General features: G+C 63.5%; 55 protein-coding genes and 1 tRNA gene (2 of these 56 running past the window's edge). 20 read left to right on the plus strand and 36 right to left on the minus strand.

The genetic code is table 11. The annotated features are described in order from the left end of the window. Positions 1–421: the 3' portion of a spermidine synthase gene (locus NKH52_RS05035; protein WP_352727808.1), read on the plus strand. Its footprint begins 260 nt before the window's first position; 421 of the gene's 681 nt are visible here — the last part of the coding sequence; its start codon lies off the left edge, out of view; it ends in the stop codon at positions 419–421. Here the strand turns inward: NKH52_RS05035 and NKH52_RS05040 are convergent. The 6 genes from NKH52_RS05040 to NKH52_RS05065 all read right to left on the minus strand — a co-directional run bounded on the left by NKH52_RS05040 (position 410) and on the right by NKH52_RS05065 (position 6240). Next, positions 410–898 carry an SRPBCC family protein gene (locus NKH52_RS05040; protein WP_352727806.1) on the minus strand — a complete coding sequence of 163 codons (489 nt, stop codon included), beginning with the start codon at positions 896–898 and terminating at the stop codon, positions 410–412. The genes NKH52_RS05035 and NKH52_RS05040 overlap by 12 nt on opposite strands. Then, positions 895–1263, minus strand: a complete 369-nt coding sequence (locus tag NKH52_RS05045) for an ArsR/SmtB family transcription factor (RefSeq protein ID WP_136620417.1) — start codon at positions 1261–1263, stop codon at positions 895–897. The genes NKH52_RS05040 and NKH52_RS05045 overlap by 4 nt, the downstream gene beginning before the upstream one ends. A 299-nt stretch (positions 1264–1562) precedes the next feature. Continuing rightward, positions 1563–2591, minus strand: coding sequence for an esterase-like activity of phytase family protein (locus tag NKH52_RS05050; protein ID WP_352727804.1), 1029 nt, complete (start codon positions 2589–2591; stop codon positions 1563–1565). Then, positions 2588–4489, minus strand: a complete 1902-nt coding sequence (gene cobT / locus NKH52_RS05055) for a cobaltochelatase subunit CobT (protein WP_352441752.1) — start codon at positions 4487–4489, stop codon at positions 2588–2590. The genes NKH52_RS05050 and cobT overlap by 4 nt, the downstream gene beginning before the upstream one ends. An 11-nt stretch (positions 4490–4500) precedes the next feature. After that, positions 4501–5487: a cobaltochelatase subunit CobS gene (cobS, locus tag NKH52_RS05060; protein WP_023811073.1), complete on the minus strand. Its 987-nt coding sequence runs from the start codon at positions 5485–5487 to the stop codon at positions 4501–4503. A gap of 123 nt (positions 5488–5610) precedes the next feature. Then, entirely contained in the window at positions 5611–6240 is a 630-nt protein-coding gene (locus NKH52_RS05065) for a J domain-containing protein (protein ID WP_032909134.1), read from the minus strand. 181 nt (positions 6241–6421) lie between these two features. On the opposite strand from NKH52_RS05065, the gene NKH52_RS05070 reads away from it, so the two are divergent. Next, positions 6422–6724, plus strand: coding sequence for a BolA family protein (locus tag NKH52_RS05070; protein WP_013529365.1), 303 nt, complete (start codon positions 6422–6424; stop codon positions 6722–6724). A gap of 30 nt (positions 6725–6754) precedes the next feature. Here the strand turns inward: NKH52_RS05070 and NKH52_RS05075 are convergent, their stop codons facing one another. Next, complete coding sequence (locus NKH52_RS05075; protein ID WP_352727802.1) at positions 6755–8308, minus strand: acetolactate synthase large subunit; 1554 nt, start codon at positions 8306–8308, stop codon at positions 6755–6757. A 100-nt stretch (positions 8309–8408) separates the two neighbouring features. Beyond that, complete coding sequence (locus NKH52_RS05080; protein ID WP_352727800.1) at positions 8409–9215, minus strand: alpha/beta hydrolase; 807 nt, start codon at positions 9213–9215, stop codon at positions 8409–8411. Positions 9216–9454: 239 nt separating this feature from the next. Between NKH52_RS05080 and NKH52_RS05085 the strand changes: the two genes are divergently transcribed. The 3 genes from NKH52_RS05085 to NKH52_RS05095 are packed head-to-tail and all read left to right on the plus strand — an operon-like array spanning position 9455 to position 14283. Beyond that, positions 9455–11404 carry a PrkA family serine protein kinase gene (locus tag NKH52_RS05085; protein ID WP_352727798.1) on the plus strand — a complete coding sequence of 650 codons (1950 nt, stop codon included), beginning with the start codon at positions 9455–9457 and terminating at the stop codon, positions 11402–11404. Between the two features lie 17 nt (positions 11405–11421). Then, positions 11422–12732 carry a YeaH/YhbH family protein gene (locus NKH52_RS05090; RefSeq protein ID WP_127295998.1) on the plus strand — a complete coding sequence of 437 codons (1311 nt, stop codon included), beginning with the start codon at positions 11422–11424 and terminating at the stop codon, positions 12730–12732. Between the two features lie 9 nt (positions 12733–12741). After that, a complete protein-coding gene (locus tag NKH52_RS05095; RefSeq protein ID WP_352727795.1) occupies positions 12742–14283 on the plus strand; it encodes a SpoVR family protein in 1542 nt (513 codons plus the stop codon). A gap of 24 nt (positions 14284–14307) precedes the next feature. Here NKH52_RS05095 and NKH52_RS05100 read toward each other — a convergent pair whose 3' ends face one another. The 3 genes from NKH52_RS05100 to NKH52_RS05110 are packed head-to-tail and all read right to left on the minus strand — an operon-like array spanning position 14308 to position 16951. Further along, positions 14308–15204: an HlyC/CorC family transporter gene (locus NKH52_RS05100; protein WP_128304682.1), complete on the minus strand. Its 897-nt coding sequence runs from the start codon at positions 15202–15204 to the stop codon at positions 14308–14310. Continuing rightward, on the minus strand, positions 15201–16343 hold the full coding sequence (gene aroB / locus NKH52_RS05105) for a 3-dehydroquinate synthase (protein WP_352727793.1): 1143 nt from the start codon (positions 16341–16343) through the stop codon (positions 15201–15203). Before aroB ends, NKH52_RS05100 begins: the two co-directional genes overlap by 4 nt. Beyond that, positions 16340–16951, minus strand: a complete 612-nt coding sequence (locus tag NKH52_RS05110; RefSeq protein WP_352727791.1) for a shikimate kinase — start codon at positions 16949–16951, stop codon at positions 16340–16342. The genes aroB and NKH52_RS05110 overlap by 4 nt, the downstream gene beginning before the upstream one ends. A gap of 210 nt (positions 16952–17161) precedes the next feature. Between NKH52_RS05110 and NKH52_RS05115 the strand changes: the two genes are divergently transcribed. The 5 genes from NKH52_RS05115 to NKH52_RS05135 all read left to right on the plus strand — a co-directional run bounded on the left by NKH52_RS05115 (position 17162) and on the right by NKH52_RS05135 (position 21059). Then, positions 17162–17314: a hypothetical protein gene (locus NKH52_RS05115; protein WP_013529356.1), complete on the plus strand. Its 153-nt coding sequence runs from the start codon at positions 17162–17164 to the stop codon at positions 17312–17314. Positions 17315–17331: 17 nt separating this feature from the next. Next, positions 17332–18249, plus strand: a complete 918-nt coding sequence (locus NKH52_RS05120) for a site-specific tyrosine recombinase XerD (RefSeq protein ID WP_352727789.1) — start codon at positions 17332–17334, stop codon at positions 18247–18249. Positions 18250–18348: 99 nt separating this feature from the next. Continuing rightward, positions 18349–19299: an acetyl-CoA carboxylase carboxyltransferase subunit alpha gene (locus NKH52_RS05125; RefSeq protein WP_023811063.1), complete on the plus strand. Its 951-nt coding sequence runs from the start codon at positions 18349–18351 to the stop codon at positions 19297–19299. A 216-nt stretch (positions 19300–19515) separates the two neighbouring features. Then, complete coding sequence (locus tag NKH52_RS05130) at positions 19516–20814, plus strand: L,D-transpeptidase family protein (protein ID WP_352727787.1); 1299 nt, start codon at positions 19516–19518, stop codon at positions 20812–20814. 8 nt (positions 20815–20822) lie between these two features. Next, positions 20823–21059 carry a sulfurtransferase TusA family protein gene (locus tag NKH52_RS05135; protein WP_164761850.1) on the plus strand — a complete coding sequence of 79 codons (237 nt, stop codon included), beginning with the start codon at positions 20823–20825 and terminating at the stop codon, positions 21057–21059. A gap of 9 nt (positions 21060–21068) precedes the next feature. On the opposite strand, the gene NKH52_RS05140 is transcribed toward NKH52_RS05135, so the two are convergent. Both NKH52_RS05140 and NKH52_RS05145 read right to left on the minus strand, forming a co-directional pair. Further along, positions 21069–22187, minus strand: coding sequence for a CobW family GTP-binding protein (locus NKH52_RS05140; protein ID WP_352727785.1), 1119 nt, complete (start codon positions 22185–22187; stop codon positions 21069–21071). A 3-nt stretch (positions 22188–22190) separates the two neighbouring features. Beyond that, the gene (locus NKH52_RS05145) at positions 22191–23354 is read right to left on the minus strand and encodes a D-alanyl-D-alanine carboxypeptidase family protein (protein ID WP_352727783.1); all 1164 of its coding nucleotides are present in this window, start codon (positions 23352–23354) and stop codon (positions 22191–22193) included. Between the two features lie 211 nt (positions 23355–23565). Here NKH52_RS05145 and NKH52_RS05150 point away from each other — a divergent pair, with 211 nt between their 5' ends. The 3 genes from NKH52_RS05150 to NKH52_RS05160 all read left to right on the plus strand — a co-directional run bounded on the left by NKH52_RS05150 (position 23566) and on the right by NKH52_RS05160 (position 25562). Further along, on the plus strand, positions 23566–24729 hold the full coding sequence (locus tag NKH52_RS05150) for a M20 aminoacylase family protein (RefSeq protein WP_352727781.1): 1164 nt from the start codon (positions 23566–23568) through the stop codon (positions 24727–24729). A gap of 83 nt (positions 24730–24812) precedes the next feature. Next, positions 24813–24889, plus strand: a tRNA-Arg gene (locus tag NKH52_RS05155). Positions 24890–25001: 112 nt separating this feature from the next. Then, positions 25002–25562, plus strand: coding sequence for a cytochrome b (locus NKH52_RS05160; RefSeq protein ID WP_352727779.1), 561 nt, complete (start codon positions 25002–25004; stop codon positions 25560–25562). Positions 25563–25774: 212 nt separating this feature from the next. Here the strand turns inward: NKH52_RS05160 and NKH52_RS05165 are convergent, their stop codons facing one another. The 7 genes from NKH52_RS05165 to NKH52_RS05195 all read right to left on the minus strand — a co-directional run bounded on the left by NKH52_RS05165 (position 25775) and on the right by NKH52_RS05195 (position 33180). Next, positions 25775–26128, minus strand: a complete 354-nt coding sequence (locus tag NKH52_RS05165; protein WP_127266678.1) for a cupin domain-containing protein — start codon at positions 26126–26128, stop codon at positions 25775–25777. Positions 26129–26516: 388 nt separating this feature from the next. Continuing rightward, positions 26517–27410: a sugar phosphate isomerase/epimerase family protein gene (locus NKH52_RS05170; protein ID WP_127295949.1), complete on the minus strand. Its 894-nt coding sequence runs from the start codon at positions 27408–27410 to the stop codon at positions 26517–26519. Between the two features lie 65 nt (positions 27411–27475). Next, the gene (locus tag NKH52_RS05175) at positions 27476–28414 is read right to left on the minus strand and encodes an ABC transporter substrate-binding protein (protein ID WP_352442065.1); all 939 of its coding nucleotides are present in this window, start codon (positions 28412–28414) and stop codon (positions 27476–27478) included. 77 nt (positions 28415–28491) lie between these two features. Then, positions 28492–29490 (minus strand): ABC transporter permease subunit, encoded by a 999-nt coding sequence (locus NKH52_RS05180; protein ID WP_127266680.1) that lies wholly within the window; start codon positions 29488–29490, stop codon positions 28492–28494. Next, positions 29487–31031, minus strand: coding sequence for a sugar ABC transporter ATP-binding protein (locus NKH52_RS05185; RefSeq protein WP_352733946.1), 1545 nt, complete (start codon positions 31029–31031; stop codon positions 29487–29489). The genes NKH52_RS05180 and NKH52_RS05185 overlap by 4 nt, the downstream gene beginning before the upstream one ends. Beyond that, positions 31028–32407: an FGGY-family carbohydrate kinase gene (locus tag NKH52_RS05190; protein ID WP_352733944.1), complete on the minus strand. Its 1380-nt coding sequence runs from the start codon at positions 32405–32407 to the stop codon at positions 31028–31030. The genes NKH52_RS05185 and NKH52_RS05190 overlap by 4 nt, the downstream gene beginning before the upstream one ends. Further along, entirely contained in the window at positions 32404–33180 is a 777-nt protein-coding gene (locus NKH52_RS05195; RefSeq protein WP_352733942.1) for a DeoR/GlpR family DNA-binding transcription regulator, read from the minus strand. The genes NKH52_RS05190 and NKH52_RS05195 overlap by 4 nt, the downstream gene beginning before the upstream one ends. Before the next feature lie 193 nt (positions 33181–33373). On the opposite strand from NKH52_RS05195, the gene NKH52_RS05200 reads away from it, so the two are divergent. From NKH52_RS05200 to NKH52_RS05210, 3 genes are read left to right on the plus strand one after another with little or no spacing between them, the layout of a single operon-like run. Further along, a complete protein-coding gene (locus NKH52_RS05200; RefSeq protein ID WP_352733940.1) occupies positions 33374–34417 on the plus strand; it encodes a class II aldolase/adducin family protein in 1044 nt (347 codons plus the stop codon). 7 nt (positions 34418–34424) lie between these two features. Beyond that, complete coding sequence (locus NKH52_RS05205; protein WP_352733957.1) at positions 34425–35699, plus strand: FGGY-family carbohydrate kinase; 1275 nt, start codon at positions 34425–34427, stop codon at positions 35697–35699. Continuing rightward, on the plus strand, positions 35696–36547 hold the full coding sequence (locus NKH52_RS05210; protein WP_352733938.1) for a TIGR01459 family HAD-type hydrolase: 852 nt from the start codon (positions 35696–35698) through the stop codon (positions 36545–36547). The genes NKH52_RS05205 and NKH52_RS05210 overlap by 4 nt, the downstream gene beginning before the upstream one ends. Here NKH52_RS05210 and NKH52_RS05215 read toward each other — a convergent pair. After that, entirely contained in the window at positions 36534–37544 is a 1011-nt protein-coding gene (locus tag NKH52_RS05215; protein ID WP_127269653.1) for a sugar-binding transcriptional regulator, read from the minus strand. The genes NKH52_RS05210 and NKH52_RS05215 overlap by 14 nt on opposite strands. 159 nt (positions 37545–37703) lie before the next feature. Between NKH52_RS05215 and NKH52_RS05220 the strand changes: the two genes are divergently transcribed. Continuing rightward, positions 37704–38501, plus strand: a complete 798-nt coding sequence (locus NKH52_RS05220; protein WP_352733936.1) for a hypothetical protein — start codon at positions 37704–37706, stop codon at positions 38499–38501. A gap of 14 nt (positions 38502–38515) precedes the next feature. On the opposite strand, the gene ptsP is transcribed toward NKH52_RS05220, so the two are convergent. From ptsP to NKH52_RS05245, 5 genes are all read right to left on the minus strand, one after another. Then, complete coding sequence (ptsP, locus tag NKH52_RS05225) at positions 38516–40495, minus strand: phosphoenolpyruvate--protein phosphotransferase (protein WP_352733935.1); 1980 nt, start codon at positions 40493–40495, stop codon at positions 38516–38518. A 56-nt stretch (positions 40496–40551) separates the two neighbouring features. Next, positions 40552–40932: a PTS glucitol/sorbitol transporter subunit IIA gene (locus NKH52_RS05230; RefSeq protein ID WP_352733933.1), complete on the minus strand. Its 381-nt coding sequence runs from the start codon at positions 40930–40932 to the stop codon at positions 40552–40554. Between the two features lie 109 nt (positions 40933–41041). Continuing rightward, entirely contained in the window at positions 41042–42043 is a 1002-nt protein-coding gene (gene srlE, locus NKH52_RS05235; protein WP_352733931.1) for a PTS glucitol/sorbitol transporter subunit IIB, read from the minus strand. A gap of 16 nt (positions 42044–42059) precedes the next feature. Then, positions 42060–42821, minus strand: coding sequence for a PTS glucitol/sorbitol transporter subunit IIC (gene srlA / locus NKH52_RS05240; protein ID WP_013529328.1), 762 nt, complete (start codon positions 42819–42821; stop codon positions 42060–42062). Between the two features lie 88 nt (positions 42822–42909). Next, a complete protein-coding gene (locus NKH52_RS05245; protein ID WP_023811041.1) occupies positions 42910–43347 on the minus strand; it encodes a transcriptional regulator GutM in 438 nt (145 codons plus the stop codon). Between the two features lie 195 nt (positions 43348–43542). Between NKH52_RS05245 and NKH52_RS05250 the strand changes: the two genes are divergently transcribed. Both NKH52_RS05250 and NKH52_RS05255 read left to right on the plus strand, forming a co-directional pair. Next, on the plus strand, positions 43543–44184 hold the full coding sequence (locus NKH52_RS05250; protein ID WP_127295940.1) for a hypothetical protein: 642 nt from the start codon (positions 43543–43545) through the stop codon (positions 44182–44184). Between the two features lie 93 nt (positions 44185–44277). Then, positions 44278–44952, plus strand: a complete 675-nt coding sequence (locus tag NKH52_RS05255) for an HAD family hydrolase (protein WP_352733929.1) — start codon at positions 44278–44280, stop codon at positions 44950–44952. Here the strand turns inward: NKH52_RS05255 and NKH52_RS05260 are convergent. The 6 genes from NKH52_RS05260 to NKH52_RS05285 form a co-directional block, all read right to left on the minus strand. Further along, entirely contained in the window at positions 44949–46124 is a 1176-nt protein-coding gene (locus NKH52_RS05260; protein ID WP_352733927.1) for a DUF930 domain-containing protein, read from the minus strand. The two genes, NKH52_RS05255 and NKH52_RS05260, sit on opposite strands and share 4 nt — an antisense overlap. 163 nt (positions 46125–46287) lie before the next feature. Then, a complete protein-coding gene (locus NKH52_RS05265) occupies positions 46288–47046 on the minus strand; it encodes a 5'/3'-nucleotidase SurE (RefSeq protein ID WP_352733925.1) in 759 nt (252 codons plus the stop codon). Further along, complete coding sequence (locus NKH52_RS05270; RefSeq protein WP_352733955.1) at positions 47043–48209, minus strand: MBL fold metallo-hydrolase; 1167 nt, start codon at positions 48207–48209, stop codon at positions 47043–47045. Before NKH52_RS05270 ends, NKH52_RS05265 begins: the two co-directional genes overlap by 4 nt. Next, entirely contained in the window at positions 48209–49288 is a 1080-nt protein-coding gene (locus tag NKH52_RS05275) for an ABC transporter ATP-binding protein (RefSeq protein WP_352733923.1), read from the minus strand. Before NKH52_RS05275 ends, NKH52_RS05270 begins: the two co-directional genes overlap by 1 nt. Continuing rightward, a complete protein-coding gene (locus NKH52_RS05280) occupies positions 49276–50979 on the minus strand; it encodes an ABC transporter permease (protein WP_352733921.1) in 1704 nt (567 codons plus the stop codon). The genes NKH52_RS05275 and NKH52_RS05280 overlap by 13 nt, the downstream gene beginning before the upstream one ends. Positions 50980–51067: 88 nt before the next feature. Next, on the minus strand, positions 51068–52054 hold the full coding sequence (locus NKH52_RS05285) for an ABC transporter substrate-binding protein (protein WP_128305052.1): 987 nt from the start codon (positions 52052–52054) through the stop codon (positions 51068–51070). 257 nt (positions 52055–52311) lie between these two features. Between NKH52_RS05285 and NKH52_RS05290 the strand changes: the two genes are divergently transcribed. Beyond that, positions 52312–53283 carry a sugar-binding transcriptional regulator gene (locus NKH52_RS05290; protein WP_352733919.1) on the plus strand — a complete coding sequence of 324 codons (972 nt, stop codon included), beginning with the start codon at positions 52312–52314 and terminating at the stop codon, positions 53281–53283. 45 nt (positions 53284–53328) lie between these two features. Here NKH52_RS05290 and NKH52_RS05295 read toward each other — a convergent pair whose 3' ends face one another. From NKH52_RS05295 to NKH52_RS05310, 4 genes are all read right to left on the minus strand, one after another. Further along, entirely contained in the window at positions 53329–53697 is a 369-nt protein-coding gene (locus NKH52_RS05295) for a hypothetical protein (RefSeq protein WP_013529317.1), read from the minus strand. Positions 53698–53811: 114 nt separating this feature from the next. Further along, positions 53812–55194, minus strand: a complete 1383-nt coding sequence (locus NKH52_RS05300; protein WP_352733917.1) for a pyruvate dehydrogenase complex dihydrolipoamide acetyltransferase — start codon at positions 55192–55194, stop codon at positions 53812–53814. Between the two features lie 3 nt (positions 55195–55197). Next, positions 55198–56196 (minus strand): alpha-ketoacid dehydrogenase subunit beta, encoded by a 999-nt coding sequence (locus NKH52_RS05305; RefSeq protein ID WP_128305050.1) that lies wholly within the window; start codon positions 56194–56196, stop codon positions 55198–55200. Beyond that, positions 56196–56588, minus strand: the 3' end of a protein-coding gene (locus NKH52_RS05310) for a thiamine pyrophosphate-dependent dehydrogenase E1 component subunit alpha (protein WP_352733915.1). It continues 636 nt past the right edge of the window; the window shows 393 of its 1029 coding nt (coding positions 637–1029); the start codon falls outside the window, past its right edge; its stop codon occupies positions 56196–56198. Before NKH52_RS05310 ends, NKH52_RS05305 begins: the two co-directional genes overlap by 1 nt.

Genomic DNA, 56588 nt, shown 5'->3' on the forward strand with positions numbered 1-56588 from the left:
CGGAATCGTCGTCGCCGAACTGGTGCCCGCCGTCGTCGCCTGGGCACGTGGCCCGATGGCCGAAATCTTTGACGGCTGTCTCGACGATCCTCGCGTCATCATCCAGGAAACCGATGTCGGGCAGTTGATCCGGTCGCGGCCCGCGGCCTGGGACGCCATTCTGCTCGATGTCGACAACGGCCCGGAAGGCATCGTCCACAAATCCAACGACGCACTTTACAGCGTGCAAGGCCTCGCAGCCGCACGCAGCGCCCTGAAACCCGGCGGCGTGCTGGCAGTGTGGTCGCAAGGCCCAGACAGCGGCTTCACGCGGCGGCTGAAGCAGGCAGGCTTCGCGGTCGAAGAGGTCAATACGCGCGCCAACGGCAAGCGCGGCGCGCGCCATGTCATCTGGATCGCCGCCAACGGCTCACGATCCTGACTTCTGAAGTTCCGCAGCAAGGGCCTCCAGCAGCCCACGGGTTCCCTCTTCTCGTCCCTTGGCGGAATCGACACCGTCGAAAAAGGCGCCCTGCTCGGTATAGGTTAGTCGCGTGCCATCGCCTGAGGGTATCAGCTCGACAGTGGTGAGCGATGCCGACATTGGTTGCGGCCCGATCGCCATCCGATAAGAGAAAACAATGCGCCGGTCGGGAACGATGTCCTGGAACTGCGCGTCAAGCCTGACCTCTGGACCGCCGGCATAGCTGAACCGCGACACCTCGCCACCACCGACGCGAAAATCGAAGCTGAATTCGGCGATGGCAAAACCATCGCCATCGATCCGCCAGCGCCGCACGGTCGCCTTGTCGGCAAAGGCATGGAACACACGGGTTGGCGATTGCGGATAGGTCCGCTCGATGGTGAATGTGGAGTGGATGACGGAATGCTCGTCTTTGACGGGGGCGATCTGGTTCATTGCTGCTCGTCCTTTTCCTGGTCCTGATTTTTCTTGGGGGATTGATCTGTCTCGGCCAGGATCTGGCCAAGCCGGTCGAGGTGGCGTTCCGCCGGTATGCGGCGTTCGGTAATCCAGTCGGCGAGCGGAGCAAGCCCGCCTGGCTCGATCCGGCAGGTACGCACCCGCCCGATCTTTTCGCTGCGGATCAGCCCGCAGGCCTCCAGCGTCTGCAGATGTTGCAGGACTGCCGCGAATGTCATGCCGAACGGTTCCGCCAGCTGGCTGACCGTGGCCGGTCCACGGCTCAACCTTTCCAGGATCTGCCGGCGTGTCGGCTCGACAAGAGCGCGAAGGATGCTGTCGATCTCGGAATAGTTAAGCATGGACTTGAGTATTACGGGGTTGGCGTCAATTGTCAAGTCTGGACTAAAGTGTTTTGGCGATGAACAGTCGACCCCACTCCGTCGAGCTTCGCTCGCCACCTCTCCCCGATCGACGGGGCAGAGGAGGGCGTTTCCCCATCGACGGGTGGAGGAAGGATATGCGTTCGCCAGACCAAACTTCTTCCTCTTCCTCCGGAGGGGGAGGTGGCGCTGCGGAGCAGCGACGGAATGGGGGAAGGCGTCCGACCAAATCGAACCCGCCGTTGAAAACCCTCAAAGCTTTGCAGTTGGAGCGCCGCTCAATCCTGGTGCAGGATGAATTCCAGATAGAGGTTGCGCTGCAGGATCGAGTGGTTGTCGTCGGAGATCAGCGACACCATCTGCGCGCCGTCGTCGCGGGTCCAGACGTCGAGCCCTTCCATATTGTCGATCTGGTAGCCCATGTCGGCCTCCAGCAGCACCGGCCCGTCGGCGACGGCGCCCTTCTCGACGCTCTCGCCATAGATGCGCCGCAGCCGCATCTTGACGCCTCTGGCCATCGAAAAACTGCGCTCCAGAAGCAACAGATCGCCATCCGGCAGGAAGGCGCCGTCGGTGATGTCGAAATCGCCATTGCGCTTGACGGTGAAGACGCCCTTGTGCGGGCCTTCGATGATGGCGGCATAGATGTTGCCAGCCTTGTCGAGGCTCTTCTCGGAGACCACGACAAGCCCACCCTCATGCTGGCCGTTGGCATCGGCATGGGTGACAGTCTCGAAGCCGCGATTCTGGCGCAATTCCCGGGCCGGAACCACGAAATCCAGCTGCTTGAACGGCGCCTTCATGTCAGTGGGGTCGATCTTGAACTGAGCGACATGGTGATCGCGCTCGAAGCCGACGGTGGCGATGCCGTCCTTGACCGCGAGGCCTTCCGCATCGACCTCCCATTTCTTATCGATCGGCCGGCCGGCCTCGTCGACCATCTGCTGCATGCGGAAATTCTGGATGCCGGACGGTCGCTTGTCGGCGTCGCGGACCACCGTGCCGAAGAACCAGAAGCCGGTGTCGGCAACGCCGATGAAATCACCGCCGGCTTTCAGGAAACGGAAGGCCGACAGCGCACCGAAATCGCGAATCGGCGAAGTCATTTCCAGCCCGCCGACGAATTCGAGCGGACCGAACTGCTTGTCGGCATGGCCAATGTGGAATTCGGCGATCGGTCGGGCCGAGACTTCGACCGGCTCGACCGAGGTAGAATCAGCTGAACCGGCTGCCGCCGAAGCCACGCCGGAAAGCAGGGCGACGGCGGCGAAAAGCGTCTGCTGAAAGCCGCCGCGCCTGGAAATCATCCGGCGCGCCGCATACCACCGCCGCGTCGCGTATCCTTCGCGCTTTCCTCGGCGAACAGCGAAGCCAGCTGCTCGGTCATGGCGCCGGCCAGTTCCTCGGCATCGACGATGGTGACAGCCCGGCGGTAGTAGCGCGTGACGTCGTGGCCGATGCCGATGGCCAGCAGTTCCACCGGCGAACGCGTCTCGATCAGCTCGATGACGGCGCGCAGATGGCGCTCGAGATAATTGCCCGGATTCACCGACAGCGTCGAATCGTCGACCGGCGCCCCGTCCGAGATCATCATCAGGATCTTGCGCTGCTCGGGCCGGGCGATCAGCCGGTTGTGCGCCCACAGCAGCGCCTCGCCGTCGATATTTTCCTTGAGCAGGCCTTCGCGCATCATCAGGCCGAGATTGCGCCGTGCCCGCCGCCACGGATGGTCGGCGGACTTGTAGATGATGTGGCGCAGATCGTTGAGCCGGCCAGGATTCGGCGGCTTGCCGTCCTTCAGCCATTTCTCGCGCGCCTGGCCGCCCTTCCAGGCCCGCGTGGTGAAACCGAGGATCTCGACTGAGACGCCGCAACGCTCCAGCGTGCGGGCCAATATGTCGGCGCAGGTTGCCGCGACCGTGATCGGCCGGCCGCGCATCGAGCCGGAATTGTCGAGCACCAGCGTCACCACCGTGTCGCGGAATTTGGTGTCGCGCTCCTGCTTGAACGACAGCGGCTGCATCGGGTCGATGACTACCCGCACCAGCCTTGCCGGGTCGAGGTAACCTTCTTCCAGGTCGAAATCCCAGGAGCGGTTCTGTTGTGCCATCAGGCGACGCTGCAGCCGGTTGGCCAACCGCCCGACGACGCCGGACAGATTGGCCAGCTGCTTGTCGAGGAAGGCGCGCAGCCGGTCGAGCTCTTCTTCTTCGCACAGCTCCTCGGCCCCGACCGTCTCGTCGAAAGCCGTGGTGAAGACCTTGTAGTCGATCTCCTTCGGCAGATTGGTGAAGGGATTGTCGTTGCGGCGCGCCTCGCCGGGCGTTTCGGCATCGGCGTCGTCATCGTCGGACAGGTCGTCCGCGGTGGCGTCGGAGGCTTCGGTCTCGGCCGACTGTTCGTCATCGGCCGAAGCTTCGGCGTCCTCGGACTGCGACTGCTCGGAGCCGGAATCCTCTTCGCCGCCCTCCTCGCTCTGCTCCTCGCCTTGCGGCTGGTTGTCGTCATTGTCCTCGGAATCTTCCGTCTCTTGGTCGTCGCCGAGCTCCTCGGCCATTTCCATGGAGGCGAGCATCTCGCGCACGACCCGGGCGAACGCCTGCTGGTCGCCGAGCTTGGCCGACAACCCGTCGAGATCGGCCTTGGCCTTTTCCTCGACCCAAGGGCGCCAGAGTTCGACCAGCCGCTCGCCGCTTTTCGGGATCGGACGGCCGGTGAGCTTCTCGCGCACCATCAAGGCGAGTGCTTCCTCGATCGGCGCGTCGGCCTTGTCCTTGACGTCGACGAGATTGGCCTTGGCGTATTTGTCCTCCAGCATCGAGCCGATATTGTCGGCGACGCCTTGCATGGCGCGTGAGCCTATCGCCTCGACGCGAGCCTGTTCGACCGCGTCATAGATGGCGCGGGCCGCCTTGCCTTCCGGCGCCAGCTTGGTGTGGATGCGCACATCGTGGCAGGCGCGCTTCAGCGCCATGGAATCGCCGAGGCCGCGGGTGATCGCGATATCGGTCTTCGACGCCTTCTTCGGCAATTCTGGCAGACGCGCACGGCTGCCGGCGAGCGCCGGCCGGTCCTTGGCGAAGCCGACCTCCAGCTCCTTGTCGCCGGCGATGGCGCGCATGCAGACGGTGACGGCGCGCTTGAAGCTGTCGGCTTCAGAACCCGTCTTCGACTTGTTGCGCGTGTTGTCGCCCGGACCCGCCATCGAGACTCTGCTTAGCCCAGCACCACGTTGGCGGCGCTCTCGGGCAGATCCTCGCCAAAGGCGCGCTGGTAGAACTCGGCCACCACCGAGCGTTCCAGTTCATCGCACTTGTTGAGGAAGGTCAGCCGGAACGCCATGCCGATATTGCCGAATATCTCGGCATTCTCGGCCCAGGTGATCACGGTGCGCGGGCTCATCACGGTCGACAGATCGCCGTTGATGAAGGCCGAACGTGTCATGTCGGCGACGCGCACCATCTTGTTGACGATGTCCTTGCCCTTGCTGTCGCGATAGTGCTTGGCCTTGGCCAGCACGATGGCGACTTCGTTGTCGTGCGGCAAATAGTTCAGCGTGGTGACGATCGACCAGCGGTCCATCTGCGCTTGGTTGATCTGCTGGGTGCCGTGATAGAGGCCAGTGGTGTCGCCGAGGCCGACCGTGTTGGCGGTCGAGAACAACCGGAAGGCCGGATGCGGGCGGATGACCCGGCTCTGGTCGAGCAGCGTCAGCCGGCCCGACGATTCCAGCACGCGCTGGATGACGAACATCACATCCGGACGGCCGGCGTCGTACTCGTCGAAGCACAGCGCGACATTGTGCTGGTAGGCCCAGGGCAGGATGCCGTCGCGGAATTCGGTGATCTGCAGGCCGTCCTTGACCACGATCGCGTCCTTGCCGACGAGATCGATACGGCTGACATGGCTGTCGAGGTTGACGCGCACGCAAGGCCAGTTGAGGCGGGCGGCAACCTGTTCGATATGGGTCGACTTGCCGGTGCCGTGATAGCCCGACACCATGACGCGGCGGTTGTAGGCAAAGCCCGCAAGGATCGCCATCGTCGTGTTCTTGTCGAAGAGATAGTCCGGGTCGATGTCGGGCACATGCTCCGATGTCACCGAATAGGCCGGCACCACCATCTTGGACTCGAAGCCGAATTTCTCCTTCACCGACACCGTCGTGTCGGGCAGATTGGCGATGTCACGATCGACCTTGTTCATATCTCTCAACGTCTCCACGGGCGAAACGTCTGATTTCGCCGGCAATCGATTTTGTCCGGGGGCGGTCTTAGAGCCTTTTCCAACCTTATGAAAGTTGGAAAACGACACAAACCGTATGGCCGCTCAGCACAGGCCCGCCTGTTTGAGCACGCGATAGGCCTGCAGCACATCGCGGAACCGGTCTTCCGAACCTCTGTCGCCACCATTCGCATCCGGATGGTGCTGTTTCACCAGTTCCTTATAGCGCGCCTTGATCTCCTTGCCAGTCGCCTTTGTATCAAGGCCAAGCGTTTCCAGCGCCTTGGCCTCAAGCGGCTTGGCCTTGCGCTCGCGCGCCTCGCGCGGATCCTTCGGTCCCTTGAACAGGTCGAACGGGTCGCGCATGCGGTTATAGTAGCCGGCCCGGCCGGAACGCATCTGGGCCATATCGGGCGACGACCGCGTCGAGGCCCCGTTGGCGCCCATCTTCCAGGTCGGCCGGTGCCCGGTCATGGCTTCCTTCTGGAAGCGCGCGACCTCGGTGTCCGGCACGCCGGAAAAGTAGTTGAAGCCCTTGTTGTACTCGCGCACATGATCGAAGCAGAAATGGAAATACTCGCCCTCCTTCATGCGCCCGACCGGCGCACGATGGGTGCCCGCTTCCTTGCAGCCGTCCCACTGGCAGATCGGCGAGTGCGACTTCAGCTCCGCGTCCTTGTCGGGGCGGACGCGAATCTTCTCGAAATATTTGGGGTACGGCTTCATCTTACCCATTTATGGGGCGTTCGCAGATGCGAAACAAGAATTGACATTTTCGCGATCATCGCCCTAACCGCTGAATCGCGGCATAAAGCAGGCGAATGGCGGATTTTGTTGCACGGCGGCGGCCCCTCGCGAAACCGATTTTCGGTTTCCAGGCCGAGACGCCAGCGATATTTGGTGAAGGGAGATGGCGATGTCCATACAGGCGACCATGGAAGACAAGCTCAATAAGGCATTTTCGCCGGACAGGCTGGTCATCATCAACGAGAGCCATCTCCATGCCGGCCACCACCATCACGGCTCCGACCATCACGGCACTTACGACGGCACCGGCGAGACGCATTTTCGCGTCCGCGTCGTCGCTTCCGCCTTTGCCGGCATGAGCCGCATCGACCGTCACCGCGCCGTCAATGAACTGCTTGCCGACGAATTGAAGGCCGGCGTGCACGCGCTGGCGATCGAACCGGCGGCTCCCGGCGAAAAGACCCGCTGGTAGCTCGGTTCCGCCTATCGTTTTTCGCCGCGCTCAGAGCACCGCTTCGATGAGGAACGGCCCGCGCCGTGACAGCGCGCTGTCCAGCAGCGCCTCGAAGCGCTCGCACGTATCGGCGCGGGCCGCCTCCACGCCCATGCCTTTGGCCAGCGACACCCAGTCGAGCGAGGGATAGTCGAGGTCGAGCATGCGCCTGGCGTTCTCGCCGATGGCGCCGACGCCGACATTCTTCATCTCGCCATGCAGGATCGCATAGGTTCGGTTGGAAAACACGATCGTCACCACGTCGAGCTTTTCCCGCGCCTGCGTCCACAATCCCTGCACCGTGTACATGCCGCTGCCATCGGCCTCGAGATTGATCACCTTGCGGTCCGGACAGGCGATTGCCGCCCCGGTCGCCATCGGGATGCCGCCGCCGATCGATCCGCCCGTGCCCATCATGTAGTCGTGCGGCGCTGCAAAGGCCGACAGCGCGAAGAAACGCCTGGCCGAGGTGACCGCTTCATCGCAAATGATCGCATCGGCCGGCAGTTTGCGCGCCACCGACAGCGCGATCGCATCTTCCGTCAGCTTGCCGCTCGGCGTTGCCTCGTCGGGAAAAGCGGCCGCGAGCACCTGTCGTTGCTGCGGCTTGATGCCAAGTTCGTCGCGAAGCGCCTCCAGCGCCGCATGCAGATCGTCGCCATGGGCGGCCAGTGTCAGCACCTCGCAGCCTTCCCGTACGAGCCGTCCCGGTTTTCCCGGATAGGCGAAGAAGGCAACCGGCTCCTTCGCGCCGACCAGGATCAGAACATCGACATCCCTGAGCACAGCCATCGCCGCGTCGACCGGATAGGGAATGCGGGTCGGCGCGACACGCCCGCGCCCGCGTTGCATCCGTGCGATCAGAACCTCGCCGAATAGCCGGACGTCGCTGCCCGTCGAGATTTGCCCGGCGATGGCGAGCGCACCGGCGCGTGCGGCCTTTCCGCGAACGATCATGCCTGCCCGGCCCGGAGCGGCACGGATCGCCGCGGCGACCTTGCGCACGGCGTCCATATCGACGGCCGGCGCTGGCACCAGCTTCACCTTGCCGACCGAAACCGCGTCGACTTCGCCCCAGGCGGCATCCGCCGGCAGGATCATCGTCGCGACGCCGGGTGGTGTCAGCGAGGCGCGAAAGGCTGCTTCAGCTGCCGGCGCGATATCGGCCGGGCCCTTGACGCGGCCGACCCAGTTGGACATCGGCGCCGCAAGGCTTTCGATATCGCTGGTGAGCGGGGCATCGAGCGGCAGATGGTAAGAGGCGTGGTCGCCGACGATGTTGATCAACGGGCTGAAGGCACGCCGGGCATTGTGCATGTTGGCGAGACCGTTGGCCAGGCCGGGACCGGTATGCAGCAGCGTCGCGGCCGGCCGATCGGTCATCCGCGCATAGCCATCGGCGGCCCCGGTCACCACGCCCTCGAACAGCCCGAGCACGCAACGCATTTTCGGCTTGCGGTCAAGTGCTGCAACGAAGTGCATTTCGGAGGTGCCGGGATTGGCGAAGCAGACCGTCACATCATTGGCCAGAAGCACGTCACACAGGACATCGGCGCCGTTCATGCAATTCCCTCCCGCTCACGATCGAAGAGCACTTGCACCCGGGCGCGCCCGCACAGCAATGTCCCGCCACCACTTTTGATCTGATCCAGTGCCGTAAAGATCAGCCAACCGTCGATTTCAGGAATGCCAGCGCGGCCGCGGTCAGCGCGTCGCCATCCTCGCCAAAGTCGCGATTGATCGACATGTGCGAATAGGCGCTGCCGTCGAACAGCGTAACCTTGGTGCCCGTCGCGCGCAGGCGCTCGGCAAAGGCCTTGGAGTCCTCGCCGCGGCCAGGGGCGCGCGAATAGGCAATGAACGTCGGCGGGTGCCTGCGGCCGTCGACATGGCTGGCCGGCGACAGTGCCGCCCATTGCGCGGCATCGGAAAAGACGCGGGCATAGGCCCGCACCATGCCGCCCTTCTTGGCAAGTGCTGCAAGATCATAGGCCCTGGTGTCGTCGAGAATGAGCGCGGCTATGCCGGGCAACCCGCCGCGCATGCCGGTCAGCGCAATCAGATGGCAGCCGGCCGAATGGCCCATGCCGACGATGCGGTTGGGATCGCCGCCATGTCGGGCGATGTTGGCCCTGATGTAGGCGTAGGCCTTTTCGACGTCACCGGCCTGGGTGGCGACCTCGGCCTGCGGCAACATGCGGTAATCGATGGAGACGAAGCAGAAGCCGTTGGCGAGCAGGAAGGCCGGTTTGGCGTCGACCTGACTGCGTTTGCCAAACTGCCAGGTGCCGCCATGAACGAAAAACACGACCGGCAGGCCCATTGCATCATCGGGCGCATAGATGTCGAGCTTGGCCGGCCCGTAGTCTAAGGTTTTTGGCGTGGGTCGGCGTGTTTCCGACGCGGCCGATGCTTCCAACGGCAGCATCGCCGCCACCGAGGCCATGATCAGGCTTCGTCGATCGATCATCACTGTCTCCTGGCGAGGCAAGACTGCACGCGGCGGCCCCAGCCGTCCAGTCAGGGATTCGCAACACACCCGCTACCCGCGCTGAATACCGCCGCACCGAGCGCCTTGATCCCGGAGTGGCCTCAAATCCTTATGATCGCAGCCACCTCTTCACATGAAGGGAACAAACGGCACCCCCCGACAGTTGAATGCGAGGTGAGCCGAATGGAAGCCACAGCGGCTCCGAGGGCAAAAGCATCATGCGAGAGAACCAGTCTGACGTCTTCGATCTGTTTTCGGAAATTTACACCAACGCGGCGCAGGAAGAGATCAGCATCCAGCAGTATCTCCTTGCCTGCCGAGAAGACAGATCAATGTATGCCTCGGCGCCTGAGCGGATGGTCGAGGCGATCGGCGAGCCGAACCTGGTCGACACCAGCAAGGATGAGCGGCTCGGCCGCATTTTCTCCAACCGGACCCTGAAAGTGTACCCCTCCTTTGCCGATTTCTATGGCATGGAGGACACAATCGAGCGCATCGCCGGCTATTTTCGCTATGCGTCCCAGGGGCTCGAGGAGCGCAAGCAAATCCTCTATTTGCTCGGCCCCGTGGGCGGCGGCAAATCGTCCCTTGCCGAGCGGCTGAAGAAGTTGATGGAACAGCGCCCGATCTATACGCTGAAGGTCGGCAACCAGGTCAGCCCGGTTTTCGAATCGCCGCTGGGCCTTTTCCATCCCGATCGCATGGGCGACCTGCTGGAGGATAAATACGGCATTGCCCGACGCCGGTTGAATGGGCTCATTTCGCCATGGGCGGCCAAGCGCCTCGATGAACTCTCCGGCGACATTTCCAAGTTCAGCGTCGTCAAGCTGATGCCTTCGCGGCTGCGCCAGATCGGCATCGCCAAGACCGAGCCCGGCGACGAGAACAATCAGGACGTTTCGGCCCTGGTTGGCAAGGTAGACATCCGGCAATTGGAAAATTTCAGCCAATCCGATCCGGACGCTTATTCCTACAGTGGCGGACTGAACCGGACCACCCAGGGCCTGCTTGAATTCGTCGAAATGTTCAAGGCGCCTATCAAGGTCCTGCATCCGCTGCTGACCGCCACCCAGGAAGGCAGCTACAACGGCACCGAAAATTTCGGCGCCTTTCCCTACCAGGGGATCATCGTGGCCCATTCCAACGAGTCGGAATGGCTGCAGTTCAAGAACAACAAGAACAATGAGGCTTTTCTCGATCGCATCCTCGTGGTCAAGGTGCCGTATTGCCTGCGGATAACCGAAGAGCGACATATCTACGAGAAGCTGCTGCGGGAGAGCGAATTGGCCGCCAGTCCCTGCGCTCCAGAGGTGCTGGACATCCTCAGCCGGTTTACCGTCTCGACCCGCTTGGCCGAGCACGACAATTCGCCGCTCTACACCAAGATGCGCGCCTATGATGGCGAGAACCTCAAGGAAGTCGACCCCAAGGCCAAGTCGGTTCAGGAATATCGGGACGCCGCTGGCGTCGACGAGGGCATGGCAGGCGTCAGCACGCGCTTTGCCTTCAAGATCCTGTCGCAGACCTTCAACTATGACACCGAAGAGGTGGCCGCCGACCCCGTGCATCTCATGTACATCCTGGAGGAGGCAATCAAGCGCGAACAGTTTCCGAAGGAGACGGAAGCCGCCTATCTGGAGTTCATCAAGTCCGAGCTGGCCGCGCGGTATGCCGAATTCATCGGCCATGAGATCCAGAAAGCCTATCTGGAATCGTACAGCGAGTACGGCCAGAACCTTTTCGACCGCTACATCGCCTACGCCGACGCGTGGATCGAAGACCAGGACTACAAGGATCCTGACACCGGCCAGATCCTCAACCGCGAAATTTTGGACAACGAGCTTTCGCAGGTCGAAAAACCGGCCGGCATCGCCAATCCCAAGGACTTCCGCAACGAGGTGGTGAAATTCACGCTGCGCGCCCGTGCAAGAAACCATGGCCGCAACCCGGCGTGGACAAGTTACGAAAAGCTGCGGGAAGTCATCGAAAAACGCATGTTCGGCCAAGTCGAGGACCTCTTGCCGGTGATCAGTTTCGGCTCCAAGCAGGACAGCGTCACGGAAAAGCGGCACAATGAATTCGTGCAGCGGATGGTCGAGCGCGGCTACACCGAGCGGCAGGTTCGTCGCCTTGTGGACTGGTACATGCGGGTGAACAGGGCGGGTTAGAGAACCCGGATGGTTCCATGCCGATCTTCATCGACCGCCGCCTGAACCCGAAAGACAAGAGTCTCGGCAATCGCCAGCGCTTCCTCCGACGCGCGCGCGAGGAATTGAAGCGGAGCATACGCGACCAGATCCGCACCGGCAGGATTGCCGACGCGGATTCCGAGCACGCCGTGCGCATGCCCGAAAGAGGCACAAGCGAGCCGAGCTTCAACAACGCCCGCGACAGCGGCAAGCGCCAGCACATCTTGCCGGGCAACAGGCATTTCTCCGCTGGAGACCTGATCCCCAAGCCCGGCGGAGGCGGCGGGGGAGCATCGTCCCCGGGAAACAAGGCATCCGAGGACGACTTTCGTTTCGTACTGTCGCGCGAGGAAGTGCTCGATCTATTCTTCGAGGATCTCGAGCTCCCGGACATGGTCAAGCTCAACCTCAAAGAGATCCTTGCCTTCAAGCCGCGCAGAGCCGGCTTCGCCGCCACCGGTTCGCCCACCAACATCAATGTCGGCCGCACGATGCGCAACAGCCACGGCCGCCGCATTGCGCTGAGGCGCCCCAAGCAGGTCGAACTGGATGCGATCCTCGAGGAAATCGCCTCGCTCGAGTCGGCGCCATCCAGCGTCGACGCGCGCCAGCGTATCGCGGCATTGCGCGAAGAGCTTGACCGGCTGGAACGACGCCGCCGTCGGATTGCCTACGTCGATCCGGTCGACATCCGCTTCAACCGCTTCGATTCCCGGCCGGTGCCGAACGCCAATGCCGTCATGTTCTGTCTGATGGACGTGTCCGGGTCCATGGGCGAGCGCGAGAAGGATCTGGCCAAGCGCTTCTTCGTGCTGCTGCACCTGTTCTTGAAACGACGCTACGACCGCATCGAGATTGTCTTCATCCGCCACACGCACCTGGCTCAGGAGGTCGACGAGGAGACATTTTTCTACAACACCCAAAGCGGCGGCACTGTCGTTTCCACCGCGCTGGAGGAAATGCACCGTATTATCGCCAGCCGCTACCCGGCCCACGACTGGAACATCTATGCCGCCCAGGCCTCGGACGGCGACAATTTCGCCGGCGATTCAGAGCGATGCATTTCGCTGCTCAACGGCGAGCTCATGCGGCTGTGCCAATATTTTGCCTATGTCGAGATCATCGACGAGCGTGAAGCCCATATTTTCGGCTCGACCGAAAACGGGACGTCGCTGTGGCGTGCCTATAACGCCATCGACCAGAAGTGGCCGAACTTCCAGATGAGCCGCATCGCCACACCCGCCGATATCTACCCGGTCTTTCGCCAGCTCTTCGGCAGGCAGCCGGCCTCCCTCAAGAGAGCGTGAGGGTTCCCGATGGCCAGACAAGCGAGCAAATCCAGCCTGCTTTTCTCAGGGTCAGACTGGGATTTCAAAACATTGTCACGGGCCTATGACGCGATCGAGGCACTTGCGGTTGAAGAGCTTCATCTGGACACCTATCCCGTTCAGATGGAGATCATCTCGTCGCAACAAATGCTCGACGCCTATTCATCCATCGGCATGCCATTGATGTACCGTCACTGGTCTTTCGGCAAACATTTCCTCCACCAGGATCTGCTCTATCGCAAAGGCGGGCGAGGGCTTGCCTATGAACTGGTCATCAATTCCAATCCCTGCATCGTCTATCTGATGGAGGAAAACACCATGGCCCTGCAGGCCTTGGTGACGGCCCATGCAGCGCTCGGGCACAATCATTTCTTCAAGAACAATCAGCTGTTCAAACAGTGGACGGATGCGGGTGCGATCCTCGGCTACCTGGACTTCGCCAAGGGCTACATAGTCCGTTGCGAGGAGCGGCACGGCCTCGCCGCCGTCGAGGCTGTTCTCGATTCCGCCCACGCGCTGATGGATCAGGGCGTGTTTCGCTATCACCGGCCGCCGAGGCTGTCGTCGGAACGGCAGCGCGAAGGAATTCGCGAGCGTCTCGAATACGAGGAGCGCTCCTACAACGACTTGTGGCGTACGCTGCCGCCTTCCCAGCAAGCGACCAACGAGAAGGGCCAAGACCCGGAGCGGAAGAAATCGCTAAACCTTCCTGAGGAAAACCTGCTCTATTTCCTGGAAAAGAACAGCCCGGTCCTGGAGCCCTGGCAGCGTGAGATCATCAGGATCGTCCGCGTCATCGCGCAATATTTTTACCCGCAACGGCAAACACAGGTGATGAACGAAGGCTGTGCCACTTTCGTGCACTATACGCTGATGAACATGCTGTTCGACCGCGGCCAGATCAGCGAAGGCGCCATGCTCGAAATCCTGCGCAATCATTCCAACGTGATCTTCCAGCCGGCCTTCGACGATCAGCGCTTTTCAGGCATCAACCCCTATGCTCTCGGCCTCGACATGATGCAGGACATTCAGCGCATCTCGACCAAACCCACGGCCGAGGACCGCGATTGGTTTCCCGACATCGCCGGCCAGGGCAACTGGCGCGAGGTCCTGCTTGACGCCTGGGCCGATCATCGCGACGAATCGTTTATCCGCCAGTACCTCAGTCCGGCCATGATCCGGAAATGGCGGTTTTTTGTGCTCGGCGACGCTGCCGACCAACCGCATTGTCTGGTCGCCTCGATCCACGACGAGCGCGGCTACCGCAAGATACGCGACGCGCTCGCCAACAGTTACGATCTCGGCGCGAACCGGCCGGACATTCAGGTGGTGGATGTCGATCTGCTCGGCGACCGCCATTTGCGGCTGCAGCACAAGGTCAATGACGGCATCCTTCTCGAGGATGCCAGCCGCGATGCCACGCTTCGTCACATTCGCAGGCTTTGGGGATATGAAGTCAGCTTGGCGGCCATAGATGCCGAGACCGGCGCGACGATCCGCGAACGCTCGACCAGCCAGATCGCCGGATGACGTGCCCCGGCCTCCCTGCGCGTATCAGGTGTCGCCGGCTGGCCTGATCCTCAGCCTTGCGATCCGGTTCTTGTCGCGTTTCATGACGACGAAGCGCTTGCCGTGGAACGTAAAAGCCTGCTTCTCCTCGGGGATCGATTGCGTCTCGTGGATGACGAGGCCGGCAATGGTGGTGGCCTCTTCATCCGGCAGGTTCCAGTCGAGAGCCCGGTTGAGGTCACGGATGGGCACCGTACCGTCGACGACGACGGAGCCGTCGGCCTCCTGCTTGACGCCCTGTATGTCGACATCATGCTCGTCGGCGATCTCGCCGACGATCTCCTCGATAATGTCCTCCAGCGTCACCAGCCCTTCGACCTCGCCATATTCGTCGACGACGACGGCGAAATGCGCCTTGCGGCGCAGGAAGGCGTTGAGCTGTTCCTGCAAGGTCGTGGTGTCGGGCACGAACCAGGGTTTCGAGGCGATCTTCATCACGTCGATCCGGGAGAAATCGTTGCCGACTTCGTTCAAGGCGCGCAGCAGATCCTTCGCATGCAGCACGCCGACGATGTTGTCGAGCGAGCCTTTCCACAGCGGCATGCGGGTGTGCGGGCTTTGCAAAATCTCGCGCACCACCGCTTCCGGCGCATTGTCCGCATTGACCGAGCGCATGTTGGTGCGGTGGACCATGACGTCGGAGACTTCCAGCTCGGCGAGATCGAACAGCCCGCCGACGCGGTCGCGATCCTCGCGCACCACCTGGCCGTCGCGGCGGAAATCGTCGACCGCACCGCGCAATTCGTCCTGGCTGGAACGCTGCGGCTCGATGCGCGAAAGCTCGTATCCGAACATGGCAAGCAGGCGCGTGCGCACGGCAACGAGCAGCACGATGAGGATGGCAAGGACGGCGACGACGATCCAGCCGGGCTCGTTGGTCATCTCGGCCGCATCTTCTGCTGGTCAGGATGGTTTTCTGTCAGAAACGACAGCACTTCCGATGCCGGAACATCCTTGGCAATGAAAGCCTGGCCGATGCCGCGCGTCAGGATGAAGGTCAGCGCGCCGCGTGACACCTTCTTGTCCTGGGTGATGAAGGCAAGCAGAGCCTCGGCGTCAGGCAATTCGCCCGGGATGTCGGCTATCCGCCAAGGCAGGCCGACGGCGCGCAGATGCGACTCGACGCGCGCGGCATCGTCGGGGCTGGCCAGATTGAGCCGTGACGAGAACCGGTAGGCCAGCGCCATGCCGATTGCGACGCCTTCGCCATGGACGAGGCGGCTTCCGTCATATTGGGTGGCGGCTTCCAGCGCGTGGCCGAATGTGTGGCCGAGATTGAGCAACGCGCGGTCGCCGGTCTCGAATTCGTCGCGCGCAACCACATCGGCCTTGGCGCGGCAGGCTTCGGCAATAGCCTGCACCCTCTCCGGCCCGCCGGCAAAAACCTGGACCCAATTCTTTTCCAGCCAGGCGAAAAATTCCGGCCGGTCAATGAGCCCGTATTTGGCGAGTTCGGCATAGCCGGCGCGGAATTCCCTGATCGGCAGCGTGTCGAGCACTCCGGTGTCGGCCAGCACCAGTTTCGGCTGATGGAAGACGCCGACAAGGTTCTTGCCGCGTGGGCTGTTGATGCCGGTCTTGCCGCCGACCGAGGAATCGACCTGCGCCAGCAGCGAGGTCGGGATCTGCACGAAATTCATCCCGCGCCGCACAATGCCGGCGGCAAAGCCCGCAAGGTCGCCAATAACGCCGCCGCCGAAGGCGATGACGATGTCGCCTCGCTCCAGTTTCGCAGCCAGAACACCGTCGACCACTTCCTCGAGATGGGCAAAACTCTTGGTCTTCTCGCCGGGCGGCAACGTGATCACGGCGGTCTGGATGCCACCTGTTTCGAGGCTGGCCTGAAGGGCAGCGAGATGCGCTGCCGCGACATTGGCATCGGTGATAACCGCAGCGCGCGTGCCCGGCAGCCGGCGCGCAATCTCGGCGCCCGCGCGGGCCAACAACCCCGAGCCGATCAGAATGTCATAGGTCCGATCGCCAAGGCCGACTTCGACGGCAACGGGTGCATTGATGCTCACGATTCCACCTCGCCCGCCGCCGTCGTCTCATCGATGCCGAAATGCCGGCACAGCGCGTCCACCACCTCGGTCGCGATGACTTCCTTGCGGTCGTCGCGGGTCGGCACGGTGACGTCCGATGTCGCGTAGACCGGATAGCGCTCGCCCATCAGCCGCTCCAGCACGGCGCGGGGGTCGGCGCTTTTCAGGAGCGGCCGGTTCTGTTTCTTGGAGACGCGGTCCATCAGAAGGTCGAGTTCGGCCTTCAGCCATACCGACACGCCCTGCGCTGCAATCGCCTCGCGTGTCTGTACGTTCATGAAGGCGCCGCCGCCGGTCGATAGCACCTGCGGGCCGTTTTCCAGCACGCGCAGGATGACGCGCTGCTCCAGCGCCCGGAATTCGGTCTCGCCATAGCGCTCGAACAGTTCCGGAACGGTCATGCGCGAGACGCTTTCGATCTCCTGGTCGCTGTCGATGAAGGGCAGCGCCAGCATCGTCGCCACCTTGCGGCCGATCGCCGTCTTGCCGGCGCCCATCAGTCCGACGAAGACGACGGAACGGCTGCCCAGCCGGCCAAGCAACGCGGCGTGGGTCTCGTCTGGAGGATTTGCTGGCAGCGCGTTCATTGGATTGTTCGAGGGCCCTCTTTGCCGGCGTATCGACATGAAAAGCCCGTTTGCGTCAAGCGTGGCAAGTGCCTTGAACCCGATATGGACCGGCAGGGTCTGCATCAGAAGTTGCTAACAGGCCCCAGCTTCTTCCTTGAATTGGCCGGATTGGCGTCCCATAAGGGGACAGGGTTTGGAAACGCAGAACAAGAAGACGGGCGAAAATTGATGCCGACACTGTTTCGCTTTGTCGTGGTAACAGCGATTCTGGCTGGCATTGCCTATGGTACGATGTTCGCCCTGGTGATGTTCGTCGAGCCAAAGAAGGGGGAAATGAGCGTGCGCATCCCTCCGGAAAAGCTGAACCCCAAGAAAAGCTGAACCCGAAGAAAAATTGAATGAACAGCGCCGCCCGCATCGAAGCCTTTCTGGAAATGATGAGCGCCGAGCGGGGCGCGGCCGAAAACACGCTTTCCTCCTACCGCCGCGACCTCGAGGACGCTTCTGGCGCGATCGATGGCGGGCTGGCCACTGCCGCCGCCGCCGATATCCGCGCCTATCTCGACGACATTGCCGCCCGCGGCTTTGCAGCCACGTCGCAGGCGCGCAAACTGTCGGCGATCCGCCAGTTCTTCAAATTCCTTTACGCCGAAGGCCTGCGCGGCGATGACCCGACCGGCACGCTGGACAGTCCGAAAAAGGGCCGCCCGCTGCCCAAGACGATGAGCGAGGCCGACACCGGCCGGCTGATCGACCGTGCGGCACTTGAAGCCGGCGATGTCTCGTCGGGCGATGGGGACAGCCTGGCATCACTTCGCCTGCATGCGCTGGTCGAGGTGCTTTACGCCACCGGCCTGCGCGTTTCCGAGCTGGTCGGCCTGCCGGTGACGGTGGCGCAGCGCGACGACCGTTTCTTCATGGTGCGCGGCAAGGGCGACAAGGAGCGCATGGTGCCGCTGTCCGCCAAGGCACGCGCGGCGATGAAGACCTGGCTTGCCGCCCGTGCCAAGGTGCCCGCCTTTGCCGACAGTCCGTTCCTGTTTCCGGCCGCCTCCGACAGCGGCTATCTCTCGCGTCAAGTCTTCGCGCGTGACCTGAAAGGGCTGGCGGCAAGGGCCGGCATCGCCTCGGCGAAGATCTCGCCGCACGTGCTGCGCCATGCTTTCGCCAGCCATCTCCTGCAGAACGGCGCCGATCTCCGGGCCGTGCAGCAATTGCTTGGCCATGCCGACATATCGACGACACAGATTTACACCCATGTGCTGGAAGAGCGGCTGGTGCGGCTGGTCAACGATCATCATCCGCTTGCCGACTAGGCCTCATATCGCTATGTGAGGACGACATTTCACCGCCCGGAGCCTTGGATTCAAGGGTTCCGTCAGCCATTGCCTTCCGACGTATCGGTCCGCTCACGCATGTACAACTACCTCGATTTCGAAAAGCCGGTGCAGGACCTCGAGGGCAAGATCCTCGAGCTGAAGAAGCTTGCCGAGAACGGCGAGGCGGTCGATGTCGGCGACGAGATCAGCCGTCTCGAGAAGCGCTCCCGCGACGCGCTACGCGACGCCTACAAGGCGCTGACGCCGTGGCAGAAGGTGCAGGTGGCTCGCCATCCCGACAGGCCGCATTGCGTCGACTATATCAAGGGCCTGTTCACCGATTTCACGCCGCTGGCCGGCGACCGCAATTTCGGTGAGGACCAGGCGATCGTCGGCGGTTTCGCCCGTTTCCGCGGCGAACCCATTGCCATCATCGGCCAGGAAAAAGGTTCCGACACAGCCAGCCGCCTGAAGCATAATTTCGGATCGGTTCGCCCGGAGGGCTACCGCAAGGCGGTACGGCTGATGGAACTGGCCGACCGCTTCAAGATCCCGCTGCTGACGCTGGTCGACACGGCCGGCGCCTATCCCGGTGTCAACGCTGAAGAGCGCGGCCAGGCGGAGGCTATCGCCCGTTCAACCTCGACCTGTCTCGGCCTGAAAGTACCGTCGATCTCGGTGGTCATCGGCGAAGGTGGTTCGGGCGGAGCCATTGCCATCGCCACCGCCAACCGCGTCTACATGCTCGAACACGCCATCTATTCGGTGATTTCGCCGGAAGGCGCCGCCTCTATCCTGTGGCGCGACACGACGCGATCGAAGGATGCGGCAACCAACATGAAGATCACCGCGCAGGACCTTCTGGAGCTGAAGATCATCGACGCCATCATCCCCGAGCCGCTCGGCGGCGCGCATCGCGGCGCCGAAACCGTGATCGGCGCGACCGGAGACCTGATCGCCAGGACGATGAAGGACTTTGCCGGCGCCAACACCGATTTCCGCGAGCAGCGCCGCGAAAAATACCTGGCCATGGGCCGCAGTCTCTGACCGCAGGCAGCCTTGCCCGCCACAATGTGGCGGCTACGAGCATTTTTGCCACAAAAATGCCGCTGCATTCGGCTCAATGAGACTGCCGCAGGGGGATGCGTCGGCGCTTGCGGTAAGGAATTTGTTAGGGTTAACGGGCTTAGGGTCCGTCGATGTGCAGTGCAGCGGCCAGGCAGGAAACGTCCTGGCGCCAGAGAAAAGACGATATCCGCAGCCATGTTTATCAAGCTTGCCCGCACCGGAATCCTGATCGCCGCCCTCGGCGTTGCCGGCTGCAACAATTCGTCGATGAAGGATTTCGCGCCGGAGGCCAACAAGCCGCTGCCCGACAAGATCCTCGCCGACATGAGAGCCAAGGGCATGGTCCGCACCTCGTCGGTGATGGCCCGCATCTTCAAGGAAGAAGGCAAGCTCGAGATCTGGAAGGCCAAGACCAACGGCCGCTACGACATGGTCGCCAGCTACGACATCTGCAAATGGTCGGGCAAGCTCGGGCCGAAATACACCGAAGGCGACCGCCAGGCGCCGGAAGGCTTCTACACGGTGCGCCCGGCGCAGATGAATCCGCGCTCGAACTACCATCTGTCGTTCAACATCGGCTATCCCAACGCCTATGACCGCGCCAATGGCCGCACCGGCTCCAATTTGATGGTGCACGGCGCCTGCTCGTCGTCGGGCTGCTATTCGATGACCGATGCACAGATCGAGCAGATCTATGCCTTTGGCCGCGATGCCTTCCAGGGCGGCCAGACCGAGTTCCAGATCCAGGCGTTTCCGTTCCGCATGACCGCCGCCAACATGGCGCGCTACCGCAACGACCCCAATTACGACTTCTGGAAGATGCTGAAGGTCGGCTACGACAATTTCGAGATCACCAAGGTGCCGCCGAAGGTCGATGTCTGCGAGAAGCGTTATGTCTTCAACCAGGTTGCCGCCGACGGTCAGACATTCGATCCGACCGGCGCCTGCCCGGCGACCACGCAACCTGATTCGCTGAAGAGCGCCTACAATTCCTACATGAGCACCTACGACGCTGCGTTCAGCGGCGCGGTCAAGGCCAGCGTGCCGGCGCCCAAGCCGACCATCGCCGGTATCAAGGAAGCCAGCATCGTCTCCGACTGGTCCAAGCGCCGCGCACGCGGCGAACGCGTGCCGATCGATCCGCCGTCGCTCAACAATGACGGCTCGGTCACCGAGACGGCACGCATGGGCCGCATCGATTCGCCTGCCGGCCGCAAGATGGCCGCTCTTGACGCCGAAAAAGCTGCCAAGCAGAAGGCCGAGGAGCAGAGGCTCGCTGCCATAGCGGCGGCCAAGCAAGCCAAGGAAGCCGCCAAGGCTCAGGCTCTGGCCGAAAAGGCGGCCGAAAAGGCCGCCAAGGAAGCCCCTGTCGCCACCGCGACCATCGCGGCCCCTTCGGAAGCGGCACCGATGGCTGAGACGCAAGCGGCGAGTGCCGACGAGAGCCGCGTGACGAAGCTGAAGAACAAGCTGCTCGGCATGTTCGGCGGTTGATTTCGCCCGTGGATGATCGCGCCGCTATTTATGACCTCAAGGGGCTGAACTGCCCCTTGCCCGTGCTCAAGGCCAAGAAGCGCTTGGCCGGGATGCAACCGGGCAGCCGGCTCTGGCTGGAGACCACGGACCCGCTCGCCGTCATCGACATTCCGGCATTCTGTTCGGAGAGCGGCCACCAGTTGATTGAAACGGCGGCGGTCTCCGGCGGCCATCGCTTCCTGGTCGAGCGCGGCGCTCCGTAATCATGGGGGCTACCGCCCGGCAATCGCCAGCGGGTTGTTTTCCAGCGCGGCGCGGTCGGGCGTGTCGATCGACGGCCGGTTGGTGAAGGCGGCGAACAGCCTGCGGATATAATCTTCGGGCATATCGAGCGTGATCAGCACCAGCCGCGTGCCGCGCTGGCCATCGGGCCAGGACGGCAGTTGCACCGGCGGATGCAGGATTTTCTGTACGCCATGGATCACCAGCGGCCGCGACGGGTCTTCCCTGAGTTCGATGACGCCCTTCATGCGCAGCAGATGCTCGCCATGCGTCGAACGCAGCAGGTCGAGGAACATCTCGATCGCCGAAAACGGCACCGGGCCGTCATGCACCAACGAATAGGAACGCACGCGCGAATCGTGGCGATGCCCATGGTCACGGCCATGTTCGTGATCATGCCCATCATCATGATCATGATGATGGTGATCATGCGCTGCTTCCTCGCCCAGCCAGCGCCGCACATCGGCGGATTTGGTTGCAGGGTTGTAGAGGCCGCAGTCAAACAGCGCCGCCACGCCTGTCTCCGTGTCGCCGGCATCGAGCAGTTCGGCGCCCGGATTGATCTGCCGCAGGCGCGCCCGAAGCATTTCCAACTCATTGGGATCGGCGACCAGATCGGCTTTGCTGAGCACGATGCGATCGGCGACGGCAGCCTGCTTCACCGCCTCGACATGGGCATCGAGCGTGGCGTTGCCGTTGACGGCATCGACCAGAGTGATGACGCCGTCGAGCCGGAAGGCCTGGATCAGCGCCGGATGCGCCATGATCGACTGCAGCACCGGCGCCGGGTCCGCCAAGCCGGTGGTCTCGACGATGACGCGGGCCAGACGGGCGATGCGGCCGGTCTGCAGCCGGTCGACCAGATCGGCCAGCGTATCGACCAGTTCGCCGCGCACCGTGCAGCACAGGCAGCCGTCCGACAGCTGGATGATGCCGTCGGAAGACTGCTCGACCAGCAGATGGTCGATCGGCACCTCGCCGAACTCGTTGATGATCACCGCCGTATCGGCCAGCGCCGGACCCTTGAGCAGCCGGTTGAGCAGCGTCGTCTTGCCGGCGCCGAGGAAACCGGTCAGCACCGAGACTGGGATCGGGAAGCCGCTCGCCATTGGCTAGTTCGCAACCTTGGCCGGCTGGTCGCCCTGTGCGGCGGAGCCGGCAATTTTCGGGCCGGTGCCGGCCGGTGCCGGCCTGTCGGGCCGCCAGCTCGGGATCGGCACATCGGCATATTCCTGGGCGCCCTGGTCGAGGATGGCCTTCGGCGCCGGACCGGTGGCGCCGCCAAGGCCGACGGCAACCAGCGTCGGCACATGGTCGAGCTTTTCCTGATACGGCGATTTCGGCACGTTCTTGGCGACGACCGGCGGTGCCTCGGACTGTTCCGCAGGCGCCTTCTTCCTGCAGACCTCGTCCTGCATGTCGTTGGGCGAGACGGTGTCGCCATAGGGCGCCAGCGTGGTGACGGTGGCCGAACCGGCGGCCGGCGTGTCAAAACCCTGGTCGAGCAATCTCGCGGCGGTCTCGGCGCGGGTGACCGCCGATTTCTCGCCAAGCACAACCGCGACCAGCGTGCGCCCATTGCGCGTCGCCGAACCGATCATGTTGAAGCCCGAAGGGCAGACAAAGCCGGTCTTCATGCCATCGGCGCCGGGATAGCGGCCGATCAGCAGATTGTAGTTGGGAATAGCCTTCTTGCCGACGGCAAGGCCCTCGATCGAGAACCACGGCGCGTATTGCGGAAATTCGCGGCGGATCGCCATCACCAGCACGGCGAGGTCGCGCGCCGTCGTGTACTGGTCAGGCGAAAAAAGCCCATTCGGATTGACGAAATGCGTGCCGTTCATGCCGAGCCGGGCGGCCTCCGCATTCATCCGTTCGGCAAAGGCCGCCTGCGAACCGCCGACATTTTCGCCCACCGCCATGGCGATGTCGTTGGCCGATTTGACCAGCATCATCTTCAGCGCGTTGTCGAGCCGCATCACCGAGCCCGGCTTGAAGCCCATCTTGCTTGGCGGCTCCCCGGCGGAATGCTTAGTCACCTTGATCGGCGAATCAAGCTGCACCTCGCCGGCGGCGATCGCCCGAAAGGTGACATAAGCGGTCATCAGCTTGCTCAGTGATGCCGGATACCAGCGCTTGAACGCATCCTGATGTTGCAGGATCTTGCCGCTGCCGAGGTCGAACACGACCACCGGATTGGCCAGCGCCGGCCCGGCCAGGACCGACAGCGCGATTGTGCCAGCCGAGAATAGTTTGAGGAAATGCCTGTACCGCATGATCAAATCCGAAATCGCCTCTTGCCGTAGTCGCCCCTGGCTCCGTAAGATTTCGTTACGCGATCGCCAGCATATGGTCCGACCCTCAAAACCCGGACCCATTGTTGCGGTGCTATTTACTCTATGTGACGCCAAGATGGCAAAGTGCCTGGCGATCACAATTGCAAGGCAGCGGCCAACGCCGCTGTCCCAACAGCGAGATGGAACCATCATGCCAATCCTGAACCGTGCCGCCGAAATGCAGGACGAAGTTGCCGGCTGGCGCCAGCATCTGCACCAGACGCCAGAACTGAACTTCGACGTCTTCAAGACCGCCGCCTTCGTCACCGAGAAGCTGAAGGCTTTCGGTTGCGACGACGTGGTCACCGGCCTCGGCAAGACCGGCGTGGTCGGCATCATCCGCGGCCGCCAGGGCGAAGGCCCGACCATCGGCCTGCGCGCCGACATGGACGCGCTGCCGCTCAACGAGATATCAGGCAAGCCCTACGCCTCGACCGTCCCCGGCAAGATGCACGCCTGCGGCCATGACGGCCACACGGCGATGCTGCTGGGCGCGGCCAAATACCTCGCCGAGACGCGCAACTTCACCGGTTCGGTGGCGGTGATCTTCCAGCCGGCCGAAGAGGGCGGCGGCGGCGGCAACGAGATGGTCAAGGACGGCATGATGGAGCGTTTCGACATCTCCAAAGTGTTCGGCATGCACAACATGCCGGGCCTGCCTGTCGGGCAGTTCGCCATTCGCCCTGGCCCGATCATGGCGGCGACCGCCGAGTTCACCATCACTGTGCGCGGCAAGGGCGGCCACGCGGCGATGCCGCACGGCACGATCGACCCGATCGTCATCACCAGCCAGTTGGTCGGCGCCTTGCAGACGATCGCCTCGCGCAGCACCGACCCGGTCGAGGCCGTGGTGGTGTCGGTGACCAAGTTCCACGCCGGTGACGCCTACAACATCATCCCCGAAACCGCTGAAATCGCCGGCACCGTGCGCACCTTGCGCAAGGAGATCGCCAAGAAGTCCGAAGAGCGCATCCGCAGCATCTGCGACGGGCTGGCGACCGCGTTCGGGGCAAAGATCGAGGTCGACTATCAGGCAAATTACCCCGTGACCTTCAACCACGCCGAAGAGACGGTGTTTGCCGGTGATGTCGCGATGAGTGTCGCCGGCGACGCCCATGTCCACCGCGGCATCCAGCCGGTGATGGGCGGCGAGGATTTCTCCTATATGCTGGAGGCCCGCCCCGGCGCCTTCATCTTCATCGGCAATGGCGACACCGCCGGTCTCCACAACCCGGCCTACGACTTCAACGACGAGGTCATCCCGCACGGCATGAGCTACTGGGTGAAACTGGCGGAAACCGCGCTGGCCGCCTGACGGCGGCAGCGCAAAGCCGGCCGAATTGCCTTCGGCCGGCCTCTTGGCGAAACGATCCGAAGCGGCTATGTGTCTGGCCGCGTGGTCCCGTAGCTCAGTAGGATAGAGCGGCAGATTCCTAATCTGTAGGTCACAGGTTCGATTCCTGTCGGGATCACCACGCTTTTCAAAGACTTGGTGAGCCGCCATACTTCTTCGCGAAATTGGCCCGCTGGAGCGGATGAAACCATCACGCCCTCCTTCTTGCATTTGACAACAGTCGAGCTTCGGATGTGAAGGAGAACCCTCGCCTGCGCTGGCATTTCGGCATTCGTCTGTTGCATTGGCTGACCGTGATCGCGCTCGCGGCGCAAATCGCCGTTGCCTTTGGGCCGATGGACGGGCCGGGTATGGCGACGATGAACTGGCTTCCGCTTCACATGTCGATCGGCGTGACAATCCTTGCCATCATCGTCCTCAGACTTTGCTGGCGCATCTTTACCCGCGCCCCTGTCAGGCAAGCCTCACGGCCCATGCGGTTTGCGACGGCTTTCTTCCATATGTTTCTCTACGTTGCGATTCTCGCCGTCCTGATAACGGGATGGCTGGGCTACCGGCCAATGCCTTTCATGCCTCCCGCGCGGCTTTTCGGAAACTTGCCTGTGCCGTTGGCGCCGTCCGTCAGCGCGCTTTCGGCAAGGGGATTCGCAGTCATCCATGCAAAGCTGGTCTGGGTATTGCTTGGACTTGCCGGTGTTCACATCCTGGCTGCCCTGGTGCATTTCGTGCTGCTGCGCGATGGCGTCATGCGAAGCATGTTCTTCAACCGGTCGAACACCGCATCGCGGGAATAGAAAATGCCGCTTGCAGATGAGGACGGCTGCTCATGCCATCGCCACAAACCTCCCGCCACGATAACCGCATAGCCCGCGGCCTGGCTATTGCGACAGAGCAACGAACACGCCAGGTTCAGGCGTGCCGCGCCTGCTCCGGGATGCGGCAGTGATACGGTCCTGCCGTGACAGCAACCGCACCGTTTTTCCGCACGCGGGGTCGCCGATCCGCCTCAGCCAACCCTGACGACAAAATGCTTCGTCACCGGCTCGATAATCTTCCAGGTTCCCTTGAAATCCGCTTCCACCACGAAGGCATCGCCGGGGCCGACCTCGACCGGCGTGCCGCCGTCCGGCGTGATGATGATGCGGCCGGCGATCATGTGCACGAACTCGTAGTCGGTATAGGTCGCGTGATAGGTGCCGGGCGTCGCGCGCCAGGTGCCCGACAACACCTTGCCGTCCTCGGTCGTGTGCTGGACGGCGGTTTGCATGGTCGGCTTGCCCTCGACGACGATCCAGCCAGCCAGATCGCCGGCGTCCGCGTGTTCGACGGTGCCGAATTTGAGGATTGTCTCGCGTGTCATGTGCTGGGCTCCGTTTGGTGGATTGCGTGGCGTTGTTTGCCTGGCCGGTCAGATAACCGATGCACCTGCCGCGAGCAATGCCGGCGCCATACGGCTGGCACGCCAACGAACTCGGGTTAACAGGTTCCCTCGGAGCCTTTCGCCGATACGTTGGCTTACGGAGCATCAAACGAAAAACCCGCCTGTGCGGCGGCTCGCTGGCGCAAATCAGCACCATGGGCAAAAATGTACCATAGCTGAGGTCACCGGGTCAAGAAAAAATTCCTATCTCGGGAAAAATGGCGGGACAAAAGCTGCCAAAACTGGCTACCACGGGGCCTTTTGTTAATCCGGGTTCGGAACCCCGCCATGCGGCGCACGCCGCGTCCTTCGGCTCTCGACGGGCGGGTCAGGGTTTGTGCCGTGCCGAGACGAGTTCCGCCTTGCGCCTTGCCGTCTCCAGCCCGAGCCCGATGAAGGCGCGCGCGTGCTTGGCCAGCGCCATGTTGTCCGTCCAGAGATTGCGCCAGATCGCGGTCTTCTTCGACAGGTTCTCATCGACGATTTCCGACGAGAAGGATTCGAAGCTGAGGTCGTCGCTGTAGCCGATGGCCGTCAGCGCATCGAAGATCGCGGCGAAATCGATATTGCCGGTGCCGAGGAAACCGCGATGGCTCTCGCCGATATGGACATAGCCGATCTTGTCCGCGGCTTGACGGATGGCCAGCCCGACATCGGCCTCCTCGATGTTCATGTGGAAGGTGTCGAGATGCAGGAAGATGTTGTCCGAGCCTGTGTCCTCGATGAAGGCCAGCCCTTGCGCGGCGGTGTTGAGCAGGTTGCTTTCGAAGCGGTTGACGATCTCGAGGTTGAGCGTGACGCCGGCCGCCTTGGCTGTCTCGGCAACCTTGGCCAGCGTGCCGGCGCTGCGCTGCCATTGATCGCGTGTCGGCGCCTCGACCTGCAATCCGTGGCTGGTCGAGAGAATGCCGGCGACCTTCCGGCCGCCGAGATCGCGCGTCAGCGCGATGGTGTCGTTGAGGATTTCGACGCCGCGCGCGGCAATCGCCTTGTCGGCGCTCGAAATATCGCCATCAACAGGCAATCCGATGCTGATCGCCACGCCGAGGCCAAGATCGGCGATGCGCCTGGCGAGCCCGCCGATGTCGACATTGGCGGGGTCGAGATAGGAGAATTCGATGAGGTCGAAGCCGGCCTCCCTGGTGTTGGTCAGCGTGCGCTCGAGATCTGCCTGAGCCGAGCTCGCCGACCAGACGAAAGAATGGATTCCAATACGCGACATCATCGTCTCCGGTGCTGACAAGAGGTGCGGCCGGGTCATCCCGGCCGCACCGGCTTGGGAAGGATTTAGCGGGCCGCGGTCCAGCCCTTGTAGTCCTTCAGGTTCTCGGCCGTGATCAGCTTCGGGTCGAGCAGCACGGTCGGCTCCGTCGGCTTCTTGCCGGCCAGAAGTTCGGCCGCCATCGTCAGTGACTGGCCGGCCATCACATAAGGATCCTGCGAGGCCGAGGCCTTGATCATCGAGGTGCCGGAGGAGAGTTCCTTCTCGATATCGGGCGCGCCGTCGACGGCGGTGAAGATGAACTCCGAGCGGTTGAGCTGCTTGGCGGCAAGCTGGGCGCCGATCGCCGTCGGATCGTTGATGGCAAACACCGCATCGATCTTGTCGAAGCGGGTGAGCAGCGACTGGAACACCTTCAGGCCGCCGTCGCGCGAGCCTTCGGCATTCTGGTCGTCGGAGAGGATCTTGATGTCGGGATGCTGCGCCAGCACGTTCTTGCAGCCCTTCACCCGCTCCAGGATCGAGGACGATGCCGGTCCGTTGAGGATGACGTAGTCGCCCTTGCCGCCGGTGTGGTCGACCAGGTACTGGCAGGCCTCTTCGCCGGCCTTGACGTTGTTGGTCATCACGGTCACGTCGGCGCCCGGCGCCGAAACGTCGAAGGCGGCAACGACGATACCCGCAGCCTGTGCCTTCTTCACCGCCGGCGCGATCGCCTTGGCGTCGACGGCATTGAGCATGATCACGTCGACACCGGCGGCGATGAATGAATCGACCTGCGAGACCTGCTTGTTGAGGTCATAGTCGGCCGACACCGAGGTCACCTCGACCTTCGGGTTGATCTTCTTGGCCGCGTCCTCGATGCCCTTGATGGTGGCGACGAAGAAGGGATTGCCGAGCAGGCCGACCGAGATGCCGACCTTGTTGAGGTCCTTGGCCGAAGCAGGCGCGATGGCGAGCGACGCGAGTGCGACGCCGCAGAGCAGTTTGGCGATGGTCTTCATTGCTTTCCTCCGATTGCCCCGCGCCTCTCACGGTGCGTTACATGAAACCGGTCGTTGACGCCGGCGACTAAGGTCAATCACGTTCTTGCTCCTGCCTGGAGCCTGTAGCGGTCGAGGGCGACCGCCACGATGATGACCAATCCCTTGATGATGTACTGCCAGATGTCGGAGACACCGGCCAAGATGAGCCCGTTGGAGAGCACCGCGATGATCAGGCCGCCGATCAGCGTGCCCCAGATCGAGCCGACGCCGCCGACGAAGCTGGTGCCGCCGAGGATGACCGCGGCAATGGCGTCGAGTTCGTAGGACTGGCCCAACTGCAAGCCGTTGGCGGCGTAGAGCCGGGCCGCCGACATGGCGCCGCCAAGACCGGCCAGCAGGCCGGAAACCCCATAGACGAAGAGCAGCACCAGCGGCACCTTGATGCCGGTCAGCCGCGCCGCTTCGGCATTGCCGCCGACGGCATAGATCCAGGTGCCGAGCACCGTGCGCTTCAGCACCAGCCAGGACAGCACGACCACCGACAGCGCGATGATGACCAGCCATGGAATGCCGAACAGCGAACCGTTGCCGATGAAATCGAACGGCAGGTCCGAGTTGAATACCGTGGTGTCCTGGCCGAGCAGGCGGGCAACACCGCGCACCGCGGTCAGCGAACCCAGCGTGACGATGAAGGGCGGCAGCTTGATGTAGGCGATGAGCAGCCCGTTGATGAGGCCGAAGCCCAGCCCGACCAGAATGGCCGCCGGCACGCCGAGCAAACCCCAGTCCGGCACCAGCGACACCATCACCGCCACCATCGCCGATGCGGCGAGGATGGCGCCGACGGACAGGTCGATGCCGCCGGTCAGGATGACGAAGGTCATGCCGGCCGCCAGCACGATGTTGATCGACGACTGCTGGGTGACAATCAACAGGTTGGTCTCGGTCAGGAAGCGCGGGTTCAGGAACTGGAAGCCGGCCGCCAGCAGGATCAGCACCGGCAGCATGCCAAGGGCAGCGAAAGCCGTGCGCAACCGTCGGCTCGTGCCGGTGGCCTGGCCGCCTGCGCTGATCTCGGTCGCCTTGTCGGTCATTGCTGAGCCGCTCCCGTTGCAAGTTCCATGATTTTCTCCTGGCTTAGCGGTTCGCCTTGCGATGCCGTCACCTCGCCCGATATCGTGCCATCGCGCATCACCAGCACGCGGTCGGCGACGCCGATCACCTCGGGCAGTTCGCTGGAGATCATCAGGATGGCGATGCCCTGCTTGGCGAGATTGTCGATCAGCCGGTAGATTTCCGACTTTGCCCCGACATCGACGCCGCGGGTCGGCTCGTCGAGGATGACCACCTTCGGCTCGGTCTCGAGCAGGCGGGCGAGCAGCACCTTCTGCTGGTTGCCGCCGGACAGCGAGCCGGCATTGGCCTGCACCGAACCGGTGCGGATGGAGAGATCGGCAACGGCCTTGGAAGCGCGCCTTTCGGCGGCCGCGAAGTCGCGCAAGCCGCCGGCGCGCGAATCCCGCGCCAGCACGCCCATGCTGATGTTGTCGGAAATCGACATGTCGAGGAACAGGCCGAGTTCCTTGCGGTCCTCGGTCAGATAGGCGATGCCGGCATCGAGCGCCTCGCGCGGCGAGCCGATGGTTACAGGTTTGCCGTCGAGTTCCAGCGTGCCTGACGCGCGCCTGTCGGCGCCGAAGATCAGCCGCGCAAGCTCGGTACGGCCGGAACCGACCAGACCCGCCAGCGCCAGCACCTCGCCCTTGTGCAGGTCGAACGAACAGTCTTTCAGGAGACGGCCGTCGGACATGCCACGCACCGAGAGCGCCACCGCGCGCTTTTCGTCCGGCGGCCGATGATCCTTCTTGTAGAAAGCCGACAGATCGCGGCCGACCATCATCGAGACGAGGCGCGAGGCGCTGAGGTCGGCACGTTCGAGCGTACCGACATAACCGCTGTCGCGCAGCACGCTGACGCGATCGGCAAGCTGGTAGACCTCTTCCATGCGGTGACTGATGTAGATGATGGCGATGCCTTGCGATTTCAGCGTCGCGATGACCTCGAACAGCCGGTCGGTCTCGCGCGAGGTCAGCGACGTCGTCGGCTCGTCCATGACGATGATGCGCGCATTGGTCGACAGCGCGCGGGCGATCTCGACCAATTGTCGCTCGCCGAGCGACAGGCTGGAGACCATGTCGCGGGCCGAAAAGGAGACGCCCAGACGCGCGATGATCTCCCTGGCGCGCCGGGTGCACTGGTCACGATCGACGATGCCGAAGCGTCGCGGCTCGTTGCCGAGGAAGATGTTCTGCGCCACCGTCAGATTGGGCGCCAGCGACAGCTCCTGATAGATCACCGCGACGCCGCTGGCGCGCGCCTTGATCGGATCGCCGGTCGCGGCCGGCATGCCGTCGATCAGGATCTCGCCACCGGCATCCGGCCGATAGGCGCCTGAAAGCACTTTCATCAATGTCGACTTGCCGGCGCCGTTCTCGCCCATCAAGGCGTGCAGCTCGCCGGCATGGACGCTCAGCGAGACATCGTGCAAGGCACGAATCGCGCCGAACGTCTTGGAGATGTGGCGCATCTCCAGCACCGGCTGGCGCGCGGTCTCGGCCTTGGCAATCGCACTCATCGCGCGCCTCCCACCGCCGCACCAGCGACGCCCCGGTCCATGGTGGCGGCACGCCAATTGCCGCGATAGCCTGCCAACCCGGTGAAACGCGACGCGCGCACCGGCTCCGGAACTTCGGCGGCGAATTCGCGCCCAACGCTCTTGAAGGCGAGCGCCGCTGCACCGGTGGCACTGCCCTCCAGCGTGGCGCCCTGCAGGAAAGCCTGGTCGGGACGCAATTGCGCCAGCAGTCCGGCGAGCAGACCGCCCGTGTTCAGCCCTCCATCGACGATCACGGTGTTGTTCGAATGGATGAGGTCGAGGCAGAGATCGACCATCAGCGCGACGTAGAGCAGCGCCGTGGCCGCGCGTTCCTCGGCATTGGGCGCGCGCCCCGCCAGTCGGCCGGAATGCCCCGCCATCGGCCCGCCTGGCGCGAAGCTCGGCAGCGCCATGATGCCGGCATCGATCACCCGCTGCACCGCCGGGCCGGCGATCTCGCCTTGCCAGCCGGCGCTGATGGTTGCGAATTCGCGCCCGCCCATGAAGCGGATGGTCGGCACCGAGCCGCCGCCGACATCGACATTGACCAGCATGTCGCGATCCCGGTCGAGCGCGTCGAGCGGGCAGTCCGGATTGAGCACGACGACCCAGGTGCCAGTAGAAACGACGGTGACCGGGCCAAGCTCCTGCCGGCGATAGGCATGCAGCGCTGCATTCGAGTCATGGACGCCGTTGTGGATGGCGATCGGCTCCGCTGCATCGCCGAGGCGGTGCTCGCCGATAACAGTGCCGGCGCGCTCGAAGGCAGGCATTCGGTCACGCCAGCCCTGCGCGTCGACCAGCGAGGAAAAATCTTGGCGGCGCGGCGCCCACAAATGCGAATGGCAGCCGAGATAGGATACTTCCGAGACCGCCCGTCCGCCAAGGCGCCAGCTCCAGTATTGCGGATAGCCGAGGATCGATTTCGACGCAGCGAACGCGTCCGGATCGACCTCCTGCAGCCACAGCATATGGCGGCCGTAATTGAAGCCGAGCGGCAGCCGCGGCGAGAACGTCTCGGAAAAGTCAGGAATGCGGCGGTCGATCCGCGCGGCAATCTCGGCCGGCGGCTCTTGCTCGTAATCGAGGATCGGATGCGTCAGCGCCGCCTCGTCGACCAAGGCAAAGGTGCAGCCATGGCCCGACACCATGACCCCTTCCACTCCATGACCATCGACCGCATCGGCAACGGCGCTGAGCGCCCAATGGTGGAGCGCTGCCTCGTCGAGCACGCTGAAGCCGTCTTGGCGCACCCATTTCGGCTGTGTCCGGCGCTCGTCGATGATCCGCCCGTCCTGGCCGAAGACGAACAGCTTCGAATTGGTCTTGCCGAAATCGAGGACAGCCACCTTCACTGGATGGCTCCCGAGGCTATCCGCACCATGACGCCGGCATCTTCCAGCATGCGCGCATCGGCGTCGGAGAGACCGTCGTCGGTGACCAGCGTGCCGATGCGGGAAAGCGGCAGCGCGACATTGCGCGCTTGGATCGACAGTTTGCGGCTGTCGGCCAGCACCACGATCTGGTCGGCGCAGAGGCTGAGATCGACGATCGAGCGTACCAGCAGCGGGTGCGATTCCATCACGCCTTCCTGGCCAAGGCCTTGCGCGCCGAGAAAGAATTTGGAGGCGTAGAAGGGCACGGCCTGGGTGAGCGAATGGATGATGCCGGGTTCGCGATGCAGATCACCCCCCGCAACCGTCAGGCTGCAATGGCCGTGGTCGCTGAGATAGGCCGCCAGCGGCATCGAGTTGGTGTAGAGGCGGATGTTGCGCTCGGCGAGCTTGACCCCGAGATGGAAGCAGGTCGAGCCGCCATGCACGACGACGGCGTCGCCGTCACGCACCATGGTCGCCGCGAGAGCGGCGATCTGCCGCTTGGCCTCGACCGCAAGGTCGCGGTTCTCGTCATAGGGCCGGGCGTAGGCGACACCGGCTTGGGAAGCGCCGTCGAGCGCCGAGATGCCGCCATAGACCTTCCGCGCTTCGCCGGCCTCGTCGATCCTGTCGATATCACGCCTGACCGTCGCGGCCGAAACGCCAAGCCGTTCCTGCAGCTCGCGCACCGAAGCGAACGGACGATCCCGCAGCAGTTCGACGATCTGACGCTGGCGGCCGGAGTCGCTCAATTCTTTCCTCCCGAATGCCATTTTCCATGGCAGTTGGCGCAACTTACTCAACATTAGCCGGATTGCAAGCGGGTTTTGATGATAGTAGATCACTATTGACGTAGATCACTCGTATCTGCGATATCAGCGCCAATTCGACCCCGGCAACGGGATTTCGCGCAGGACACGGCCGAGCCGTTGGAGGAAAAGCGCCATGGCGACCCAAGCTGACGCGCAGGAACTGGCGGCCTTACGGGCGCTTTCGGCCAGCATCGGGCAGAGCCCGCATCTGACCCAGGCGGCAGGCGGCAACACCTCGCTGAAAGCCGGCGACACGCTGTGGATCAAGGCCTCCGGCACCTGGCTCAAGGACGCGCTCACCGACGACATCATGGTGCCGGTGGCGATGGCGCCGTTGCTGAGAGCCGTCGAACAGCGCGATCGCGCCGCCGACCAGCCGCAAGGTTTCACCATTGCAGCGCTCAACCCGCGCGGCCTGCGGCCGTCGATCGAGACCACGGTGCACGCCCTGATGCCGCAGCGCGTGGTTCTTCACGTCCATTGCGTCGACACCATCTCGCTTGCCGTGCAGGCCGATGGCGAGGCCGAGGTCGCCAGGCGGCTCGATGGCATCGAATGGGCCTATGTGCCTTATTTCCGGCCGGGCCTGCCGCTTGCACGCGGCATTGCCGAAAAACTGCGGCCTGGCGTCGACGTGCTGATCCTTGGCAATCACGGGCTGGTCGTCGCCGCCGAAACCGTCGCCGGGGCGGAGCTTCTGCTGCGCCGTATCAGGTCATTGCTGGCCCGGCCGGCGCGCGCGACCGCCGCACCCGACCTCGACGCCTTGGCGGCGCTTGCCGGCGGCAGCTTCTACAGATTGCCGGCCGATGTCGAAGCGCATGCGGTTGCGCTCGACCCTGAGAGCCGCCGCATGGCGCAGGCCGGCAGCCTCTATCCGGACCACGTCATCTTCCTCGGCCAGGGCTCCGTCGTGGCGAGACCTGGGGAGACCGTGGCCGACGTTATCGCACGACTGGACACGGCGCCGGCGGCGATCCTGTTTCCCGGCGCCGGCGTGCTGATGCGCGGCGACGCCAGTGCCGGCGCCGATGCCATGCAACGCTGCCTCGCCGACGTGACGGCGCGCATCGACATCGCAGCGCGGCTGAACTATCTCACCGCTTCCGAGAATGACGAACTGGTCAACTGGGACGCCGAGCAATATCGCCAGAAGCTCAACGCGGCTGGCGGCTAGCATGGACATGATGCCACTTGTCATCGGCATCGACCTAGGCACATCAGGTGCGCGCGCCGTCGCCATGCGCCCGGATTTTTCCATAGCCGGGCATTCGGCCGTTCCACTCGACAGGTTTGGCCGCGATGGCCGAGCCCCCACGGCGTGGTGGCAAGCGGTCAAGGCGGTGCTGACGGAACTGCTTTCCGGCATCGACCGCACGGCGGTCCGCGCCATCGCCATCGACGGCACCTCCGGCACGCTGCTGCCGGTCGACGCCGCCGGGCGGCCGCTGGCCGAACCGCTGATGTACAACGACAAGGTCGATGACGACGACATGCTGGCCGCGATCGACCGCACCGCGCCGGCTGCAAGTGCAGCGCACGGAGCGACATCCGGCCTCGCCAAGGCCCTGCGCTTCCAGCATCTGCCGGGCATTGCGGCGGTGCTGCATCAGGCCGACTGGATTGCCGGAAACTTCTCCGGCCGCTTCGACGTCAGCGACGAGAACAATGCCCTGAAGACAGGCTATGATGTCGAGGCCCGCCGCTGGCCGGAATGGATCGCCGCGACCGGAATGCGCATGGAGTTGCTGCCGCGCGTGGTCGAACCGGGCGAGGTCACCGGCGCCCTCACCGCGGAAGCCGGGGAACTGTTCGGCTTGCCGCGCGATGTGGCCATTGTCGCCGGCACCACGGATGGCTGCGCCTCGTTCCTGGCGACAGGTGCTGCCGCGATCGGCGACGGCGTCACCGCGCTGGGATCCTCGCTGACCATCAAGATCCTGTCCGACCGGCCGATTTCGGCGCCGCGCTTCGGCATCTACAGCCACCGGCTCGGCAACGCCTGGCTGGCAGGCGGTGCGTCGAATTCCGGCGGCAAGGTGCTGGCCCAGCATTTTCCGCTCGCCCGCATCATCGAACTCAGCGCGAAAATCGACCCGGAGACCGACACCGGCCTCGATTACTATCCGCTTCCCGCCACGGGCGAACGATTTCCCATCGCCGATCCGGCACTGCCGCCTCGCCTTGCGCCCCGGCCGGCGGACGACGCCGATTATCTGAAAGCGATGTTCGAAGGTATCGCCGCGATCGAAGCGCTTGGCTATGACAGGCTTGCCGAACTCGGCGCGCCAGCGCTGATATCGGTCAGGAGCGTCGGAGGCGGGGCGGCGAACCCAGCCTGGACGGCAATCCGGCGGCGCAGGCTCGGGGTCGATTTCCTGCCCGCGCTTTCCGACGAGGCCGCCGCCGGCACGGCGCGGCTGGCGCTGATGGGTGCAAGCCGGGCAGGACTCCTATGAGCGCGAAAACGATCGAACGTCTCGACGGCATCGGGCCGCTGGCGGAGCGCTATAATGTGTTCCTGCTCGACCAGTTCGGCGTGCTGCATGACGGCACACGGCCCTATCCGGGCGCGGTGGCAGCGCTGTCGGCGCTGAAGCGCGCCGGCAAGACCGTGGTGCTGGTTTCGAACTCCGGCAGGCGGGCACGACCCAATGAAAGCCGGCTCATAAAACTCGGCTTCGAAGCGGGAAGCTGGGATCATTTCGTTTCTTCCGGCGAGGTGGCGTGGCGATCCTTCAGGGAGATGGCGACGTCGGGAAAGCTGCGCCCAGGGACAAAATGCCTGCTGATCAGCCGTGAAGCTGACCGCTCCGCGATCGAGGGCCTGCCTTTTGTGCTGACCGGGTCCGGCGATGAGGCCGAACTGGTGCTGATCGCGGCCAGCGAGGGTGACCGCTTTGACCTCGACCATTATCGCAGGCTGTTCGCGCCGGCCGCAGAGCGGCGGGTGCCGTGTTTCTGCACCAATCCCGACATCATCATGCTGACGGCCGTTGGCCCTCGCTTCGGCGCCGGCCGTCTGGCCGATCTCTATGAAAGCCTGGGCGGCAGCGTTACCCGCATCGGCAAGCCCGACAAGGCGATTTTCGACGCCGCGCTGGCGCTGGCCGGCGAGCCGGACCGTGGCACCGTGGTCTGTGTCGGCGACAGCGTCGAACACGATATATCGGGGGGAAACAGCACCGGCATCGCCACCGCGCTGGTGCTGAGCGGAATACTGGCGGACACACCGGATCTCGCCGCTGTTTTCGACGAACAGCAGGCCTGGCCGGACTACATCATGGACAGCTTCAGCTTCCGCTGACCGCCTCCAGCATGCGCCGCGCGCTCTCCTCGTCGGTGATCAGGATGGTTGGGGCGATGAGGGTCATGGCGCCGAGCAGCGCTTCGGTTTTCTCCTCGCCACCGGAAGTGAGGATACGGATCGGCGCCTTGCGCAGACGGTCGACATCCACCGACATCACGTGGCTGTTGACGGGATGGTCGACCAGATCGCCATTGCGGTCGAAGAAATGGAACAGGAGGTCACCAACGGCGCCACGCGCAAGCAGGGCCTCCCGATCCGCCTCCTTGAGAAAGCCGCCACGAGAGAAGGTGGTGGCGGAGGCGATCCCGCCGACGCTCAGCAGAACGGCATCGAGCACGTCGGCCATTTCGAAAATCTCCTGCAGGCCGCAGCGCTCGATCAGTGCGATCTTGGTCTCGACGCTGTCGACGACGGCTGGTGTCGGCATCAGATAGCCGTCGCCCTGGAATATCTGAGCGAAGCGCCAGGCGAACTCGGCTGGGTTGACCCGGCGCACGACGCCGACACCGCCAAGCAGCGAAATCACCTTGAAGTCGGTGAGCGACTTGGCGCTGATGAAGGGCAGGCTCGAGAACAGCGTCTGCCCCCAGCCGACGCCGACCCGCATCCCGGACTTCATCGTGTCCGACAGGAAACTGCCGGTCTTGGCGCTGATTGCTGGTATCGGATCGGCGTTGGGTGCCGAAAGCGGCGCCACCAGCGCCTGCTGCAGCCCGAACGTCTTCTCCAGCGCGCGCTCAAGCCGCACGATTTCCGACAATTCGCTCTCGATGGTGATCTTCACTTCGTTGCGCGCCCGGGCATCCGCCAGCATGCGCACGATGGTGACGCGACCGACGCCGAGCACGTCGGCGATCTCGTTCTGCGTCATCTGTTCGACGAAATACATCCAGGCGGCGCGAATCCTGAGGCGATCCGTCCGGCTTTCGCTGGCGACCTGCTCGGTTGCCTCGCCTCGACCGTCTTCGCTTTCGCCCTGTCGTCGTCTCCCCAAGTCTGTCTCTCCCCCTGCGGCGACGGACGAGCGCGCCGCCGCCGATTCTGCATGCTGGTCTAGTATCGCCTATTGATCTACCAATCGATAGGAACAATGTAGAGAGTGGCGGCTGCCCCGGTTGGCGGCTATCCGCAGCAAATTTCAAGGCGATCCGCGATGCTCCGACAAATCTCCGAAGATGTCCGCGTCAATCTGAAGGACCGGCTGCGGGAAGTCCGCGAAATCATCCGCCAGAGCCGCCATGACGGCAGCGGCGATGCCAGCATCCTGCGCGAAGCAACCAGCCATCTGCCGCCGTTTCCAGGCAAGGGCATCGAAGGCCTGCTCAGCCATGCCGCGAGTGCCGTCGACGAAGCGCTGTCGATCGCTGAAGCTTTCGTCCCGCATGAGCGCCCGATCAAGGTGGACGGCACGACGGTGAAGGGCCTCGGCACCTATTTCCCGGTCGGCAACGAGGATCGCCAACTGGACGCCGAGCGCCTGTTTCGGCGCGATATGTATTATCTGACCAAGGCGGTGCTTGCCGGTCTGAACATCGACAGTGCCCGCATCCACGAAGCCGATTTCGCGGCCGTCCATGCCACGATGCGCAAGCGGCATGGCGATCTGCTGGCCGCGTTGGCCGCGCCAGGTGCCGGACTGCAGGCAATCGCGGCCGCCTGTTCGGCACTGCTGGTCGAGTGCCTCAGCCAGCGTCCGGTTCGCTTTGCCGAAACAGTGCCCGAAACGCCGGTGGGCGGCCGGGCGCTCGACATAAGCTGCCTGGCACCGCTCGCTTTGGCCTGCGGCCTGGCGACCGCCGGCAGGGACGGCGCGCCGGAGCCGGATATGCTGGAGGTCGCGATACTGGCGGCGGATATTCGCCACGACCGCATCGTTCAGGCCTGCGCCAAGGCAAACCCGATCGCTGAACTGACACCGGTGTTCGCCACCTTGCTTGCCCATCTGCCGTAGTTGGCCGGCCTGGGCTAGCCGTCAGCGGCCATGGCCATGATCGCTTTCTTGGCGCGCTGGATGGAAGCCGGGCTCATCGAGAGTTCGGTCAGTCCCATCTTCACGAAGGTCGCAATGAGATCGGGACGGCCGGCCGCCTCACCGCACATGCCGACCATGATACCGGCGGCGACGCCGGCTTTTGCCGTCATTTCGATCGCCGACATGACGGCCGGATTGGTGACATCGTTGAGCTTGGCGACCGTCGGATTGAGCCGGTCGGCGGCCATGATGTACTGGGTCAGATCGTTGGTGCCGATCGAGAAGAAAGCGACCTCCTTGGCGAGCGCCGCAGCGATCAGCACGGCGGCCGGGGTTTCGATCATGACGCCGAGATCGAACGACGCGTGCGGCACGCCTTCGGCTTTCAGCTCGGCCGTGCATTCGTCAATCAGCACGCGCGTCTGCCTGACCTCAGAGAGGTCGGACACCATCGGCAGCATCACCTTGATGTTGCCGTGCACGGCTGCGCGCAGCAGCGCCCGCAGTTGGCGCTTGAAGATGTCGGGCCGGTCGAGACACATGCGGATGCCGCGCCAGCCGAGGAAGGGGTTTTCCTCGTCGGGAAATTCGATGCCGGCAATCGGCTTGTCACCGCCGATGTCGAGCGTGCGCACAATGACCGGATACGGCGCAAAAGCCTTGGCAAGCGCCGCATAGGTCTCAGACTGCATGTCCTCCGAGGGCAGATGCATATGGCGCATGAACAAAAGCTCGGTGCGGAACAGGCCGATGCCCATGGCACCAGCCTCTTGTGCCGCTTCGATTTCCTCGAGTGAGCCGATATTGGCCGCGACCTCGATGATCCTGCCGTCGGCGAGCTTCGGCGTCACCGTCTTGAAGATGGTCAAGCCGGCGCGCTCCTTTGCCGCCGCTTCGACGCGGCCGGCGAAATCGGCGCGGGTCGCCTCGTCGGGGTCGATGATCACATGGCCGGCATTGCCATCGAGCGCGACCTCTCGCGCGATGCGCAAGGCATTGACCTGGCCGCCGAGGCCGAGCACTGCCGGAATGCCGTGCGAGCGGGCAATGATGGCGATGTGCGAGGTGGCGCCGCCATGGCCGCACACCACGCCGCCGATGCGCTTCAGCGGCGCGCGTGCCAGATCCCAGGCGCCGATGTCGTCGGCGATCAGGATAGCGCCTTCGGGGATGTTTTCGAGGCTGACATCGTCTTGGCCCAGCAACACGAGGCAGATCTGCCGCCCGACCGCATGAACGTCATCCGCCCGCGCGTTGAGATAGTGATCGTCGACCGCGCTGAATTCGGCGGCGATGGTGGAGGCGGCGGTGATGACGGCGGAGACCGCGTCATTGCCGCCCTTGATCAGGCCCTCGGCCTCACCAGTCAGGCTGTCGTCGGCGGCGATATCGCGCAGCGCCGCGACGATGCCGCGGTCTCCAGCCGACAGGCTGTCCTGCGCCAACGCATGATCCATACGGGCCTGGACCGCGCCGACGGCCGTGCGGAACCTGTGGATCTCGCCTTCTATCTCCTCGGCCCGCAACACGCGGCCCTGTCCGGCGATATCGGGTGGAAAATGCGCAAAGGCCGGGCCGATGGCGAAACCTTCGCTGGCGGCCACGCCACGCAGGCGGTTTGCCCCGCCAGATGCCGCCGGCACGGATCCGGGCGCGGGTGCCGCTTCCTGCCCGGCATCGTTCGCCGGGCTCTGCGCCTCCGCTTCATCATCGAGGCCGGCCCGCGGATTCTCGAGATAGCCGATCAGCGCCTCGAGTGCCTCGATGGCATCGGCGCCATTCGCCCGCACCGTGACTTCCTGGTTCTCCTTGACCGCCAGCAGCATCAGCTTGACCGAACTCTTGGCGCTGACCGCCTTGCCGTCCTTGACCAGTTCGACGTCGGATTCGAAGCCCTTGGCGAGCTTCACGAACCGCGTCGCGGGACGGGCGTGCAAACCTTCATGCACTCTGACGATGGTCGAGCGTTCCATGGCAATTACTCTGGTTTTGGGCGCCGCTCCCAACATAGGCGTCGGCGCGAATGCTGTCAGGCGGCGATGGTGATGATCGCGCCGGTCTTCAGGGCGGCCACGAGCGCTTGCGGGTCGACTTGCGACGCACAGATCTCGCCCGGCCTCTCGGGCTCGGTAGCGCCGTTGAACGAAATGACGACATGACCCATTTCCAGCACCTTGCTCCACGCGCTGGAGCCGACCGCTGTGATAACAGCGGCAACCGGGCCGAGGGTGATCGAAGCGCCCTTGGCGGGCGCTCCGTCACTTGGTCCCTGCTCCGCCTTGTGGAGCACCGAAACCTCGGCAAGCTCCGGCGGCGAGCCATCCGCAAACAGGATGACCACGCCCCCTTCGGCAAGGTCCGCCACTTCGGGGCCGATGGCAGTGACCCGTGTTCTCAGCAGAACCGTCATATGGCGAACCTCATTTTCTCAACTTTCCCTAGAGCGGTGAACCGCTCTATCTCTTTGTTTTGACGCAATTTCCAAGGGAAAGCATTGTGCGCTTTTCCCTGGAATTGCCTTAGAACACGATCAGGCTGACGACCCAGGCGATCAGCACCGAGACCGGACCCATGATCTGGCGGCTGATGAGCACCGCCGGAACGCCGATTTCGATCGTCTTCGGCTTGGCCTCACCGAGCGCCAGGCCGACGGGGACGAAGTCGCAGCCCACCTGGGTATTGTAGGCAAACAGCGCCGGCAGTGCCATTGCCGGCGAAATCGTGCCGTTGGCAATCTGCGGGCCGATAATGGCAACGCCGATGACCTGCGCGATAACAGCGCCTGGCCCGAGAATGGGCGACAGGAACGGCAGGCCGCAGATCGCCGAGATGATCAGCAGGCCGACGATGTTGTTGGCCAGCGGACCCATCGGCTGCGCCAGCACATCGCCGATGCCGGTATACAGGATCAGACCGATGAGCATGGTCACGAAGGCCATGAACGGCAGCACGTTGCGGATGACCTGATCGATGGTGCGGCGGCCGGCATTGAAGAAGATGCCGACGATACGTCCCATGACGCGGCCGATCGTGCTGATGAGGCCGATCAGCCCACCTTCGCTCGGCAGCGGCTGTGGTGCTGCGGCCGCATTGTTGCTTGAACTCATCGCTGCTGCTCCCCCTGCAGTCGTGACCGTTTCGGATCCGTCCGCCATTGTGATGTTGGCCGGCTTCACGCCCGAAACGTAGATGTCCTCGGTGATGAACTGGGCCAGCGGCCCGGATTGACCGACCGGCGTCAGATTGACGGTCGGAATACGCTTGCGCGGATAGACGCCGCATCGTGCGGTGCCGCCGCAGTCGACGACGACAACCGCCATCTCGCTTTCGATCGGCGGCGCCCTGAAGCCGTCGACGGCTTCGCCACCGGTCATGTCGGCAATAAGCTGCGCCACCGGGTGAATGCCACCACCGGTGACGGAAACCACCTTGCTGCGCTGTTCGGTCGGCTCGATGATGAGCGGGCCACCCCAGCCGGTTTTGCCCTGGGAGATCTTTACGGCTTTATATGTCTTGGCCATGATGTCCTCCCCGCCCTTACAGCTCGACGCCCTGGCGGCGTGCCATGATGGCGGTGATGCGTTCGGTCAGCATGCCCTTGAGCAGGATGACGACGAGACCGACGATGGCGTACCAGATCGCCACCTTGACGTGGTAGCCGGCGACGACGACGCCCTTCTTTTCCAGCTCCAGCAGCGCGACGAGAATGCCGCCCCAGACGAAATACTCGCCGGGATTGATGTGCGGGAAAAGGCCGAGCGGCGGGTGCACATAGGACACGGCCGCGTCATAGAAGGCCGGCTTGTGCTTTTCTTCCAGGAACGATCCGAACGTATAGGCCATCGGATTGGTGAGGAAGAACACCGCCAGCAGCGGCAACAGCGTGTAGCGCGTCAGCGCGATCCGGCCGGCGCCGCGCGCCAGGCCGTGCACACGCTCTTCGCCGACCAGTTCGGTGACGGCGTAGAAGGCCGTCATCAGCACCACCAGCGTCGGGATGATGCCGGTGACGAAGCCGGCGAAGACCTCGCCGCCCTTCTGGAAGATGCCGATGAAGTACTTGCCGATGGCGGTCAGCCAGCCGAGCTGCTCTTCCTGCTGGACGTCCTTCAGCTTTTCCTTGAACTGATCGACGGTGATCGGTCCGCTGTCCGCTTGTGCGAGGACAACGAGATGGTCGGAGGCATGCTCGACTGCGAGCTTGCCATGCAATGCGGCATCCGAGACCATGGCACCTGCGACATGCAGATTGTGCACGGCCATGTCGGCATGCTGCGCCAACAACGAAAATACAGACATTTCTCCTCCTTATGCCACCCGCCGGTTGATCCCAGTCGGTGCGCGGCGTCCTCTATCCTTTTGATTTAGAGCCCGAAATCCTCCGGCCCTAAGCCCTTGCTATGTTCAAGCCGGACAGGCCCGGCTTCTTCCCCGGCTCCGACCGTGTCTTGTCGATCTGCTCGATCGCCCGTTTCACGGCCTCGGCCACACCGGGTTCCCCCTCCCCCATGATTGCAGGGTTGGACCGGAGTTTATCGAGGGGAACACCCTCGAATTCTTCATGTCTTTTGAACTTGGTGAAGACGGAACGGCCGCTCATCACCATCAGGCGGCGCACGACCAGATCAGGCGTCACCACGACGAGCGCGATGGTGCCCTTGGCCAACCGACCGCGAAAATTGCCGGCTCCGACGAAGCCGTCCTTGTACTGGTCGGTGACGCCCCTGAAGACATCCGAATAGTGCCGCATCTGCAGCCAGACGCCGAGCGACTGCAACGCCCACACGATAACCAGCAGAAGCAGTCCCCACTGCCAAATCGCCATTCGGTTCTCCTCCCGAAGCCTCAGTTGAACCGCACCTTGGACCGGCGCGTGACAACAGCAAAGTGAGAACATTTGTTTCCGAGAATGTCAATATGTATGATATTGGCCTCGGCTGCGGTCATCCACAGGGACGCTGACCGATTTCGGCCGTGGCGCCATTGTGCTAGGCTGACCGGGAAACAGGATACGAGGAACATGGATCTGCCCTTCAGGGACGAACTGGCCTTGATGCCGGATCTTCGCCATCGGCTGCGGCAGCTGCGCTGGTTCCGCGCCACCTTTCGCGGCAGCGCCAAGGTGGTCTCGGACACGTTCGGCGTGCGCTTCGAGATCGACGAGGCCAAGCTCACCAGGGCCTTTCTCGACTGGGTCGAGATCATGGAGGCGCAGAAGCGCTTCGCCGCGATCGACCGCGCCGACTTCATCGTCTTTGCCGCCGGCCTCGTGCTGCGCGAGTTGATAAAACAGGCGCCGGCAAAAGAAATCTCCGGCCTCACGCAGCTGATCGAGACGGAAACGAACGCCGGCACGCTGGAAATCGTCCGCTTCTGGCCGGAGGGTTTCCTCTACACCAACTACTGCGTCTCGGTGATTTCGGCGATCCACGAACAGGAATTTGGCACGGCACCCGGCATCGACAAATGCGCCGACGATTTGCGCACGTGGTGGTCCTATCGCGAGAATGTGACCGAGATGCCGGCCTATGCGGTGGCTTTCCTCGACCGCTTTCTCGGCGCCGAACCGAACTGGATCACCCCGGATCGCGCGCAGTCCCGGCAAGCCATGCAACGGGCGCTCGGGGCTTCCCGTGCGAGCGATGCGTTGCGCCAGCTTTGAGATCGCTCTTCGCGCCCTCAAAACGCACACGCTATTGAACATTTGACTTTTTGCCGATAGCGATGTGCGCAAATTGACTCGAGAGGGAAACGCGTGGCGCGACCAAGGCCTATTATTTTCGATTGCGACGGCGTTCTTGTCGACAGCGAGCCTCTGGCCGCCCGCGCCTATGAGCGCGTCTACAAAAAGCACGGCATGCCCGGCGTCAACACGAGCATCATCGCCCAATGCATCGGCATGAAGCAGTCCGATATCATCGCCAGGATCAGGGATTTGACCGGGCACCAGTTTCCGGCGGCGGCTGACGGCGATATCTGGGCCGAGACCAAGGTGCTGTTCTCGCAGGAATTGAAGCCGACACCGGGAATCACTACGTTTCTGGAGACGCTCGCGGGCGACCGCTGTGTCGCCTCGTCCTCCTCCGTGGAGCGCATAAACCACAGCCTTGCCGTGACCGGGCTGGCGCGTTTCTTCGGCGATGCGATCTACAGCTCTTCGATGGTCAAGAACGGCAAGCCGGCGCCGGACATCTTCCTCTTCGCGGCGGACAAGATTGGCGCCAATCCCGTTGACTGCATCGTCATCGAGGACTCGCCCTTCGGCATTCAGGGCGCGGTCGCCGCCGGCATGACGGCGATCGGCTACACCGGTGGCGGCCATACCTATGCCGAGCACGCTGCGCGGCTGACGGCTGCCGGTGCCGATTTCGTCTGCGCCGACTGGCAAGAAGTTAACCGGCAATTGGCCAGGTTTGGTGTGCCCGCCTAGTTTAGACGATACTTTGTGAATCCACGGCTGGCCCATTCGCCAGGCGGCACCAATGAGCCCACACGGAAGTTGAAGGACAGAACCCTCGTCGCATCGGCGTCGACTTCGCATCGGAAATTTAGATTGTACCAGGCGTTTCTGGTGCTGAAGGCGGCCTGCGGAGGATTGAGAACATTGCCTTTGTCCAGCGTGATGGTTGGCACCCATTTGACCGTATAGTCGGCAGTTTGCAGTTCCCGGCTCAGAACGTTGCCGCAAAGGGTGGCCACGCGCTGACCGCGCGGCACATTCTCCATGGAGCTTGTGGCGAACGCATTGCCGGTTGCCCCTTGCGAGTAAAGCTTTCTGACGCCCGGAAGGCCGGAATAGATCGGTGATCCTGCAACGGCGTTGTTGGTGGGATTTGATCTTCCAGCATTCCCGATCGGCGCCTTGAAAGCTCTTGCGGGTTTGAACGTCATTGTCTTGGCAGGTTTGGGTTTGGGCTTTGCCTTTCCAGTCGAGGCTGGAGGCGCCGGCTTGTCACCGGTCTCAGCCGCCAATGGCTTTGGCGTCATGACGGCTTGCTTTTCGGCGGGTTGCGGTGCGAGTTCCTGTTTGTCCGGCTGCTGTTTTTCAGTGTCCTCGGTCGCCTGCTTCTCCTCGCTTTGCGCGGGCTTTTCGTCCGGCGCAACGGCGGCCGGCTTCTCGTCAGGCTTGCTGGGCTCCGCCTTCTGCTGTGGCGTTGCAGCCGGGGCGGGCTGGGTCGGCGCGGGTGTCGGTGCTACAGGCGGCTTCGCAGCCTCATCCTTGGCCGGCGACGGCGTGTTGGGCTTAGCGCTGCTTCCGTCGAGCGATTTCTCCGGCCCGGTATCTTTCTGGCCGTACTCGAAAACGCGCTTCAGAATCTGGTCATCTGGCGGTTTCGGCGGTTCCGGAGGCGGCTTTTGTTCAGGCGGCTTTTCAGCCTTCTTTTCAGGTGTTGGTTCCGGTGGCTTTGGAGCAGGTTTCGGCTTGGGCTTCTCGGGTGGCGGCACGATCGCGACATTGACGGGCTGTTCCTGCTGAGCCGGCTGTTGCTCTTGTCTCGGCAGGCCATAGACCAGAAACGCCGCGATGAGCGCGTGCAGGATCAGCGATGCGGGCAAAGCCCACAGCAGATGCCGCCGCCGTTCTCCTGTCTCGCCCTTCATCCTCACCGATGTGGAATGAAATGGCGGCGGCTTCAAGCATAGGTAGTGGATTGGCTTGATTTAACCGCTGACAGGTTGGTGATCGGAAGACGACGCGCGGATCAGCGGCGGTGAGGTATGGCGCGACTCAAACCACCTCTACAATCCGATTGAAAACCTGAGGTCAGCCAGTTTGCCGCTGACCCGGAACCCTGTCCAGAAACCGCTCGTCCAGCCGTGTCTCGCCAAACCAGTTCAGCCGGTTGATGCTGATGAAGCCGGCATCGATTGCCTCGTTCTCGTCGCCCGGCTGGCTGTCATGGGCCCGACCGCGCGGCACGGTGATGACTGTACGATCGCCATCGCTTTCCACGATCTCGGCCTTGCGGGCGATCTTGTCGCGACCGATGCGCGGCTGCCGGATTTCGGCCGGCAGCGCCGTTGGTAGGTTGACGCTCAGCCAATGACCCTCAGCGGCCCAGTCGGCGCGCGATTGCCACAATGAAGCGATCAACGCGCCAAGCCATTGGTCGTCGCCATCGGTGAAATCAGGATTCTTCACGCGGGAGAAGCCGATGGCTGGAACGCCCCAGAAAGTCGCCTCCCGCGCAATGCCGAGCGTACCGGAATAGGCAAGGTCCTCGGCAACGTTGCGGCCATCGTTGACGCCCGACAGCACAAGGCCCGGTTTCTCGGAATCGGCGAACAGCCAGGTCATAGCGCTTACCACGCAATCGGCCGGGGTGCCGGAACAGGAGTACCAGTTCGGCTTGACGCGCCGCATGGTCAACAGCCTGGCAATCGTTAATGACGAGCCGGCAGCGGTGCGTTTGCCGTCGGGCGCGACCACCCAGACATCGTCGCTCAACGCGCTGGCGGCCTTGACCAGACGGGCAAGCCCCGGCGCTTCGATGCCATCGTCGTTGCAGATCAGAATTCTCATCGTTTTCTTGCCTCCGACACCACTATGCGCTGGCCAGTGCGGCATTGAGTCCGCAGCGACGGGATGTGGGTTTGCAGATCGCCGAGAAGGTCCGGCGTGCAGGAATGACCGAGTGCGGCGGGACGGCCAGCCTTCTCCCAGATGTCGACATTGCCCGACAGCGTCGGATGGGTCGGCATGCGCACCCAGTCCGCCCGGCCGGCCTTGTGCAACAGATCGCCCGGCGAACCTGACGGCAGATGGCCGGTAAGCAGCACCGGAAAACCGGAATGGTCGGCACGCGGCAAGAGGCGCGACGACGGGCCGGCCTCACCCATGCCGTCATCCGCCAGCAACGGCATTGGCGGCAGGGGATCGGCATCGGTCCAGTCGGCTGCGTCTTGCAGGCGGCGAAGCAAGAGTTCTGAGACACCTGGCAACAGGGATGCGGTGGCGCCGATCTGCGCTTCCAGCGACGAACGCATGCCGGCATGGATCGCGAATGGCCCAGGCAAGGCCGCGGTCAGCTCCAGCGACCGACCCGAGAGCGGCGTCGGCAAAAGACACCCGCCCGAATGCCTCGCAACCCACTGCGAGATTTCGAGCGCCCGCGCCGCCCCCGGCACCGGATCGGCGCCATAGGAAGCATCGAGGACAAGCAGGTCGCAGTGCGGGATCGTGTCCATGACGAAGACATTGCTGTCCGGCACCACGTCGGCCGAATAGGCAACGCGGCTCTCGCCGTCGTCCACGGCAAACCAGACGCCGCCCACGACATGCCCGGAGCGTCCCGTCCGGATCGTGAGGTTGCCGCTGTTCAACGTATCGCCGGGTTCGAACAATTCGATGCGATCTTCGGGAAAAGGGAACCGCCTGAAATCCTCCGGCTCAGCATAGCCGGCAAGCGTGGCCGGGGCCTCCTCTCGGGTCTCGGCCGTCATGAAGATCGGGCCGGCATAGCCGCGCGACAGCAGCCAGCTCAGCGCGCCGATATGATCCTCATGCGCATGCGAGACGAACAGCGCATCGATGTCGGCGGCCGACCCGTTCAGCACCGGATAGTAGTCCGCCCCCGAGGCGCCGACCTTGATGCCGACGTCGAGCAGGATGCGATCCTTGCCGCTGCTGACAGCAAGGCTGGTGCGGCCCTTTTCGCCAAAGCCGCCGAGCAGGTCGAGCATCATCACGCTGCTGCCCCCGCCGCCGGGATCAGCCAGCCGGAGCGTATCCGCAGACGCGCCTGGGCTCCGCTCTCCAGCACGACCGGATCGGGCTGTTCGAAATGCAAGGTGAGATCGAGGCTGGTCGAAGGCGTGAATTCGATGCGCGCCGAGCCACCCTGGTAGATCACCCGCTTGACCAGGCCGTCGAAGCCGGGACCGTCCGGCGACACGTCGAGATCAGCCGACCGGCAGCAGATCTTGGCGCCAGCGCGCGGCCGCTCGCCTGGCCGGCAGCGGACAATCAGCTCAGTCCCGAGAACCCGGACCTTGCAGTGGCCCGCCTGCTCCGCGCTCAGCACGTCGGCGGGCAGCAAGATGCCTTGCGAAATGAAGGATGCGACCATTTCATTTGCCGGCTCATGATAGAGCTCGCGCGGCGTCGCCAGCTGGGCAAGGCGCCCGCCATCCATCACCGCGATGCGGTCGGCCAATGCCATCGCCTCGGCCTGATCATGGGTGATGTAGACGATAGTGGTGCCGGTGCGCTTGTGGAAGGATGCGAACTCGTCCTCCATCGATGCCCTCAGATGCACGTCGAGATTGGCGAGCGGCTCATCGAACAGCACCAGCGAGGGCGCGGCGACAAGGCAGCGCGCCAGCGCCACGCGCTGGCGCTGGCCGCCGGAAAGATTGGCCGGCCGACGCTCGCCCAGCCCTTGCAGATCGACAAGGGCCAGTGCGTCTTCAACCTTCCGGCGGGCGACGGCCTTGTCGAGCTTCGCCACCTTCAGCGAATAGCCGATGTTCTCGGCCACCGTCATATGCGGCCACAGCGCATAGTTCTGGAAGACGATGCCGACGCGCCGCTTTTCCGGCGCGACGCTGCCGCCCTTGCCCGACACGACCTCGCTGCCGATGCGGATTTCGCCCGACGTCACTTTCTCGAATCCGGCGACGAGCCTCAGCAACGTCGTCTTGCCGCAGCCGGAAGGGCCGAGCACTGCCAGGAACTCGCCGTCGGCGACGTCGATCGACACGTCCTTGACGGCATCGAAATTGGCGAAGCTCTTGGTCACATTGTCCAGGCTCAATCGCGCCATGGCAGCACTCCGGTCGGAAGGTAGGGGGCAAGCAGATTGGTCACCAGCATCAGCACGAAAGTGACCGCCACGGTGATGACGGACATCGCCGCCGCATAGTTGGAATCGCCGCCCTGCTCGAAGGAGAACATCACCACGCCGATCGTTTCCGAGCCCGACGACCACAGCAGTGCCGAAACGGTAAGTTCGCTTAAGGCCGTCATGAAGATCAGCAGGCCGCCGGCGATCGCCGCCGGTGCCACCAAGGGAAAGATGATCGTGCGCATGCGGGTGAACAGCCCGGCGCCTGCCACTTGCGCCGCTTCCTCCAGCGCCCGGTCGATCTGGTGATAGCCGCTAATGGTTGGCCGCAGCGCCAGCACCAGGAAACGGGCGAGATAGGCGTAGAGGATGATCCAGACCGTGTTGTAGAGCTGGATGCCGGTCAGCGGGATCGGCCGCAGGAACATGAGCAGCGAGGCGATCGCCAGCACCACACCGGGCAGAGCATAGGGCAGTTCCACCGACAGATTGAGCAGCCGCACCCAGCGCTGCTTGCCCCAGGCGATCAGATAGCCGATCGGCACTGCGACCAGAACCGCGAAGAAGGCCGCCGCGATCGACAGCCAGAAGCTGTTGAAGAAGGCACGGCTGGCCGCGTCATGCTCGAACAGCACGAAGCGATAATTGTCGAAGGTTGCCGTCTTGGCGGTGAGCGCGATGCCATAGCCCGGCACCAGCGATGTCAAGACTAGCCCGAACAGCGGCAGGAACAGCACAACAACGATCAGCAGCCACATGCCAGCCTGCACGGCCGGCCGCCATCGGCCGAGTTCGTATGGCTCAGCCGCCAGCGACGTGGAGCTGATGCGATAGTCCCGGCGGCGGCTCATGATCTCCTGGGCAAGGATGCCCGCCATGGCGATGATGCCGATCAGCACCGACAGGAACGCGGTTTCGCCGAGCACGGCAGGACCGCCGCCGGCCAGCTTCTGATAGATCAGCGTCGGCAGCACGAGATAGTTGGCGGGAATGCCTAGAAAGGCCGGAATGCCGAAATTGCCGACGCAGGAGACGAAGGCAAGTGCGGCGGCGGCCATGATCGAGGGCGTCATCAACGGCAGCACGATGGTGACCAGCACGGTGAACCAGCCGGCACCGCCCGCCCGCGCCGCTTCGATCAATTCGCGCGGCAGCTTGCGCAGGCCGGCGCGCACCAGCAGGAAGACCAGCGGGCCGTACTGCACCCCAAGCAGCAGGATGATGCCCGAGGTCGAATAGAGCGGGTTTTTGGCGCCGAGCGGCGGTGCCGCCCCGAACAGCTTGAGGAATGGGCTTGCCGGGCCGAACAGCTGCAGCCAGGCCAGCGCCGTCACCTGGGGTGCGATCATCAAGGGCATGACGTAACAGAGCACCATGGCGCTGCGAGCGCGGATATCGGTCAGAGTGACGAGGACGGCCACCAGCGTTCCCGACAGCACCGCAAGCAAGGTGCCGCCGACGCCGACGACCAGTGTGTGCCAGGTGGCGATCCAGGTCGCCGGACTGGTGAGCCCCGCCTTTATCGCGACAGTCGACAGCGTGCCGCCGGGTGCCACGATCTCCTTGATCAGGCGCAGCATCGGCAGCAGCGAAAGCAGGACGATGACGATGGCCACCGCCGCCGTCAGGACCATTTCCTGGCCCCGGCTTTCCCTGATCCGTGTTGACATGATTGCTTTTCCTGGGATCGATCAGCCGATGCGCTCGGATTTCGCAGTCGGCATGCCGCTAGGGGGGCATGCCGACTGGATTGCCGGCTCAGCCGCCGAACAGTTCCGAGAACTTCGCCTTGTCGGCGTCGGTCTTGGCGACGATTGCCTTGGTGTCGAACGACATCACCTTGACCTTGACGCCTTCCGGCAGCCATTCGGGGCGGCCGACCGAGGCACGCGCCGGCAGATAGCCCATCGAAAGCGCCAGCTTCTGGCCGTCATCGGAAAGAATGAAGTCGACGAACTTCTTGGCGCCATCGACATTCCTGGCGGTCTTCATGATGGCGACCGGTTCGGTCACTGCCGGCACACCTTCCGAGGGGAACACGAACTCGACCGGGGAACCCTTCTTCTTGGCGTTCATCGCCATGAAGTCGACGAGGATGCCATAGGGCTTCTCGCCCGATGCCACCGACTTCAGCACCGCACCATTGCCGCGCACGCTGACGGTGTTGTTGGTCTTCAGCTTCTGGAAGAAATCCCAGCCATAATTGGTATCACCGACGAAGCCTGAAAGCAGGTAGGCGGCGGCACCCGAATAGAGCGGGCTCGGCATGACCAGGCCATCGGCATAGGCTGGTTTGGCGAGATCGGCCCAATGCTGCGGCTTCTCGGTCGCCGCGGTGTTGTAGACGATGCCGGTGGTGATCAGCTTGCTGCCGAAATAGGTCTTGTCGGCATCATAGGCATCCGCTTCGATGCCGTCGAGCTTTGCCTCGGGATAGGGCAGCAGCCGGTCGTCCTTCTTCAACAGCTCCATCGAGACCGCGTCGGCGATCAGAAGCACGTCGGGCTGCGGGCTGCCGGCGGCAAACTCGGCCGCCATCTTGGTCAGGATATCGCTCGTTCCGGAGCGATAGATATTCACATCGATACCCGGCTGCGCCTTCTTGAAGGCATCCACGGTCTTGGCCGCGTCGGCTTCCGGCTGGGACGTATAGAGCGTCAGTGTTTCGGCGTTTGCCACGCCGGCAAACAAAGTTGCCGCGAGCGCCAGCTGGCTGGCCAGCAGCTTGATGAAGTGCGTCTTCAATGAGACCTCCTGTCTTTCTGTGCATGACCGGTCCGGCTCTGGCCGGCTCCCCGTCTCTTCCTCCCTGCACGGCGCATATGACTGGTGGATGACACAGCGCGTGAAACCCACAAAATATGTTCATATGTACGATGTCAATTACAAATGAACAAAACTGTGCGACAATCGACGCGCCTGCGATCGGCATCAATTGACATCCGGCCGGTGTTTCCTTGATGAGCACCGATCAGGCCACGGCTCATGAGGGACAGAAACCGATGACCCCAGAAAAACCCAGACAGGCTCGCCTGCCGATGGTCTCGTCGGACCTTACCGTCAAGACGGCATGGCTCTACTATGTCGAAGGCTTTACCCAGGAACAGATCGCCGAAAAGCTCGATGTCTCCAGGGTGAAGGTCATGCGTACGCTGGCCTCCTGCACCGCCGAGGGCATTGTCGTCACCATGATCAACGCACCGACCGCCGGGCAGGTGGCGCTCGAGCGGGAACTGGAAAAGCGCTGGGGTCTGAATGCCGCCGTCGTCATCCCTACGCCTTCGGCGCATGACCATCTGGAGAAGGCCATCGGCCATGCCGTCGCGGCCTATCTCGGCGAGCAGATGCAGGACGGCATGACGCTGGCGATCGGTGGCGGCGCGACCCTGCATGCCAGCCTCGGCTTCCTTGCTCGTCGGCAGTTGAAGCGTGCCTGCGTGGTGGCGCTCGTCGGCAGCCTGCCGCATTCGCAATGGATCAATCCATCCATCGTTGCTGCCAAGGTCGCAGACGTCTTCGAGGTCGACAGCTACCAGATCACCGCGCCGGTGACGGTCGACAATTCCTCGCTGCGCGATCTCCTCTGGGCGCAGCCGACCCTGCAGGATGTACGCCAACGCGCGGCCGCCGCCGACATCGCGCTGCTCACCGTCGGCGACATGTCGCCCGACGCCACCATCTTCCGGCATGGCATCGTGCCGTCATCGCTGATCACTCCGCTGAAAGCAAAGGGCGCGGTTGCCAACATGCTGTGCTATTTCGTCAATGCCGCCGGCGGGCTGGTCGACCACGAGGTCAACAGCCGCGTCATGGCCATCGATCTCGATGTGGTTAGCAACGTGCCGAATGTGGTTCTCGCCGCGGGCGGCAAGCGCAAGGTCGCGGCGATCCTCGCCGCGCTGAAAGCCGTCGACACCAACGTGCTGATCACCGACAGCGATACCGCCACGGCGCTGCTTGCCAAGGGCGGCTGAGCCGGTTCGACTGGCCCCGGCGTTTCCCGCTACCCGTGTTTCCCGCTAAATGAGCCCGCGCTCGCGCAAAAAATCCTCGACACCGACATGGGTCATGGATTCGAATTCGGCGATCGCCTCGGCCACCCGCTTGCGCTGCGCCGCCAACAGCGTGAAAACCTGCTTCATCTCGCCGGAAACACCAAAACGGCTCCAGCGCTCGGCGATATGCGTGGGCAAGCCGATATCGGCGCAGAACGCGTCCAGGCTGTCATAGCCGAGGCTGGCGACAAGCTGCCTGGTCTCCTCCGCCGACATGCGCGGCTCGAAGGCGTGGTCGTGCAGGCGCTGCGCCACCAGCTTGATATCGGATGGCGACGCGCCCATGACCTTGCCGAACAGGGTTTTGACGTCAGATGGGTCGAATGCAGGCATATTTGGCCTCCCTGGATCGCAATCCAGATAGAACATGGGTCAAGGGTCGGCGCCTGACAAGTCGTTTCTGTTTTAAGCCGGCGCATCATTCGGCGCCGGCTTCTGCTTGGTGGATCAGACCAGCAGGCCCATCGGATTTTCAAGGAGGTTCTTGAAGGCGACCAGCAGTTCGGCACCCAGCGCGCCATCGACAGCGCGATGGTCGGTCGACAGCGTCACCGACATCACGGTGGCGATTTTGATCTCGCCGTTCTTGACCACTGCCCGCTCCTCGCCGGCGCCGACCGCCAGGATGGTCGCATGCGGCGGGTTGATGACGGCGGCAAAATCCTTGATGCCGAACATGCCCAGGTTGGACACCGCCGTGGTGCCGCCCTGATACTCTTCCGGCTTCAGCTTGCGGCTGCGCGCACGGCTGGCCAGATCCTTCATCTCGTTGGAGATGGTGGACAGCGTCTTTTCGTCGGCATGCCGAATGATCGGTGTGATCAGGCCGCCCGGGATCGACACGGCAACGCCGACATCGGCATGCTTGTGCTTGACCATGGCGCTTTCGGTCCATGAGGCATTGGCATCCGGCACCGCCTTCAGCGCCATGGCCATGGCCTTGATGACCATGTCGTTGACCGACAGCTTGTAGGCCGGAGCGTCGCCCTTATCGGTCTTCTTTACCGGGGCAGCCGCATTGATCTGCGTGCGCAGCGCCAGCAGCGCATCGAGCTCGCAGTCGAGCGTCAGGTAGAAATGCGGGATGGTGGTCTTGGCCTCGACCAAGCGGCGCGCGATGGTCTTGCGCATGTTGTCATGCGGGACGAGGTCGTAGGAGCCCTGTTCGAACAGTTTCAGCACCTGTTCGTCCGACATCGCCTTCACCGCAGGCGCAGGAGCGCCAGCAGGAGCCTTGGCGGCAGGCGCCGCCTGGGCACCTCCACCGGCAATCGCCGCGTCGACATCCGCCTTCACCACCCGGCCATGCGGACCGGTGCCGGCAATGCTGGCAAGGGCAAGACCCGCCTCGCGGGCCAGGCGTCGGGCAAGCGGTGTTGCACGGCCGGCCGATGGCGATTGGCCAATCTCCCCCCTCGTGGGGGAGATGCCAAGTGGCGGCAAAGAGGGCAGGGCAGAGGGGGGCGTGACAGCATGCGACGTTGGCGGGGCAGTGCCCCCCTCTGTCGGCTTCGCCGACATCTCCCCCACGGGTGGGGAGATTGGCGCTTTGTCCTGCTTTGTCGCAGCGACATCAGCCCCATAAGCCTCATCGTCAGCATAAATCCACGCGACGGCAGCGCCGACCGCAATATCGACACCTTCCTTGCCGCTGACATCGCGCAGGACGCCGCTGGCCGGCGCGTCGATCTCCATCGCCGCCTTGTCGGTCTCGATCTCGAACAGCACATCGCCCTTCTTGACGTGCGCGCCCTCCTCGGCGAACCAGCGCGAGATCTGTCCGGTCGCCATGTCCATGTCGACCTTGGGAAGAATGACTTCGGTCGGCATTTCTCAGCGAACCCCTTTCACGAGGTCGCGCGCGGCGGTGATGATGTCGGGAACCTGCGGCACCGTCGCTTTCTCAAGTTCCGGATTGTAGGGGATCGGCGTTTCGGCGCCGCCCAGCCGCACGATCGGCGCATCGAGATAATCGAAAGCCTCGCTCTCGGCGATCATGGCACTGACTTCGGCGCCGATGCCCAGCGTCTTGACCGCTTCGTAGACGCATAGCAGCCGCGACGTTTTCTTGACGCTGTCGATGACGGTCTGCTTGTCCATCGGCCGGATGGTCCGGAGATCGACGACTTCGACGTCGATGCCTTCGCTCTCCAGCGCGGCAGCCGCGTCGAGCGCCTTCTGCACCATGATCGAGGTGGCGACGATGGTGAGATCCCGGCCCTCCCGGCGGATATCGGCCTTGCCGATCGGCACTGTGTAATAGCCTTCGGGCACCGGTCCCTTCATCTTGTAGAGCAGCTTGTGCTCGAAGATCATCACCGGATCGGGATCGGCGACCGCCGCCAAAAGCATGCCCTTGGCATCATAGGGGGTCGCCGGCTGGATAACTTTCAGACCCGGCACATGGCCGAGCCAAGCCTCGAGGCTCTGGCTGTGCTGAGCCGCCGCACCGGTGCCGGAACCGGCGGGAAAGCGCATCACCACGGGAACCGAAACCTCGCCGCCCAGCATGAAGCGCATCTTGGCCGCCTGGTTGACGATCTGCTCCATGGCAAGCGTGGCGAAATCCGAAAACTGGAACTCGAAGATCGGCCGCATGCCGGTGAGGGCAGCGCCCACCGCAACGCCCGCGCCGCCCAGTTCCGAAATCGGTGTGTCGATGACGCGGTCAGCGCCGTAACGTTCGACCAGGTCGCCGGTGACCTGGAAGGCGCCGCCATAGACACCGATATCCTCGCCCATCAGGAAAACGCGTTCGTCCATGTCCATGGCAATCGCCATGGCTTCCTGGATCGCCTGGGCGTAGCTCAGTTCACGCACCATCGCGTCCATCACGCCTGCTCCGTATACACGTAATTTCCGGTCTCGCTGATATCGGGCGATGGGCTCGCCTTGGCGAACTCGATGCCCTCGGCGATCTCTTGCGCCACGGCATCGCGAATGGCCTCGATGCCCTTGTCGTCGATGAAGCCGAATTCCCTGAGCTCGCTTTCGAACAGGGTGATCGGATCGCGGTTCGACATCCAGTCCTCGATCTCTTCCTTGGTGCGATAGCGGTTGCGGTCGCTCTTGGAATGGCCGCGATGGCGGTAGGTCTTGGACTCGATCAGCGTCGGTCCCTCGCCGGCGCGGGCTCGGGCGATAGCCTGATGAGACGCCTCAGCGACCTCGGAGAAGATGTTGCCGTTGACGATGACGCCCTGCATCGAATAGGCGGCGGCGCG

Source organism: Mesorhizobium sp. M1066 (genome assembly GCF_040318635.1).
Taxonomy (GTDB): domain Bacteria; phylum Pseudomonadota; class Alphaproteobacteria; order Rhizobiales; family Rhizobiaceae; genus Mesorhizobium.

Excerpts from the sequence above, each read along its gene's own strand:
- NKH52_RS05040 (WP_352727806.1), bottom strand. The coding sequence starts at position 898 with ATGAACCAGATCGCCCCCGTCAAAGACGAGCATTCCGTCATCCACTCC.
- NKH52_RS05045 (WP_136620417.1), bottom strand. The coding sequence starts at position 1,263 with ATGCTTAACTATTCCGAGATCGACAGCATCCTTCGCGCTCTTGTCGAG.
- NKH52_RS05050 (WP_352727804.1), bottom strand. The coding sequence starts at position 2,591 with ATGATTTCCAGGCGCGGCGGCTTTCAGCAGACGCTTTTCGCCGCCGTC.
- cobT (WP_352441752.1), bottom strand. The coding sequence starts at position 4,489 with ATGGCGGGTCCGGGCGACAACACGCGCAACAAGTCGAAGACGGGTTCT.
- cobS (WP_023811073.1), bottom strand. The coding sequence starts at position 5,487 with ATGAACAAGGTCGATCGTGACATCGCCAATCTGCCCGACACGACGGTG.
- NKH52_RS05065 (WP_032909134.1), bottom strand. The coding sequence starts at position 6,240 with ATGGGTAAGATGAAGCCGTACCCCAAATATTTCGAGAAGATTCGCGTC.
- NKH52_RS05070 (WP_013529365.1), top strand. The coding sequence starts at position 6,422 with ATGTCCATACAGGCGACCATGGAAGACAAGCTCAATAAGGCATTTTCG.
- NKH52_RS05075 (WP_352727802.1), bottom strand. The coding sequence starts at position 8,308 with ATGAACGGCGCCGATGTCCTGTGTGACGTGCTTCTGGCCAATGATGTG.
- NKH52_RS05080 (WP_352727800.1), bottom strand. The coding sequence starts at position 9,215 with ATGATCGATCGACGAAGCCTGATCATGGCCTCGGTGGCGGCGATGCTG.
- NKH52_RS05085 (WP_352727798.1), top strand. The coding sequence starts at position 9,455 with ATGCGAGAGAACCAGTCTGACGTCTTCGATCTGTTTTCGGAAATTTAC.
- NKH52_RS05090 (WP_127295998.1), top strand. The coding sequence starts at position 11,422 with ATGCCGATCTTCATCGACCGCCGCCTGAACCCGAAAGACAAGAGTCTC.
- NKH52_RS05095 (WP_352727795.1), top strand. The coding sequence starts at position 12,742 with ATGGCCAGACAAGCGAGCAAATCCAGCCTGCTTTTCTCAGGGTCAGAC.
- NKH52_RS05100 (WP_128304682.1), bottom strand. The coding sequence starts at position 15,204 with ATGACCAACGAGCCCGGCTGGATCGTCGTCGCCGTCCTTGCCATCCTC.
- NKH52_RS05110 (WP_352727791.1), bottom strand. The coding sequence starts at position 16,951 with ATGAACGCGCTGCCAGCAAATCCTCCAGACGAGACCCACGCCGCGTTG.
- NKH52_RS05115 (WP_013529356.1), top strand. The coding sequence starts at position 17,162 with ATGCCGACACTGTTTCGCTTTGTCGTGGTAACAGCGATTCTGGCTGGC.
- NKH52_RS05120 (WP_352727789.1), top strand. The coding sequence starts at position 17,332 with ATGAACAGCGCCGCCCGCATCGAAGCCTTTCTGGAAATGATGAGCGCC.
- NKH52_RS05125 (WP_023811063.1), top strand. The coding sequence starts at position 18,349 with ATGTACAACTACCTCGATTTCGAAAAGCCGGTGCAGGACCTCGAGGGC.
- NKH52_RS05130 (WP_352727787.1), top strand. The coding sequence starts at position 19,516 with ATGTTTATCAAGCTTGCCCGCACCGGAATCCTGATCGCCGCCCTCGGC.
- NKH52_RS05140 (WP_352727785.1), bottom strand. The coding sequence starts at position 22,187 with ATGGCGAGCGGCTTCCCGATCCCAGTCTCGGTGCTGACCGGTTTCCTC.
- NKH52_RS05145 (WP_352727783.1), bottom strand. The coding sequence starts at position 23,354 with ATGCGGTACAGGCATTTCCTCAAACTATTCTCGGCTGGCACAATCGCG.
- NKH52_RS05150 (WP_352727781.1), top strand. The coding sequence starts at position 23,566 with ATGCCAATCCTGAACCGTGCCGCCGAAATGCAGGACGAAGTTGCCGGC.
- NKH52_RS05165 (WP_127266678.1), bottom strand. The coding sequence starts at position 26,128 with ATGACACGCGAGACAATCCTCAAATTCGGCACCGTCGAACACGCGGAC.
- NKH52_RS05170 (WP_127295949.1), bottom strand. The coding sequence starts at position 27,410 with ATGTCGCGTATTGGAATCCATTCTTTCGTCTGGTCGGCGAGCTCGGCT.
- NKH52_RS05175 (WP_352442065.1), bottom strand. The coding sequence starts at position 28,414 with ATGAAGACCATCGCCAAACTGCTCTGCGGCGTCGCACTCGCGTCGCTC.
- NKH52_RS05180 (WP_127266680.1), bottom strand. The coding sequence starts at position 29,490 with ATGACCGACAAGGCGACCGAGATCAGCGCAGGCGGCCAGGCCACCGGC.
- NKH52_RS05185 (WP_352733946.1), bottom strand. The coding sequence starts at position 31,031 with ATGAGTGCGATTGCCAAGGCCGAGACCGCGCGCCAGCCGGTGCTGGAG.
- NKH52_RS05200 (WP_352733940.1), top strand. The coding sequence starts at position 33,374 with ATGGCGACCCAAGCTGACGCGCAGGAACTGGCGGCCTTACGGGCGCTT.
- NKH52_RS05205 (WP_352733957.1), top strand. The coding sequence starts at position 34,425 with ATGATGCCACTTGTCATCGGCATCGACCTAGGCACATCAGGTGCGCGC.
- NKH52_RS05210 (WP_352733938.1), top strand. The coding sequence starts at position 35,696 with ATGAGCGCGAAAACGATCGAACGTCTCGACGGCATCGGGCCGCTGGCG.
- NKH52_RS05220 (WP_352733936.1), top strand. The coding sequence starts at position 37,704 with ATGCTCCGACAAATCTCCGAAGATGTCCGCGTCAATCTGAAGGACCGG.
- ptsP (WP_352733935.1), bottom strand. The coding sequence starts at position 40,495 with ATGGAACGCTCGACCATCGTCAGAGTGCATGAAGGTTTGCACGCCCGT.
- NKH52_RS05230 (WP_352733933.1), bottom strand. The coding sequence starts at position 40,932 with ATGACGGTTCTGCTGAGAACACGGGTCACTGCCATCGGCCCCGAAGTG.
- srlE (WP_352733931.1), bottom strand. The coding sequence starts at position 42,043 with ATGGCCAAGACATATAAAGCCGTAAAGATCTCCCAGGGCAAAACCGGC.
- srlA (WP_013529328.1), bottom strand. The coding sequence starts at position 42,821 with ATGTCTGTATTTTCGTTGTTGGCGCAGCATGCCGACATGGCCGTGCAC.
- NKH52_RS05245 (WP_023811041.1), bottom strand. The coding sequence starts at position 43,347 with ATGGCGATTTGGCAGTGGGGACTGCTTCTGCTGGTTATCGTGTGGGCG.
- NKH52_RS05250 (WP_127295940.1), top strand. The coding sequence starts at position 43,543 with ATGGATCTGCCCTTCAGGGACGAACTGGCCTTGATGCCGGATCTTCGC.
- NKH52_RS05260 (WP_352733927.1), bottom strand. The coding sequence starts at position 46,124 with ATGAAGGGCGAGACAGGAGAACGGCGGCGGCATCTGCTGTGGGCTTTG.
- NKH52_RS05265 (WP_352733925.1), bottom strand. The coding sequence starts at position 47,046 with ATGAGAATTCTGATCTGCAACGACGATGGCATCGAAGCGCCGGGGCTT.
- NKH52_RS05270 (WP_352733955.1), bottom strand. The coding sequence starts at position 48,209 with ATGATGCTCGACCTGCTCGGCGGCTTTGGCGAAAAGGGCCGCACCAGC.
- NKH52_RS05275 (WP_352733923.1), bottom strand. The coding sequence starts at position 49,288 with ATGGCGCGATTGAGCCTGGACAATGTGACCAAGAGCTTCGCCAATTTC.
- NKH52_RS05280 (WP_352733921.1), bottom strand. The coding sequence starts at position 50,979 with ATGTCAACACGGATCAGGGAAAGCCGGGGCCAGGAAATGGTCCTGACG.
- NKH52_RS05290 (WP_352733919.1), top strand. The coding sequence starts at position 52,312 with ATGACCCCAGAAAAACCCAGACAGGCTCGCCTGCCGATGGTCTCGTCG.
- NKH52_RS05295 (WP_013529317.1), bottom strand. The coding sequence starts at position 53,697 with ATGCCTGCATTCGACCCATCTGACGTCAAAACCCTGTTCGGCAAGGTC.
- NKH52_RS05300 (WP_352733917.1), bottom strand. The coding sequence starts at position 55,194 with ATGCCGACCGAAGTCATTCTTCCCAAGGTCGACATGGACATGGCGACC.
- NKH52_RS05305 (WP_128305050.1), bottom strand. The coding sequence starts at position 56,196 with ATGGACGCGATGGTGCGTGAACTGAGCTACGCCCAGGCGATCCAGGAA.